This is a genomic window from Mesorhizobium sp. WSM4844 (assembly GCF_055811775.1).
Genome location: NZ_JBVVQB010000048.1, coordinates 1 through 54092 on the forward strand (window position 1 = coordinate 1; position 54092 = coordinate 54092).

The following is a 54092-nucleotide window of genomic DNA, read 5'->3' on the forward strand; positions in this document are numbered from 1 at the left end:
CCCCCCCCCCCCCCCCCCCCCCCCCCCCCCCCCCCCCCCCCCCCCCCCCCCCGGGGGCGCGCGCCCCCCCCCCCCCCCCCGGCGGGGGGGGGGGGGGGGGGCCCCCCCCCCCCCCCCCCCCCCCCCCGCGCCGCGGCAAGCAGCGGCGCGCTGGCATTGTAGTCGAGATAGGCGCGTCTTCCGGCCATTTTCGTTTCGATCGGTCCCTTCAAGAGCCATTCCGCGAGGATAGCGCGTTATTTCCTTGAAATTGCAAGGCAAGCCGTCCTATTTACGCGACTTGCGGCGTGGATGGCCGAACCACGACGTTTTGGCCACCCAGTTTTGAACAATTCTAAACTAGCTTCTAAGAAGACGCTCGCCCTGCGTCAAGGCCAGAGGAAGAGTTGTTCCGGGCGCCGCGCATTCTTATGCCATGTGGAGTATTTTATGCCTGAGGTCATTTTCACCGGTCCGGCCGGCCGCCTGGAGGGTCGCTACCAGCCTTCCAAGGAAAAGAGCGCGCCGATCGCCATCATCCTGCACCCGCACCCCCAGTTCGGCGGCACGATGAACAACAAGATCGTCTACGACCTCTTCTACATGTTCCAGAAGCGGGATTTCACCACGCTTCGCTTCAATTTCCGCGGCATCGGCCGCAGCCAGGGCGAATTCGACCACGGCACCGGCGAACTGTCGGATGCGGCCGCGGCACTTGACTGGGTGCAGTCGCTGCATCCGGATTCCAAGAGCTGCTGGGTCGCCGGCTATTCGTTTGGCTCGTGGATCGGCATGCAGCTTCTGATGCGCCGGCCGGAGATCGAAGGCTTCATCTCGATCGCGCCGCAGCCCAACACCTATGATTTCTCGTTCCTGGCGCCCTGCCCGTCGTCCGGCCTCATCATCCATGGCGACGCCGACAAGGTCGCGCCGCCAAAGGACGTGCAGGGGCTGGTCGACAAGCTGCACACGCAAAAGGGCATCACCATCACCCAGAAGACCTTGCCCGGCGCCAACCATTTCTTCTCCAACGATGCGGACCTCCTGCTCCAGGAATGCGCGGACTATCTCGATCGCCGTCTGGCAGGCGAGTTGTCCGACCCGCGGCCGAAACGGTTGAGATAGGCCGAGCAGCGAAGATATCTCCGGCACCTCGCGTCGGGCCCTGTCGCAGGATATGGCATTCGATTCGATGCCAGGCGGTGCCGTTACAGCGGTCAGGTGGCAAAACCGGATTCCCCTTTTGCTGACCGCGCTTGGATGCTAAACGCCCGCGTTCACGCATACCACGCCCGATCCGCTTCGGTTGGGCGCTTTCGGGAAAGAAAAAATGTCCGCCTTCAAATCCGATTTCCTGCGCGTAATGAGCGAGCGTGGTTTCATCCACCAGATTTCGGATGATGCCGGCCTCGACCAGCTTTTCGCCAGGGAAACGGTGACCGCCTATGTCGGTTACGACGCCACGGCGACCAGCCTGCATATCGGCAATCTGATTTCCGCGACCATGCTCTACTGGCTGCAGGAGACCGGCCACCGGCCGATTGCGCTGATGGGCGGCGGCACTTCGATGATCGGCGATCCTTCCTTCCGCGACGACCAGCGCAAGCTTTTGACGCCTGAGGCCATCGCCACCAACATCGAGGGCATCAAGCGCATCTTCGGCCGCATCCTGCGTTTCGGCGACGGTGCGGGCGACGCGATCATGGTCAACAATGCCGACTGGCTGATGAAGCTCAAGTATGTCGAGTTCCTGCGCGAAGTCGGCCGGCATTTTTCGGTCAACCGCATGCTGACCTTCGACAGCGTCAAACTGAGGCTCGAGCGCGAGCAATCGCTCTCCTTCCTCGAATTCAATTACATGATCCTGCAAGGCTATGATTTCGTCGAGCTCAGCCGGCGCTATGGCTGTCGCCTGCAGATGGGCGGATCGGACCAGTGGGGCAATATCATTAACGGCGTCGATCTCGGACACCGCATGGGCACGCCGCAGCTTTATGCCCTGACCACACCGCTGCTGACGACGTCGTCAGGCGCCAAGATGGGCAAATCGGCCAAGGGCGCGGTCTGGCTGAACGGCGACCTCTACTCGCCCTATGATTTCTGGCAGTACTGGCGCAACACCGAGGACGCCGACGTCACGCGCTTCCTCAAGATTTTCACCCGCCTGCCGCTCAGCGAGATCGCGCGGCTCGCCGCGCTTGGCGGCTCCGAGATCAACGAGGCCAAGAAGGTCCTGGCCACGGAAACGACGGCCATCGTGCACGGCCGCGAGGCGGCCGAGCAAGCCGAGGAAACCGCGCGCAAGACGTTTGAAGAAGGCGCGCTGGCCGAAACGCTGCCGACCGTCGAGGTCGGCAAGGCCGATCTGGAAAGCGGCGTCGGCATATTGTCGCTGTTCGTTGCCGCCGGGCTTGCCGCGTCCAACGGCGAGGCGCGGCGACACATCCAGGGCGGCGCGGTGCGCCTCAACGACCAGTCCGTGTCCGACGATCGCCGGTTGGTGACGCTTGAGGATCTAGGTCCGGAACAGGTCGTAAAGCTGTCGCTCGGCAAGAAAAAACACGTTCTGGTGCGGCCGGTCTGACCGGCGCTTGATCGATCTCGATGGAATCGGGATGGGGCTTCATTAGTCCTTTCCCGAAACCGGTTTCACATCTTGCTGCGCTGAACCTTCGGTTCGGGATCACGGCCCAGGTAAAACCTAATCAGGTAGGTACTGAGAAGGGCCGAGATGGGTGAATATTGCCATTCGTCTCATCTATCGGAGCGAGCGGGTAGCCCCATAAGCCGACACCTTGGATACCGTGATCCTCGACGACTTGTCTCACCTCGATAGCGGACGAGATCATTGTTGACGGCGGCGAGCCCGGATTACGACCGCGAAGCGGTCAGAAATCCAAATCCATATCGTGATGATGATGCTCGTGACCGGGAAGCTCCGGCGGCGGCGGGCCAGGCACTTCGGCCACCATCGCCTCCGTCATGATGAGGAGGCCTGCCACCGAGGCTGCCCCCTGGAGCGCCGTTCGCACCACCTTGGCCGGGTCGATGATGCCCTTTGACACCAGATCCGCGTACACGCCCGATTGGGCATCGTAGCCATAGGCGTTGTCGTCGTTTTCGAGGATCCCGGCGATGACGACCGAGCCTTCCAGGCCGGCATTGATCGCGATTTGCCGAGCCGGCCAGGTGATCGCCTTCCTGACGATCGCGATGCCGACCTGCTGGTCCTCGTTGCTGCCCTTGAGCTTCTTGAGCGCCCTGCCGGCGCGCAGTAAGGCGACCCCACCGCCGGGGAGAATGCCCTCTGCAACCGCGGCTCTTGTCGCGTTCATCGCGTCATCGATGCGATCCTTCTTCTCCCTGACCTCGACTTCGGTTGCACCGCCGACCCGGATAACGGCGACGCCACCGGCGAGCCTGGCCAGCCGCTCCTGGAGGTTCTCGCGGTCGAAATCGGAGGTGGTTTCAGCAAGCTCGAGCTTGATCTCGGCGATGCGGGCCTCGATGCTTTCCCGCTCGCCGGCGCCGCCGACGATCGTGGTGTTTGCCTTGTCGATCATCACCTTCTTGGTGCGCCCGAGCATATCGAGGGAAGCATGTTCGAGCTTGATGCCCAAATCCTCGGAGATCACCGTTCCGCCGGTCATCAGCGCGAGATCCTGCAGCATCGCCTTGCGGCGGTTTCCGTAGGCCGGCGCCTTCACGGCTGCAACCTTGAGAGCGCCGCGCAACTTGTTGACCACCAGCGCCGCCATCACCTCACTCTCGACATCCTCGGCGATGATGAGCAGCGGCTTGCCGGCCTGCACCACCTTCTCCAGCAGCGGCAGTATTTCGCTCAGACTGGACAGTTTCTTCTCGCTGACGAGGACATAGGCATCCTGCATCTCGACCCGCATCTTTGCGCGATTGGTGATGAAATGGGGCGAGATATAGCCGCGGTCGAACTGCATGCCCTCGACGAATTCGAGTTCGGTTTCCAGCGACGTCCCGTCCTCGACAGTGATCACGCCGTCATTGCCGACCCTCTTCATGGCGTCGGCGAGGCAGCGGCCGATCTCCCTGTCGCCGTTGGCCGAGATGGTCCCGACTTGCGCAATCTCGACGTTCGAGGTGACCTTCGTGGCGTTGTTTTTGAGTTCCGCAACGACGGCTTCGACCGCGAGATCGATGCCGCGTTTCAGGTCCATGGGATTCATGCCGGCCGCCACCGCCTTGGCGCCCTCCCGGGCGATCGCATGCGCGAGCACGACGGCGGTGGTCGTGCCGTCGCCGGCCTGATGGGAGGTTTTTGTTGCTATCTCGCGCACCATCTGGGCGCCCATGTTCTCGAACTTGTTGTCGAGTTCGATTTCCCTGGCGACGGTCACGCCGTCCTTCGTGACCCGTGGCGCGCCGTGCTCCCTGCCGATCGCGACGTTGCGCCCCCGCGGGCCAAGCGTGACGCTCACCGCATTCGCCAGGATGTCAATGCCGCGCAGCATTCTGTCGCGAGCTTCGAACGAGAACATGATTTCCTTGGCAGTCATTTCCTCATCCTTAAGACCAAATCTTCGGGGAACGGCGACGCCTCATTCGGCCGCTCAGGCGAGATTGTCCCGTGGCAGCCCGAGCCGATTCCAGACATCGAACAAAGCTGCCGCGAGCCGATCAATCATGATGTCCTCATGACAGGGTGTCGGCGTGATGCGCAGCCGCTCAGTTCCCTTCGCCACAGTCGGATAATTGATCGGCTGGATATAGATGTCGTGATCGCTCAGCAGCAGGTCGCTCGCCGCTTTGCAATGCGCCGGATCGCCGACTGCCACCGGAACGATATGGGTGTCGCTCAGGATGACCGGCAGCGCAGCGGCACCCAGCGCCGCCTTGACCCGCCGGACGCGATCCTGCTGGCGCTTGCGCTCCCAGTGCGAGGTTTTCAGATGCCGGATCGCCGCTGTGGCCGCGGCGCAGATCGCCGGCGGCAACGCGGTGGTGAAGATGAAACCCGGAGCATAGGAACGAACCGCATCGATCAGCACAGCACTTCCCGTGATATAGCCGCCGAGGCAGCCGAAGGCCTTGGCGAGCGTGCCTTCGATCACATCGATCCGGTTCATGGCGCCGTCGCGCGCGGCGATGCCGGCGCCGCGAGGGCCGTACATGCCCACAGCATGGACCTCGTCGAGATAGGTCATTGCGCCGTAACGATCGGCGATTTCGCAAATGCGATTGATTGGCGCGACGTCGCCGTCCATCGAATAGAGACTTTCGAAGACGATGAGTTTTGGCCGATCCGGACCCGCTGCCTTCAACAATTCCTCGAGATGATCGACGTCGTTGTGGCGGAAGATGCTCTTCTGCGTACCGGACTGACGGATGCCTTCGATCATCGAATTGTGGTTGAGCGCATCGGACAGGATCAGACAACCGGGGATCAGCTTGGCGATGGTCGAGATGCCAGTCTGGTTCGAAACATAGCCGGACGTAAAGACCAGTGCCGCCTCCTTGCCGTGGAGATCGGCAAGCTCGCTCTCGAGCTCTAGGAGCGGATGGCTGGTGCCGGAGATATTGCGCGTCCCGCCGGCCCCCGTTCCCAGGCGGGTAGCAGTCTCCACCATGGCGGCGACCACTTTTGGGTGTTGTCCCATCCCGAGATAGTCGTTGGAGCACCAGATCACGACGTCCTTCGGTCCATGCGGGGAATGCCACACGGCATTGGGAAAGCGTCCGGCGACGCGCTCAAGGTCCGCGAACACACGGTAGCGCCGTTCCTCCTGCAGACGCGCGATCGCATCTGCAAAGAAACCGTCATAACTCGTATTGCCTGGCACCAAGATACGGCCTTGCCCATCGGCCATATCGCCCGCATCTCCGGTCATCGGAGGTCCAAATCGCCGCGGCGCAAGGACGTTCTTTACGCCGCCAGGTTTGCCGGTGTGCAACGCTGTGGGTTCCGCCATCGCCCGATTCCCCTGCTTGCATACGAATTATGTCGAAGCGCGATGCGCGCCGATCCCGCTCGCATAGTTCCTCACGACCCGCGTTCAGGAAGGTCGAAATTGAGCTGCAACATTCGCGCGATGTTTATCAGAATTGTCTCGCAGACCTTATCTTGATTAGGATCCAGATATTTGACAGTCCAGTTTGCCCCGTTCTCCTTGGTTTCGAGCCGCTGAATCACAAAATCAGTGACGTGCTCGCATCCCGGCTCCTTATGAAGATCCGCGAGGATCAATGCCTTAAGCTCCGAAGCCTCCTTTGTATGTCTTTGCATGGTCGCTCTCCTTCCGGATGACAACTTTCTATGGATCGCTCAACTGCTTAATCGTGATGTCCGTCATCCCAGGGCTGGTGTCATCGCACCAGTTCACCCAACCTAGCGGCAATGCCGCTGCTTGGTGTGTCAGAGTCTAGCCCCTCCACGAATTGCCCCTGTGGGTTCATGATGTAGATGTGGGTGCCGTGATCCATTAGGTAGTCGTCACCGCCCGCCTCGCCCCGGCGCGCCACACCATAGGCGCCATATGCCTCCGAAACCGCAGCGATCTGTTGCGGGCTGCCGGTCAGTCCCACGATGCGCGGATCGAACGCTGCGGTAAAGCTTCCCATCACCTCAGGCGTGTCGCGTTCGGGATCGACAGTGATGAAGAGCGGTTGCAGTTTTGCGGCGTCGGGTCCGAGTTCCTCAATCGCCGCGGCGATTGATGACAGCGTCGTCGGACAGATGTCGGGACAAGAAGTATAGCCGAAGAAAACCAGCAGCCATTTGCCGCGATAAGTCTCATCGGTGACCGTCGTTCCGTCCGGCGCCGTAAGCGTGAATGGGCCACCGACCGTCACAGGCGCCGTGTCGGCCCGCACGAGCGGTTGGCAGATCGACAGGGCCGCTGCGAATATTATGCAGAAGAGGGTATGCGAACCGTAGGCCCAGGGGCTGAGGAGTCCATGCCGCCGCTTCATCAAGTACCTCCGGCACTTCGAGAATGACGCACCAACCCCCGCGTGTGTTTGTGATTAACAAACTCGCCTAAACTATCTCACTTTATCATGTTTTGTTGCTGAATGGCTAGACATGGTTCTGGTTTAGCTCTATTTTTAAAAGTTGCCCCTCATCTCGCTAGAAGGAGGAGGCTTTTATGACCATTCGCGAATTGATGAGCGGGCTGGCGGCGATCGCTTTCGTTGCGATGGTGTCCGCGCCTGCGCAAGCCTACGAAGTGGGTCCGGTCACGGGAGGCGGAACGATCGAGGGTACGATCGTCTACCGCGGCGACGTGCCGACAACAAAGATCATCCCCACCAAGGATATCGAGGTGTGCGGCGATCCCCGCGAGGAGCCGCTGATCGAAGTCGGCAGCGATCAGGCCGTGCTGAACGCGGCGGTGCAGCTGGTCGACGTGGCACAGGGAAAGGCCTGGCCGGAGCCCGGAAAGCCGCCTGAGCTCAACAACCTCAAATGTCGCTTTGAGCCCGCGGTTCAGATGATACCCGCCGGTTCGCTGGAGGTGGTCAACAGCGACCCAATGCTCCACAACACCCACGGGTATTATGGCAAGCGCACCGCCTTCAACCTGGCGCTGCCCAATAAGGGCCAGCGGATACCCGTCGAACTGAAGCGGGCCGGCACCGTCCGCGTCGACTGCGACGCGCATGGCTGGATGGAAGGCTGGGTCTATGTGGCAGACAATCCCTACTACGCTGTCACCGGCGCCGACGGCAAGTTCAGCATAACCGATGTTCCGCCTGGGGACTACAAGCTCGTGGCGATCCACCCCTTCACCGGGCCCATCGAGCAGACCGTAAAGGTAGAGGAGAATAAGGCCACCAGTCTGACGATTGAACTGAAAAAATAAGAAAATGGGCGACCCACTCATTCAACAGGGTCGCGTTCCTGCGAGAAGACCGACGCTTTAAGAAACGGTCTGAACTGAGGAGGAACCCTGATGTCTGACGAGCTTGACCGCATTCGGCGCGAAATGCATGCGGTGCTGCAGCAGCCGGGAGTACGCCCCGACGACTCGCTCCAAATCACCCGCCGCACCTTCATTCACAGATCGCTGCTGTTCGGCGCTGCTTCCGTCGGCCAGACCTTCGCGTGGTGGCCGCTGCTCAACACCATCGACGTCGCTCACGCCGCCGAAGCGCCCTTCAAGTTTGCCTGGATTTCGGACACCCATCTCTATCCGCGATCGCTGAACACGCGCTTCGTCGACAAAGTGGTGCGCGCCGTGCGAGAGGTCCAGGCCATGGATCCGCCGGCCGACTTCCTGATCTTCGGCGGCGACCTGGCCCAGCTCGGAAAGATCGAGGAACTTGAGCTTGGCGTTGAGCTCCTCAAGGATCTGAAGATCAAGAAGTATTACATCCCGGGCGAGCATGACTGGTATCTGGATATGGGCAAGAAGTGGGGCGAGTTGTTCGGCCAACCCAACTGGACCTTCGATCACAAAGGCGTGCGCTTCATCGGGCTCGATACGGTCAGCCGGGGACCGGACTACTGGACAGCGAAGAAGATGACGCCAGAGGAGCGCATGGGCCACATGGCTACCCTTGACGGCACGGTTGCCGGCGCGTGGGCCGGCGTCGGCCGCGAGCAACTCGACTGGATGCAGAAGACACTCGCCGAGTGGGATAAGTCCAAGCCGATCGTCATCTTCAGCCACAATCCGCTGTACGAGTACTACCCGCCCTGGAATTTCTGGGTGCGCGACTGGCGCGAAGTGAATGACGTGCTGAAGCCTTATACCAAAGTCACCAACATCCACGGTCACGTGCACCAGGTGCTCTACAACGAGATCGGCAGCATGCGCTCGATCGGCATGCTGGCGACCTCCTGGCCGTGGCCGTATGCGCCGGAAGGCGTGCCCAAGCTGACCAAGCCGATGATCCGTGTCGATCCTGGCGATCCCTTCGACGGGGTCGGTTGGGAAACCGTGAGCGTCAACGCCGACGACAAGGTCGATGTCGAGTACATCATGTGGGGGCGCAAGGAGGTGCTCGTCCAGTCGCCGGAGGACCACGACAAGAGCATTGAGGAGGTCATACAGCCACGCATCGCCGACAGACAGTACCCGTGGGAAAATCCATAAAAGGGGGTGGCTATGATAAACACATCGACATTCCTCTGCATTCTGAGGCGTTCCACCGTCGCCGGAGCAGTCGTCGCAGCTGCCGTCGTCATCGGCCCGGCCAGTGCCAACAAGGACCCGGTGACGCCAAAGCAGCTGAAGCTCTATCAAGAGGCGTTCATGGAGGAGGTCAGGAAGGGAGACCTCCTGTTCCACGGTGATGCGGCGATGGCGGAGCAGTTGGGCGTCAAGCTGTCGACTACCGGGTGGGCCTGCGCCATGTGCCATCCGATGGCCTCCGATACCCACCCGCATGCGTTCCCGAAGTTCCAGCAGTCGATGGCCAAATTCGCGACACTGCGCGACATGATCAACTGGTGCATCGAGAAACCGAACCAGGGTGAGAAGATCGATCCCGAATCGGAGGCGATGAAGGCGCTCGAGGCGTACATCACCTGGTCGAACACCGGTTCGGTGTTGGTGCCAGGCAAGTACTAGTCTCGTCGATAGCCGGGGCTCGGCTTCACGGGAGCGCGTCCACCATCGGGGTGACACCTCGATGGCGGGGTTGGAGCAGTCGTGCGGCCCGGGAACCGCGCGGGGAGGTCTATGCGTTGGCAGAGACTGGGATGGAGCTGCGCGGCAAGTTCGCGAATGTGGACCTGGATGCGCTGGTCGACAACCGGGTCGTGCGGACCTGGCTTTATTTCGGCATGTTCTGGCTGATGGTGACGCCATCCGTCGGCGTCCTGATATCGAGCACCTTCAACTACCCCGACTATCTCGGATCGGGGAATCTCGAGCTCACCTTCGGCCGGCTGCGCCCGGTCCACGTCAACGGTGTCATCTTCGGCGCTTTCTCGACGCTTTTCATCGGCCTTTGCTACTATCTCGTGCCGCGTCTGTCGGGGGTGCGGGTAATATGGTCGGAGTGGTCGGTTCTTCTCGCATGGGTCTGGAACGTCGCAACGCTTGCCGGTTTGGTCGGCTTGCTGTTCGGCGACAGTGACGGTTTGGAAGCCGGAGAGTTTCCGCTCTATGCGAAGGTCGCATTCTTCATCGTAGTGGCTGTTGCTACCGCGCAATTCCTGATCACGATCAGTCGAAGGCTCGAGCCGGCGATCTATGTCGCGCTATGGTACTTGATCGCGACTTTCGTGTGGACGACGATGAACTTCGTGCTTGGAAGCTTCATCCTGCCGTACACGATCTCGGGCATCAACAGCGCCGCCTTCCATGGCCTCTATCTCCACTACATCGTCGGCCTGTGGCTAACGCCCGCGGGCTACGTGATCATTTACTATTTCCTGCCAATCAGCGCGCGAAATCCGCTCTATGCCCATAAGCTCTCGCTGGTAGGCTTCTGGTCCCTGGCATTGTTTTACCCGTTCGTCGGCATCCACCATTACCTCTACAGCCCGATCGCGGACTGGGCCGAGACCTTGGCCGTCGTCACATCGATGCTGCTGATCATTCCGGTGTGGACGGTGCTGGTGAACTTCTTCGGCACCATGATGGGCAAGTGGCATGAGTTCGGCAGGAACTTGCCGGCGAAGTTCCTGATCATGGGCTCGCTCATGTATCTCGTCGGCTGCTTCCAGGGCTCGACCGAGGCGCTGCGGCAGCTGCAGCAGCCGACCCACTTCACCGATTTCGTCATCTCGCATTCGCATCTCACCGTGTTCGGCACCTTCGTCGTATGGGCGATGGGGGGCCTCGTCTATACTTGGCCGCGACTGTTCGGGCGCGAACTCTGGTCCTTCAAGCTCGGCAACTGGTCGTTCTGGCTGATCACCGTCGGCATCACGACCATGGGCCTGGTCCTCACAGCGGGCGGGCTGCAGCAGGGTTATCAATGGATGAATGGGGTCGAATGGCTCGACTCGCTCGTCTGGGTGAAGCCCTACTGGCTGGCGCGGACCCTGGCAGGCATCAGCATGGATATCGGGATGTCGCTGCTGGTGGTGAATCTGATGCTGACCGCACTGACCAGTCCGGCGGCTGAGGCGCGACGCGTCCGCGGGTCGGTCGAGGCGCCTACCCCGGCCCCGGCGGGAGGGCATGCGCAGTGAACGTTCGCTTCTTCGCGCTGTTCGCCGGCGTCTTCTGCATCACCCTTGCGGTGATCACGCAGGGCGTGCTGCCCTTCGTGGAGCCGTCCTCGCGAACTACGCGCGTGACCTCGGTGGTGCGCACGGATTTCGGCCAGCTGAAATGGACGGTTTCAGAGGCGACGGACTACACCGAGCAGCAGCGTCGCGGCCGCAACATTTACCTGCGCGAAGGCTGCTGGTACTGCCATTCGCAATTCGTGCGGCCGGTGACCGGCGAGATCCGCCGCTGGGGACCGGTCAGCGAGGCGGGCGAATACGCCTATGACGTGCCGCACCTGTTAGGCACACGCCGGATCGGGCCGGACCTGACGCGCGTCGGCCTGAAATACAGCGACGAATGGCACCTGGCGCACTTCTACAATCCGCGGATGCTGGTGCCGGACTCGATAATGGCGCCGTATCGCGGTCTCTTCCACGAGCCCGATGCAGCCGTCCGTATCGTTGACGACGGCGCTGGCGGTCGGACCCTGGAAAGGACAGAAGTCACCGAAGGCCTTTTCGACTTCGACAGCCAGCAAGCGATCCAGCTGACGCCGAATGCGTACGGGTTGCTGTTCGTGCCGCTAAAGGCGCGCGAAAGAAAGCCGATCATCCTGACGCCGAATGACGAATACACAGGAGAAACCGTCAGCATCGCGGCGGAGACGGAATCGCTGGCGGCGCTCGTTTCCTACGTCCAGAAGCTCGGCACGAACCGGGGTAAATGGCGCGATCTTTTCGAGCCGCAAAGTCTGGAGGTCATGGATGCGACGATGCCGCGCTCCGAGGAATGGATTGCCTATGGCAAGGAAGTCTATGAGCGCCGCTGCATCGGTTGCCACGGTGCCAAAGGCGACGGCAACGGGCCGGCCGCCACCTTTATGTTTAACCAGCGGCCCAGGGACTTCACGTCCGCAGTCTTCAAATTTAGGTTGACAAAGGAGCCCCTGCCCACGGACGGGGACATGCTGCGCACCATTACTCGCGGCATCCGCGGCACGGCAATGCCCCCTTGGTACGAACTGCCGCTCAACGATCGGCTGGCGGTGATCCAGTACATCAAGTATGAGCTGGCGGTTGACCGTTCCGACCCCGCCAGTCCTTACGCTTTCTTCGTCGAGGAGCCGCCTGGCCCACCGTTGTATATCGGGCGCCCGCCGACCCCGTCCCAGACGATGCTGGACCGTGGCAAGGAGGTTTGGCAGGTGGCGAAGTGCTGGGAATGCCACGGCCAAGGCGGCAAGGGCGACGGCGAGAAGGCTGCCGGCCTCAAGGATGATATCGGGTTCGCCACCCCGCCGGCCGACCTCACCAGCGGCCAGTTCAAGTCTGGCCCGGCCGTCGAAGACATCTTCCGGACGATAACTACCGGCCTCAGCGGCACGCCGATGCCGTCCTATCGGGATTCCTTTCCGGACGAGGACCGATGGGCACTTTCCTATTTCGTGGTGGCGCTTTCCGCCTATAAAGACCCGCTCTCGCTGCAGCCGCTGTCGATCAAGCAGGAGGCCCGCGCGGCGCTGAACGATCTGGAACTGGTCGCTGACAAGCCTGAGCGAGCCTATGTGCCCGATCCGTCGGTGCCGGCGTCCGGCCCGCCAGCGCCGCCTGGCGAGAAACAGGCACCCGCCGGAGGTTAGCGCATGCTCGGTTTCGAAGTCACCGGACCATATGCGGGCGCCATGATGATGAGCCTGGCGGCCCTGTTCTTGTTCATCTGGGGCGTCCTATCCGGCGCGTTGAGCGGCACCGACAAAGCCGCCAACGACTTTTTTGAAAGGGAGATGGAGAATGAGCGATCTGCAGAGCAGCGATCCGGAGAGCCCGAGGCACCCGGAACTGGATGTACGTCAAAGCTCGCACCCTGAACTAGAGGACTATGCCGGCGGCCTGATACAGGCGCGTGTGGGCTTCATTCCGCTATGGCTTCTCGTCGTTTACGTGCTGCTGTTCGCCTGGGGGCTGTATTACATGTATGTTTATTGGGGCGGGCTCGGCCCCGGCCGTCTGTTCTAAGAAGACTGTCGCAAGAGCTGGTAAGGCAGGAGTGATGGAGATGTTGGTAGCCAAAATTCTCCTTGGGGTCGCCGCATTGAACCTCCTTTTCCTGGCTTTCGAGGTGGCGGTAAACGTGCTTCGTCTTTATTTCGGCTGACATAGGAGCAGCGGATGCTACAGGACACGGTTTTCAAGCTCGCTGACGCCGGCTTGCCACAGATGCTCGGCTTCCTCATCTATGGCGGCTGCACCGTCGGCTTTATCATCTTTCTTGTCTATCTTGTGCGGCAATAGCGACGCGGACGCGGCGCTGCGAAAACGCCAATGATCTACTACCTCGTGATCTTCGCCGCTGGATTTGCAGGCAGCTTTCATTGCATCGGCATGTGCGGCGGCTTTGCCTGCGCGCTGGGCCGCGATCAGCGAGGCGGAGGCGCAACCGTCCTTCGCCACCTGCTCTATAATACCGGCCGATTGACAACCTATTGCTTTCTGGGCGGGCTCGCGGGTGCGATCGGTCAGGTCATCTGCACCACGCAAGGTCTAACGGCGGCGCCGCTCTTGAACGGCTCTCTCGACACCGCCCAACGAATTCTCGCGATCGTCGCTGGCCTGCTCATGATTGCCATGGCATTGCAGTTCTTCGGCTGGCTGCAGGTCTTTCATCGCCTTGCGATCGGATTTGGCGGCAGCACATTTGCATTGTCCCTGCGCGGTCTGTTGACTGCCCGGAGCAGCGCCGCGCCGCTTGCCTTTGGCGTTTTCAACGGGTTCCTGCCATGTCCCCTGGTCTATGCCTTCGCCGCCCAGGCGGCGAGCACCGCCGGAGCGCTTCCCGGGTTTCTCGTCATGGCATGGTTCGGACTGGGAACCTTCCCCGCGATGTTGATGATGGGCGGCGTTGGCCGGATACTCGGGCCAGCCTGGCGGCGGCGCGGCGTGCGGCTGGCTGGTGGCTTTATTCTTTTGCTCGGTCTCATCACGCTCGGCCGTGGTCTCCTGCCTTCCGGTGCGCATATCGGCCTTGCCTGGCTGGGCGGACATCCCGCATGACTGCGCATGGCGATCTCCTCTGTAGCCATTGTTCGCTGCCCGTCGGCCTGCGCCCGATGGAGCGCAGGCTCAACGGTGAGGCTTGCGCGTTCTGCTGCTACGGCTGTTGCATCGCCTTTCAGGTGAAGAGCGGCAGACGCGAAGAGTGGGAAGCCGCCTGGCTTCTGATCCAGCTCGGCGTGGGAGGCTTTCTCTCCATGAATATCATGATGTTCAGCCTCCTCCTCTATTCGGACGCGTTCACCGGCGTCGATGCGGGCGTGCTGCCGTGGATTCACCTTTTGCTCTGGATCTTCGCGACGCCGGCGGTGGTGATTCTCGGCGGACCCTATCTGCGCGAAATGTGGCTCAATGGCATTCAGGGACGGGTGACGTCGTCGGCACTCATCGTGCTTGGCGTCGCTGCCGCTTACCTCTATTCAGCATTTGCCGTGTTCGAGGGCAGCACGCATGTCTATTTCGACACCGCCGTGATGGTGCTGATGCTGTTCACCGTTGGCCGCTATCTCGAGGCTGTTGGCCGCGCCAGGGCGGCGCGCGACCTCGAACCTCTTCTGGCTGCAGAAAGCGAGAGCGCGACCGTGGTCGATGGCGCGGCAGAGATCCGCCGTCGGGTGCGAGAGGTATCGGCCGGCATGCTGGTGCGGGTCCGGCCAGGCGAGCGCATTCCGGTCGACGGCGTGGTTGTCGAGGGCGAATCGAATACCGATGAAGCCGTGATTACCGGAGAAAGCCGGCAAGTGACAAAGGGCGCCGGCTCCAAGGTGATTGCCGGCAGTATCAATATCGATGGCCCGCTCCTGATCCAAAGCAGCGGTGACGGAACTGCAACCCGCTGGGCGCGGATTTGCCGGTCGGTGCGCGAAGCGCTGGGCCGTCGCAGTCCAACCCAGCGCCTTGCCGATCGCGTCGTTGGCGTGTCCGTGCCGCTCGTCCTCGCCCTCGGCGGGCTGACGATCGTTTACTGGGCGCAGTCATTGCCGTTCGATCGGGCGTTGCTGATTGGCCTCTCGGTACTGGTGGTTGCCTGTCCTTGTGCTGTCGGCCTCGCTGCTCCGATGGCGACATCACTCGGCATCGGCCGGCTGGCGCGGCACGGCTGCCTGGTCCGCGACCCCGGCGTGCTCGAGACCCTCGCGCGTGTCCGGTTGCTCGCCTTCGACAAGACCGGCACTCTGACGGCGGGCAAAGCGCGTCTCGTCGGCGTCGACTGCCAGGAGGTCGGCATCGACGAAGTCCTGGCGCGCGCCGCCGGTCTGGAGCGACTTGCCGAGCATGGTCTGGCGCGGGCCATCGCGGCAGCCGCCGCTCAGCGCGGCATCACGCCGCTCGTCACCCGCGATGTCCGGACGGTTCCCGGCCGTGGCGTCCGCGGCAGCGCCGAAGGCCGGCCCGTAGCGGCAGGGAACGGCAGATTGATGAATGATCTGGGCTGGCCGCTTCCCCCGTCGCTGACTGAGCGTGCGCGGTCGCTGGAGGCGAGCGGTTATTCGGTGGTCTATGTCGGTTGGGGCGAGCAGGTTCACGCCGTGCTGTCGCTCGATGATTCACCGCTCCCCGAGGCGCATGCCGCGATCGCGGCCCTGCGTGAGCGCGGGCTCGACGCCACGCTGTTGACCGGCGACTTGGCGCAAGCGGCGGAGCGGATCGCGGCTCTGGTCGGGATCAAGGACGTCCAAGCGGGCCTTTCGCCGGAGGCCAAACGGCTGGCCCTGGATCGGCTCCGCCATGACCACGGTTCGGTGGCGATGGTCGGCGATGGACTGAATGACGGGCCGGTCCTGGCCGCCGCAGATGTCGGTATTGCCGTCGGCTCCGCCACCGATCTCGCCCGCGAGACTGCAGCGCTCGTGCTGCCTGCGGACGGATTGTGGATGCTGCCCTGGATCGTCGACGTGGCCCGTGCGGTCCGCAGGACCATCTTGACCAACCTTATGTGGGCGTTCGGCTACAACCTCGTCGCCCTGACGTTCGCAACATTCGGACTTCTGCAGCCAATCCTTGCGGCGGCGGTCATGGCCGGCTCGAGCATTCTCGTGGTGGTGAATTCGCTGCGGCTGGAGCGGCTGCCCGATCCTGTTCCAGCGCTGATCCCGGAGCAACGATCCGGCACCAAGTCGCAACGTACCCACGATGGCGCCGGCATTTCCGCAATGGCCGGCCCGGCCGTCGAGCGGAGTTGAGTTTCGTTTCAGCCAAACACGTCGTGCGTGAAGGCGTCATACCAGCCTTCCGCCGCGCGCGCAGCCTGCCGGCGGACCTCGGAGCTTTCCTCGACCTTGCTGACGAAGCTGATGACGCTCTTGAGCTTCCCGTCGACGGGCTTGAAGCTGATGGCGTTGCTGAACGCATCGTCGGGGGCGAGATAGGTGTAGCAGGTGTTGAACAAATGCGCCGGGAAACGCGCTGATCCAGTGAGATCGGCCGCGATGGCAAAGGCGCAGGCTTTGGCCTGGCTGTTGGCGCAGAAGGCGGATTTCGGCATATCCCCGCCGATGATCGCGTCACCGACCAGATGGACGCCGGGCTGCAGCGCCGATTCGAAGGTGACCGGATCGACCGGACACCAGCCCGACCGGTTGGCGAGCCCCGCCTGCTGCGCCAAGCGCCCGGCCATTTGCGCCGGGATGACATTGGCCACCGCGGCCTTGAATGTTGCGCCCGCGGTGATCACCGACCGGGTCTTCGCGTCGATTGCCGTGACCCCGCCGGTGAACTGAGCCGGTAGCCATTCGATCATTCCCGGATAGTGGCGGTTCCAAGCGTCCTGGAACAGGTCCTGCGCGTTGAAGCTGTCTTTCGCATCGAGGATCAGAATTTTGGCCTTGGGCTTGCTGTGCTGGAAATAGGATGCGACGAGCGAAGCGCGCTCATAGGGGGCCGGTGGACAACGAAACGGATCCGGCGGAACGACGATGAGGAACAGGCCGCCGTCCTCCATGCTTTCCAGCTGCCGGCGCAGCAGCTTGCTTTGCGGTCCTGCATTCCAGGCGTGCGGCATGATCTCCATCGCCGCATCGTCATAGCCCTCAAGCGCCCGGTCCCTGAATGCGATGCCCGGCGCAACAACGAGACGGTCATAGCTGAGCTTCGAGCCGTTGTTCAGCGCAACGGTCTTCGCCGCCGGGTCAATCGCCGCGGCGGACTCATGAATGACGGTGATGCCGTATTGTTTTGCCAGCGCTTCATAACCATGGCCGAGCGATTCGAACGGGCGTAGCCCGGCGAGATAGAGATTGCTGAAGAAACAGGTCGCGTAGCTCTGCCGCGGTTCAACCAGGGTCACCTCGATAGCCGTGGCGATGGCGGCGACATATTTGGCGACCGTTGCGCCGCCGATGCCGCCGCCGACCACGACGACACGCGCCTTGGCCTGGCCCCGCGCCTTCGGCTGGTTGAGCGCCGTTAGCAACGCTGCTCCCGTCAGGCGGCCGAACTCGCGACGAGTCCAGGATTTCATCGCGGGTTACTTCCCTGCTTCGCGACATAGCGCGCGACGCTCGCGATCTCCTCGTCGCTGAGCGACAGCGCGATAACGTGCATGATGTGATTTGGACGCTCGCTCGCCCGGTAGGCAAGCAGGGCGTTGGTGAGCCTCTCCTCACCAAGCCCGATGATGCTGGGAATGCCTGTGCCGCCGCCATCGAGACGATGGCAGGACGCACAGGTTGCGGCGAGTTGAGCGCCTTGATCGGGCCCCGCCGCCGCGCCGGATTGGCTGAAGAGCAGCACGAGACCAGTGGCAATCGCAGATCTCGCGACGGGGCGCATGCTGAATACCCGTCTGTTTCGCAGTTTTCCGGTCACGCTCCCACTCAACTTGTCACGCTATAATTCGCGCAGGTCGATTGTGTCGCCACCTCAACCGACCGTGAACTGGTGCGACAACATATAGACGGCACCGCCGTCTTCTTCCCAGCCAAAATCGAGCCGGCCGCTCTCCGTCGCGCGCAAGGAAAATTCGAAGAACGGATTGGCCGAAATCGCCTCGTGGAGATCGACACTGAACACCACGGTTTCGTTGTAGCGGCAGACAAACTTGTTGATGATCTTGCGCGGGATCACGTTGCCTTGATCATCATGGCGTAGCCCTGTTTCCATCTCATGGCTGATAATGGTCTTGACTTGAAAAATCTCTCCCTTCGCCGCGGCGCTCGGCACGATCACGCGGGGTGTCGGGGTGGTCACTGTCTCTCTCCGATCTCAGGCACAGCCATCCGTGGCGACACGGACCCATGTCGTGGTCATCAGCAAAATGCCGTCATTCATTTCAGCGACAGCGACGACGTGTTGCGGTTTGGCAAGTCGGATGCGCGTCGACACGCGGGGCAGACTGCGTTGCGGGACGAAGTGGAAACTGGCCACTTCGATGAGCGGGTTCCGCGGCGCGAACACGCGCATCTGCCTTACATGGTCGGCCTCGGTCATGGGGCTGTCGATGTAAAGACTCATGGGCACGGTGTAGCCGGTCGGGAAGTCCGTCGGCATTATCAGGTGAAGGCGATCCGACACCGTGGCCGTCCGTCCGGTGAGCTGCTCGATGAGATCCAACGCTTCATCGTTCGCACGCGCGCTCCGCGGCGAGAAGAGCGCGACCCCGGCAAACCCCACACTCCCGGCGATCAACACATCGCGGCGCGTCAAGCTCATCGTCCCGGTCTCCAAACCCTGCCACCTCTTTAGGCCACTTAAGAACGCATCGGCGGCGGCAGGCGGCGCACTCGGACACATCAGTGCGGCAGCTTCTACCAAATTTAGCACCGACAACCGCTGGGAGCAATCTCGCGGAAGCGCCCATGGCCGCCCTTTAAACCAATGCATTCTGTTTTACCGGCCGTTGGGAGCACGCCGGCGGATTCTGCGGCTACCCAACTTCGGTCGCCGGCCTGATCGCTGGAGGCGTTATTGCGGCACCGCTGTCGGGATAGATGGTCAAGGCATTGCGGGAAAGGACGCTCTTGGGTTGTCGGATCTCTGATCACACTCTTGGCCGGCTATCAGATGCTCGAATTAACTGGAGCGCTCGAACCGCGCCAGCGCAATGTCTGATTTACAAGCCTGCGCGACATTCATGATAAGGCTGAAAAAGGACGGGTTAGGGTGGGAAGCGGTCGTTGGTCTCGTCCCAACGAGCAAGTGGCGCCCCTGAGCTGACCCATCCGGGCCGGACCCCCGGGCAGTCTCGCGTGCCGCCCGAGATAACTCGCGAGGCTAAGCCCAGATCAATCACCTTGCCATTCTTGATGTCGAAGACAATGCAACAGAGCACATCCCCGTTTGCCGTTGCGCTCCCCGGTATTGCGATGGACGCCGACCACGCGTCCGTCCTCGCTCGCCATCACGGGCTTGCCGCGTCCAACGGCGAGGCGCGGCGACACATCCAGGGCGGCGCGGTGCGGCTGAACGACCAGTCCGTGTCCGACGATCGCCGGTTGGTGACGCTTGAGGATCTGGGTCCGGAACAGGTTGTCGCTCGGCAAGAAAAACACGTTCTGGTGCGGCCGGTCTGACCGGCCAGCTCGGACGCGCCATGTGTGGACGTTCCTGGACAGCGCGCGTATCGAACTCGCATCTTGCTACCAAAAGTTGCGCGGAACAAGCCCGCGCAACTTTGTTGCTTTCGGAGTTCACACCGGCTGCGTCGGGACCGCGGGAGCAGCCTCCAATTCGTTAAACCGCCCATGGACTTCGATATCATCGAGAAGTCCCATCCACAGCGACACACATAACCCAACCATCACGAGGAGGAACGGCGCGGCCGCGACAATGGATGCGGTCTGGAGCCCAGCCAAGCCACCCATCACCAGCAAGACACAAGCAGAGGCTCCGGCCAAAATGCCCCACAGAACCACGATCCCGGACCTTGGGTGAAGAGTTCCGCGCGAAGAGAGCATTCCCATGACGACGGAAGCCGCGTCAGCTCCTGAAACGAAGAATATTGCAACCAGGAACATCGCAAGTGTCGATGTCAGCGTGGTGGCCGGATATTGGGCAAGAAGCGCGAACAGCGATACTGGAGCGCCTTTGTCGTTGACGGCTTCGACAAGACCGCCCAATCCCATCAGTTCCGAGTGAAGCGCAGTTCCGCCCATGACGGTGAACCAAAAGAAGGTAACAGCGCTGGGGATGAGCAGCACGCCAACGATAAACTCACGTATCGTGCGGCCCCGAGAGATCCGAGCTATGAAAACGCCGACAAAGGGAGCCCAGGATATCCACCAGGCCCAATAGAAGATGGTCCAGCTGCCAAGCCACTTTCCGTCGCTGAATGCTGCCGTGCGGAACGACATCGAGACCAGGTCGCTGAGGTAATAGCCAAGCGATTCGATCAGCGTGTCGAATATGAACACGGTCGGTCCAATGATCGCCAGAAAGAGCAGGAGCAGCAGAGCAATGACCATGTTCAGGTTGCTCAGGAATTGCACGCCCTTGCCGACCCCGGAAACCGCCGACAGGATGAATAGAACGGTCAATGCCGCGATAATCGTCAGTGCAATTGTTGCGGACTCGCCGGTATTCCAGAGGAAGTTCATTCCGCTGTTGATCTGCTGAGCGCCAAGTCCCAACGAAGTGGCCGTTCCAAACAGTGTCGCGATGATCGCGAGGACGTCGATCGCCCGGCCGATCGGGCCGTGGATGCGGTTACCGAGGAGAGGCTGGAAGGCACTCGACATCAAAGTCGGCAGGTTGCGCCTGTAGCTGAAGTACGCAAGCGCCAATCCGACAACCGCGTAGATCGCCCACGGGTGCAGCGCCCAATGGAAATAGGCGTATTGCATTGCCACGACCGCGGCCTCCCGTGACTGCGGCTACGCCATTCCGTGCGGTGGCGCGCCAAAATGGAAGACCGGTTCGGCCACGCCCCAAAACATCAGGCCGATGCCCATCCCGACGCTGAACATCATGCAGACCCATGACACGGTCGAAAATTCAGGCTTCTCGTCATCTCGCCCGAGCTTGATCTTGCCGAACCTGCCAACCGCCAGGAAAACAGCGAACATCAGGAAGAACGCCGTCGAAACGACAAACATCCAGCCGAATGTCTTGATGATCGTATTCAAAGTCGCTGTCGCCACTGTGGCGAGACTGTCAGGAGCGAGGCCGCCCCAAAGCACAAAGCCGCCAGCTATGATGACAGCTGGCCAAAATACGCCGGAGTCTACACTCCGGGTGCCTGTTACGGACATCCGCTCACTCCCATTTTTTGCGTGGAACATCGTGCGCGGCCGGCTTTCAAGCATTTTCTGGCTGGAACGACAGAGCGGTTCGCGTGGTAAAACTGATTGAATGACGCTGCGTTAGCTGGCTCAATCGCGACTTCGTTGCGACCCAGTTCCGACACATTCGAAAAGTTGTCAAAGGTGGTGCCGATGCGCGGGTCGCGCAGCACGCCAATTAGCCCGATTCAGATAGCCGGCGCCCTTGATCAGCCACATGCCCAAATTGCTGGATTTGGCAGCCCAGGAAGGATAGGCTTGGTTTTTGGTTCAGGCGATGGAACAGAGACTAGCCGCAATTCTGGCTGCCGATATGGCGGGCTACAGTCGGCTAATGGAGGCCGACGAATCCGGCACGCTCGCACGCCTTCGGACCCATCGCATAGAACTGGTCGATCCCGCCATCGCGAAGAACAAGGGCCGGATCATCAAGACCACCGGAGACGGCATGCTCGTTGAGTTCCAGAGCGTGACCGATGCCGTGAAATGCGCCGTGGAAATCCAACAGCGCATGAAACGGCGCAATTCGGATGTGCCGCAAGAACGGCGTATCGAATTCAGGATCGGCATAAATCTCGGCGACATCATTTTCGACGATGACGACATTTTCGGCGACGGCGTCAATATTGCCTCGCGCATCGAGCAACTCGCCGACGTCGGCGGTATCTGCGTGACCGCAGCGGTGGCGACCCAAATTGCCGACCGTCTCGAAATTGCCATGGAGGATTTGGGCGAGAAGACGTTAAAGAACATCAGCCGCCCGGTTCGCCTCTATCGCATTGGGCTTGACAGTCCTGTCCTGCCAGAAGTCGAGGCAAAGCGATCCATCTCGAAACCCTCGATAGTGGTGCTGCCATTCACCAACATGAGCGGCGACCCCGAGCAGGAATTTTTCGCGGACGGACTGACCGAGGACATCATCACCGAACTGTCCCGCCACCATGAGCTGTTCGTCATCTCGCGCAATTCCAGCTTCGTCTACAAGAACCGCGCCGTGAATGTGCGCGAGGTGGCCGAGAAACTAGACGTCCAATACCTGGTGGAGGGAAGCGTTCGCAAGATCGGCGACAGGGTGCGCGTGACGGTTCAGCTCATCGACACGGCGAATGACGCTCATATCTGGGCAGACAAATATGACCGGAAGCTGGACGACATCTTCGCGATTCAGGATGAGGTGACCGCGGCGATCGCAGCCACGCTGCCCGGTCGTGTCGAGGCGGCTCAGCGGGACCAGCTCGCGCGGGCGAAACCCGCAAACATGGCCGCGTATGAATGTGTGCTTGCCGCCAAGGTGCTGCATCACAAAAGCACGATTGCGGATAATGAACGCGCGCAAACCTTGATAGGCAGGGCCGTCGCGCTTGACCCCGATTATGCCCATGCCCATGCCTGGCGGGCCTGCATTCTTGGTCAGGCCTGGGTCTATAACTGGTGCAAAGACCGGGATGCCGTCTGGAACGACATCATGGCAGCGCTGGACAGGGCGCTGGCGCTGGACGACAACGATGCCGATGTCCACCGCATCCTCGCCGCAGTGAACGTGAACAACAATGAGCTGACCACAGCGCGCTACCATCAAGAGCGGGCGCTGGCCCTCAATCCCAATTACGACCTCGTGGTGGTGCAGCAAGGCGAGTTGTTGACGTGGCTGGGGAGGCCGGAAGAGGGAATTGAATGGATCCGCAAGGCAATGCAGTTGAATCCGCACCACCCGGAGAGGTTCTGGAGCCATCTGGGCAAGGCGCGTTTCGCCGCGCGCCAGTATGGCGAGGCGATCGAAGCTTTCATGCATCTGTCAACCATGGACTCGGTTCAGCATGCTTTCGCCGCTGCCTGCTACGGCTGGCTCGGCGACGAAATCGCCGCCGCGGCGCATCTACGCAAGGTCAAAACGCTCGATCCCCAATTCGACCTCGATTCATTTATCGCCACCCTGCACTATGCCCAAGAGTCTGATGTGCAGCACGTCCGCGAGGGACTGCTGAAAGCCGGTATTGCCCACCTGTAGCCAGCCCGTAACTACGAACCAGATCCAATCGGGGCTCGAAGTGATTGAGCTTTCACCTTACCGATACTCGAAGATCGACCTGAAAATTCCGGGCGCGATCACCGACAGCGGATTGACGTCCAGTTTGGGCTTGTTGGCATTGCCCCTGAGCCGGTAAGTCACGCCGATGAGGCCGCGATCGCGGCCATTGCCGAGCAGCGCCCCGAACAGCGGCAGTTCGCCAAAGATGCGGTTGATGCCGTAGACCGGCATGAAGGTGCCGGTCATGTCCATGTTGTTGTTCTTGTCATAGAGCGTGCCCTGGAAGGTGGTGCCGATGCGCGGGCCGCGCAGCACGCCATTGGCCAACTTCAGATAGCCGGCGCCCTTTTCGATCTCGGAAAAGCCGCGCTCGAACTTCACTCTCGACGTGTCGATATTGGCTTTGACGGCTTCGTTGAGGCTGCGGCTGTCACCGGCCGGCGTCGTCGATACGAGCGAGGCGAGTTTCGGCTCGTTGACCACGAAGAAATCATGCGAGTCGACCTGGCCCTTCATCGGCCCATCGCTTGCCCCGGCGAGCGCCAGGGTGATCGAGCCGCCCTCCATATGCTCGTAGATGTTGAGGAACCGCAGGATGGCGCCGGCGTCGGCCGACCGCACGTTGAGGGCGCGCTTGCCGGCGCCGGTCGTATTGCTGATGCTGATGGCAGCACCCGAACTTGCCGTGGCGCTCACCTTGAGCCCATTCACCCTCGAGCCGGCGGCGCTGTAGCCGAGCTTCAGGTTCGACAGCGTCTCGTTGTGGAAGCCGGTCAGCGAATTGACGTCGGCGCTGACCGAAATCGCGTCGGAACCCGTGGCCTTGGTGGCGGTGTCGACATCGGACGTGAATTGCTTGATCAGCGAGCGCGCGTCCAGCGCGCTGCCGCTGATGTCGATCGCGTAGCCCTTGCCCGATCGTTTCACCGAAACGGCAACGTTGTCTCCCCGGTTCAGCTTGACGTTGCTGAACCGCGCCGAGGACAGGGCGCCTTTGACCAGCACCACGCCGCCATCGATCGAAAAGGTCTTTCCATTCAGGTCGAAGTCGGACAGCGTCGTGGTGTCGCCGGATTTGGCCATGGCAAATGTGACATTGGCTGGAATGCCGGGGCCCTTGCTCCAGCCTGCCCAGGGAATGTCCAGCCTGGCATTGGTCAGGTCCGCCGAGACAGTCTGGTTGCCCGTGTTGCCCGTGCCGCTCTTGTCGATCTCAACCTTGACGGTTCCGGAAAGCAGCTCCGACAGGCCAGGCATGGCGGCGGCACGTATCTTGTCGTCGAGCGTCAGCGCCACTTTTCGGCTGCGTGGCGGTCCGCCATCCCTGAGCGGTTCGATCAGGTCGAGTTCGGCTGGAATGCCATTGAGCAGCGCCTTGGCTGATATCACCGCCTTCTCGGGTTCGACCGTGATCGAACCGTCCGCGTCCGTCACCGTCTGGTCTTCGAACGGCTTGCCCAGCGACAGGTCCTTGTAATCGAGCGTCACCAGCCAATCGAGTTTCGAGCTGTCGACGCCGCGCTGCAGCGGAATGTCCGCCTTGACGTGGCCGGTCACCGTGCCGGACAGGTCTTCCGGCAGCAGCCCAACACGGCGCATGCCGTTGATCGGCTCGTAGGAAGCGAGCTCGGCGATCGCGGACGCCTCCCCGGCAACATCGATATCGAGCGCGCCGATCACCGGCGGGCGGTTCGCCGCCTTGACCGTCATCGTGCCGTTGCTTGCCGCGACCGTGCGGCCGCTGGCCATATAGACGTTGCCCGAGGACAAGGCGATGTCGACGTCATTGCCGTGGAATTCGACGACGCCGACGGCATCGCGTATCGGCGGGATGTGACCGGCTGTATCGAAGCGCGATCCTTCGACCTGGAAACGGCCGAATACCTCATCAGATGAAAGCGGGATGCCGTTGCCAAGGCGCCCGGGCACGACCTGGAACTGCAGGCTGGCGTCGACGACGCGGCCGCCGAACAGGTTTTTCAGCACCCACAGGCGAGCGTTTCGCGCCGCAAACCAGGGCCACAACTGCTTGACATGCGAGACAGGCATGTCGTGGACGTTGAAGGCTACAGATATGCCCGGCACCTTTCCCTCGGGGAATTCGACCGAAGCCGTGCCCAGCGCCTCGCTGGCGGACCCCGACCTGATCCCGATCTGCTCGGCCACCAGCTTGCGGCTGCGGGTCTGGTAGACGCCGGCCACCCGGGCGATGAAATCGAGCGCAGGTTCGGAGGATTCCGAAGGCGCCAGCGTCGAGCCGTCGCTGGTCAGGTCGTAGCGATAGGACGGCTCCTCGCCCGCTGTTCCAGTCGCCGGCTTCGGCCCGATCGAACCGGCGAACGCGAATGTCGAGCGACCGGTCCTCACTTGCAGCCGGTCCACCTGGACCTTGTTGGCGCCGGCGACAAGCGTCGCAGCGAGATCGACGTCTGCTGGAAGCGAGCCACGCGTGCCAAGATCGAGCACGGCACCGGCGAACGACAACGAGGCCGTCAGCCGCGACGCGTTGTCGCCGGATCCTTCCGATCCCGCCAGCTTCAGGGCAATCGCGCCAAGCGTCCCGCCCGGCGCTGCCGCAGCCTGGTCAAGCTGCGCTATCTCGACGCTGGCATCCAACGCCGTCACGCGCCGCGTCGTCGCATCACGGCTGGCTGAGGCGGCGATTGTGAGTGCCCTGCCGTCGACAGAAGCGTCGGATGAAAACTCCATGCCGCCCGGCCCCGACTGCGCAACGGTAGCATCCGCGATCCTGACCAGTTTGACCAACCCGGCCTCGGGCGGAACGAGGTCGACATTGCGCAGCTCGATCCGGCGCATCTGCTCCTCGCGCACCGCATCGAGCGCGTGACCGATGCTGGCAAAGACCGTGCCGGCCAGCCTTTCCGGATCGATGAGGCCGTCGTCATTGCGCAGTGCCGCCGTCCAGTCGCCACCCGACGGCAGCGCCGCCATCACGATGCGCGCGTCGGAAATCCTGGCGCTGGTAAGCCGCACCTCGCCCGAAAGCAGCGGCATCAGCCTTACGCCGAAGCGGACACGCCCGGCATCGGCCATCGGCTTGCCGTCGGCCGTCTTGAGGCTGACGTCGCTGACCTGCAGCGCAATGAAGCTCGATCCGTCGAGCGTGAGACGGGCCGGCCCGACCGCAACGTCGACGTCGACGCCGGCCAATTTCTCGATGGCCGTTTCCGCTTCGGCCCGCAGCCGCTCGGTGCCGAAGCCGGACATGCCGATCGCATAGACAGCGGCGGTGGCCAGCAGCACAAGCGCCAAAAGGCCGGCAAACAGCCGCGCAAGAATACCAACGCCGCGGCCCTGGCCGAGCGGCGGTATGCGGCACGCGGACGGGAAGGCCCCCAGGTCGGTGATTTCATCACGCCTGAATCTGATCTTCTCGTGCTGCGGCTGCTCCTGATCCACACAATTTTCCGTTGAACGAACTCGACCGTGGACGACTCCCGGTGCGACAATATATCGATGAGGCTTCGCGCGTAACCACAAACAAGGGCATCGATATGGCTGATCTCGACGTCGGCGACGTTGCGCCGCAGTTCGACCTTCCCCGCGACGGCGGCGGATCGCTCAGCCTCGCGTCATTGCGGGGAAAGCCGGTCGTGCTCTACTTCTATCCGCAGGACGACACCACCGGCTGCACCAACGAGGCGATCGGCTTTTCGCAGTTGAAGCCGGAATTCGAAAAGCTCGGCGCTGTCGTGATCGGCCTGTCGCCGGACAGCGTCCGAAAACACGACAAATTCAAGTCGAAATACGATCTGACCGTCGACCTCGTCGCCGACGAGGAGCGCAAGGTGATCGAAGCCTATCATCTGTGGGTCGAGAAGCAGCTCTATGGCCGCCGCTATATGGGCGTCGAGCGCGCAACATTCCTGATCGGCAGCGACGGACGGATCGCCCGGATCTGGCGAAACGTTCGCGTCAAAGGCCATGCCGAGGCGGTGCTGGAGGCCGTGCGCGCGCTTTGACGTCGATTTCTGGGACATCAATGTCGGCTGTGGCCTGAACCCGTCTGAAGCACGGGGCCGAAGCAATCCGGCTTGCAACCCATGGGCTGCAAGCTGGGCGCCAGCAACCGACCGTTAACCTTAATGATGTGTAATCGGGCTTGTCGTCGGTGTCGTAACGAAAGCTTGGTCCTGTGAACGTAGCCAGTCAGTCAACGGTCTTTGGCAGGCGCAATGAGCCCCACACGGTCATTATCGCCCGGGGCAACGAGATCAGGCATTTCACCATACGGCCATGGCTTGCCGCATTTTGCGGCTCGGCGCTGGCGGCGATGGCGATAGGCTATCTGCTGGCGACCTCCTATCTCGTGCTGCGCGACGACCTGATCGGCGCGACCACGGCACGGCAGGCGCGCATGCAGCAGGCCTATGAGGACCGCATCTCCGCACTGCGCGCCCAGGTCGACCGGATCACCAGCCGTCAGCTGCTCGACCAGCAGCTCATGGAAACCAAAGTTGGCGAGTTGCTGGAACGACAGACCCAGCTCAGCCTGCGCCACGGCCGCATCGGCCCGCTCCTCGAACGCGCCGAGAGCGACGTCGGAACGCCGCCCGCCGCAGGCACGGCTGTGTCCGCAAAGTCGGATAAACGCGCCGAGGTGACCGACGCCCCGCTACAGGCCTATGCGGTTGCCAGCCTCGGCGCCAACCTTGGCGCTGGCGACACCAGGCCGTTCTCGCTGTGGTCGACCCGCTCCGATCCGCTGCCGAGCGACACGGCGGCCGATCGTGCCGACAGGCTGTTCGTGTCGATCAACGCCGCGCTCAAGGCCATAGAGAGCCAGCAGCTCACCCGCATCGCCACGCTTGCCGACAACGCCTACAAAAACGCCGATGCGATTTCTCAGGCGCTCGAGGCGGCTGGCCTGCCGGTCGACGGCGATTTCGGCAAGAGCGATGCCGGCGGTCCGCTGATACCACTCGACAGTTCGATGACGTTCGACAGCAAGGTAAGGGAACTCGACGAGGCGCTGGACGCGCTCGACCGGCTGAAGACGGAGGCGCGACGGCTGCCGCTCGCCAACCCCGCGCCCGGTCGCTCGGTCACCAGCCCGTTCGGCGTGCGCACCGATCCGCTGCTCGGCACCGCCGCGCTGCATTCGGGGATGGACTTCAGGGCGCCGACCGGGATGCCTGCCAAGGTCACGGCGCCCGGCGTTGTCGTCAAGGCCGGCTGGAACGGCGGCTACGGCCGCATGGTCGAGATCGACCATGGCAATGGCTTTGCGACGCGCTATGGGCATCTCAGCAAAATCGACGTGACCGTCGGCAAGCGGCTCAACGCCGGCGACGTCATCGGCAAGACCGGCAGCAGCGGCCGCTCGACCGGCCCGCATCTGCATTACGAAATCCGCCACCATGGCGAGGCCATCGACCCGCTGCGCTTCCTGAGGGTCGGCAAGAAGGTCGCGCGGTATCTTTAGTGGCTGCAGCCATCGCCCAGGCTGCAAAAGAGTGCCGTCGGAAAAACTGCCGATCTCCCCCCTTGCGGGGGAGATGTCCGGCAGGACAGAGGGGGGTGCTGTCCCGCCGACCTGTCAACCAATAGCAGCCGCGTTCTTGAATTGGCTTGGCGGTTAGGCCGACTAACTCGAAAGTTGGCGATCCTTCCCACCCCCCTCTGGCCTGCCGGCCATCTCCCCCGCAAGGGGGGAGATCCGCAGCTTCGCCGTTCCGCCCCGCACTTCACACCAGTCATTTCTTTTTGAATTCCATTTGACTGAATAAATATTTGGTGCGAACCTCTTGTCTCCCAGGGATGCAAGACATGGCACTGCGGGGGACCAATCAGGAGTTTGGGCGGCCTTACAACAGGCGCATCGTCCTCGAATCCATCCGTCTTCACGGTCCGATCGCCCGCGGCGACATTGCCAAGCGGGTCGGGCTCACCGTTCAAACGGTCTCGACCATCGTTCGCGAGTTGGAAGAACACGGCTACGTCCTGTCGATGCGCGAAGAGCCGCGGGGGCGCGGGCTGCCTCCGGCGACCCTGCGGATCAACCCGGAGGGCGGCTATGCCGTCGGCATCCACGTCACTCCGCTGGGTATCAATGCGGCGCTGATCAATTTGAGCGGAGACGTGATCGAGAGCGCCACCCGCGAGGCCCCCAACGCGACGCCCGACCATGCCTTCGATCTGATCGGCGCGATGGTGCTTGAATTGACCGGACTGCGGCCGGGCGGTCGCGTTCTCGGCATCGGCATGGCGCTGCCCGGCCCTTTCGGCGTTGAGTCGATGAGCTTTATCGGCCCGACGACGATGACCGGCTGGAAGGACGTGGCGCTTCGGGAACGGCTGGAGGCCTCGACCGGGCTGCCCGCGTTTTTTGAGACCGATATGGCGGCCGCGGCAATGGGCGAGCGCCTGTACGGCCTCGGGACGGGATATTCCGAATACTACTATCTCTATTTCGGTGTCGGTCTTGGCGGCGTCATGGTTCATGACGGAAGCGCGTTGCGCGGGGCCTGGGGAAACGCCGGCGAGATCGGACACATCCCTGTCGTGCCGGGTGGCGAGCCGTGCCCCTGCGGCAATCGCGGCTGCCTCGAACGATACCTCTCGCTCGAGGCGCTGCGGCGCCGGAACATCAGCGACGCCGATTGGGTTGATGAAGTCGGGCCGATCTTCTGCAACGCCATCACCATCGTCGAGAACCTGTTCGATCCCGAAACCATCATCCTCGGCGGACTGGCGTCCACCGATCTGCTTGAACGGCTGGCCGGTTCGGTTGCCAGGCTTCCCAACTCGATCTCGGCGCGAAACGACCGCACGGTGCCGCGTGTCACCGTCGCACGCGGCGGCCAGCATGCTGTGCTGCGCGGGGCCGCCGCACTTGCCATCTCAGGCGTGCTTTCGCCGCGCTTCGGCCAGATATTCACCGCCGAGCGCGAACGTGGGCGAGATATACTGCAAGGCAAGGGGATCGCGGCATGAGCGGAGCTCAGCCGGGCATGAGCGGAGCTCAGCCGGGCATGAGCGAACCCCTGCTGGTGCTCGACAACGTCACCAAGAATTTTGGCGCGATCGAAGCGCTCAAGGGCATCAGCTTCTCGATCGGCAAGGGCGAGGTGGTGGCGCTTCTGGGCGACAATGGCGCCGGCAAATCGACGCTGGTCAAGATCATCGCCGGCGGCCTGGAGCCGACCTCCGGCCGCATGCTGTTCGAGGGCAAGGAATTCCTCGCCAAATCTCCCGCCGAGGCCAAGGCGGCTGGGATCGAGACCGTCTACCAGGACCTGTCGCTTTGCACCAATGTCGACGTGGTGGCCAATTTCTTCATGGGCCGCGAGATCACCAGGAAATTTCTTGGCGTTCCGGTGCTTGACGAACCCGCCATGGAGCAGGTGGTCGAAAAGGCTTTGGCCAGCGCCGGCACCCGCATCCCTTCGCTCAGAACCAATGTCGAGCATCTCTCGGGCGGCCAGCGGCAGGCCATCGAGCTCAACCGGTTCGTGCATTTTGGCGGCAAGCTCGTGCTTCTCGACGAGCCGTTCGCAGCACTCGGCGTCGAGCAGACGCGGCGTGGCCTCGACATGATCCGCCAGGTGGCGAGGCAAGGCATCGGCGTCGTCATCATCACCCATATCATGCAGCAGGCCTTCCAGGTCGCCGACCGGATCGTGGTGATCCGGCAAGGCGTCGTGGCCGGCGATGTCGCGCGCAACAAGACAAGTCCCGACGCGGTGATCGACATGATCACCGGAGAGACGCTCGCCGGTGCCGGACCGGCAGGCTGAGGGACAAAATGAGGGGTCCGGCGCAAGAGGAGCGAACGACATGAAGAAAATACTTCTTTCCGTCTTCGGTATCCTGGCACTGGCCTTTGCCACGCTCACGCCGGCATTCGCCCAGTCCAAGGGCACCGTCTACTATCTGGTGCCGACATTGCTCGACGAATTCCAGACCGGCTCGGTGAGCGCTCTGGAGATGTTCCTGAAGCAGGTCGGCTACGAGATGAAGACGCTGAACGCCGACAACAAGACCGACGCTCAGCAATCGCAGATGAACGACGTCATTGCGCTCAAGCCGTCGGCGATCATTCTTGCCGCCGTCGATTTCAATGCGTTGAAGCCGTCGATCGAGGCCGCCCGCGCCGCCGGCATCCCGGTTGTCGAATTCGATCGCCAGATCACCTCGACACCATCCGACTTCACGTCGGTGGCGGGAACGGTCGAGATCGGCCAGATTGCCGCCGATCAGGCCGAAAAACTCCTGAAGGCGAAGCACGGATCGGTGAAAGGCAAGGTCCTCCAGGTGCTTGGCGATCCTGGCGACCCCTACACGCTCGACATCCAGAAGGGTTTCGAGGAGAAGATGAAGGCGTTCCCGGACGTCAAGATCATCTCGGTTCCGGCCATGCAATGGGCGGCGGATGCAGCCGGAACCATCGTCAACGACCAGATGCTCGCCAACCCGGATATCGACCTGATCTTCAGTCACGCCGCCCATCTCTCGGTCGCTGCCGTCGCCTCGCTCGAGGCCGCCGGCAAGAAACCGGGCGACGTCATGCTGATGAGCTCGAACGGCGCGCCGGTCGGCCTCGACCTGATCCGCAAGGGCTGGCTCAACGTCGAAGTCGAGCAGCCGCTCTACGCTCAGGCCGCCGCCGTCGCCATGTTCATGGACAAGGTCGTCAACAAGCAGGAGATCAAGCCGGGCGAGTACGACGTGCTCGGCCTGAAATCGGCCGTGACCATCGAAGCCTGGGGACCGAACATCAAGATCCCCGGCGCTGCGATCACCAAGGAAAACGTCGACAACCCGGCCTTCTGGGGCAACATGAAGCCGCCCTCGGGCACCGTGAAGCCGGTCGAGTAGCAAAGTCACCCAGGGCTCCGGGCCGCGCTGGCCCGGAGCTCAGCCGGCGCGTTCGAACGGACGCGCAAGTCAAGCTGCAGCAATTTTCAATCCGCGCATGATGCTTTCCGAGGATCGATGCGCCAGCCGGATCAGCATATGAATCCCCGCACGCGCCGCGCCCTCGAGTTCGTCCTCGACAACCTCGTCTGGTTCATGCTGGTCTTCGTGCTGGTGGTCTTCTCCATCTCCATTCCGAACTATTTCCAGCTCGGCATCTTCGCCAACATCATCGAGGCGTCGAGCGTGCTTGGCGTCATGTCGATCGGCCTGGCGCTGGTCATCATCACCGGTCACATGGACCTGTCGGTCGAATCCGTGGCGGCGCTCAGTGCCATGGCGGTCGGCATCCTGTTCTGCTCGGCAGGTATCGGCCTTGGCGTTCAATTGCACCCGGAATGGCTGATGGTTCCGGTTTCGCTGCTGATCGCCCTTGCTGTCGGCAGCATCATCGGCGCCATCAACGGCTACCTGGTCGTCAAGGTGAAGATGAGCGCCTTCATCATCACGCTGGCGTCCTACATCTGGGTGCGCGGCCTCGTACTGGTCATTTCCGGCGGCCGCTCGGCACAGGACCTTGCGCCGGCAATCCGCTGGTTCGGCATTCAGCGCCTGCTTGGCCTGCCGCTCACCGCCTGGATCGCGATTGCGTGTTTCGTGGTCTTCTCGCTGATCATGGCCAAGACCCCCTTCGGCAGGCACCTGGTCATGATCGGCGGCAACGAGACCGCAACCTTCCGCGCCGGCATCCGCGTCAACCGCAACCTCGTCATCGCCTTCGTTCTCGCCGGCGCCATCGCCGGCCTTGCCGGCTGGGTGCTGGCAATCCGCACCTCCGGCGCCACCGCCAATCTCGGCGTCGGCCTGCTGTTCAACGCCTTCGCCGCCGTCGTCATCGGCGGCGTCAGCCTGAAGGGCGGCGTCGGCACCCTGCCCGGCGTCTATGCCGGCGTGCTGTTGCTGTCGGCCATCAACACCGCAATCAACCTCATGGGCCTCCCGGCCAACTTCACCCAGGTGATCCACGGCCTGCTGGTGCTTGCCGCCGTGCTGCTCGACGCGTTCAAGCAAACCATCCGACAAAGACTGGCATGAGAGGGGGCTGGCATGACCGGGCGTCCAGGGATCGGAAGACTTTCGGACAAGGTCGCGCTGATCGTCGGCGGCGCCCGCGGCATCGGCAAGGGCATCGCACAGCGCTTTGCCGAAGAAGGCGCCAAGCTGGTGCTGGCCGATACCGAGGTCGAGGCCGGGCAAGCGGCCGCGGACGAAGTCGGCGCTGCCTTCATCCGCACCGACATCTCGCAGATGGCCGATGCCGAGGCCGCTGTTGCGCTGGCGCTCGACCATCACGGCCGTCTCGACATCATGGTCCAGAATGCCGGCATCTATCCCTGGCAATTGCTGGAAAACACCAGCCCGGAGGACTGGGACCGTGTCATGGCGGTCAATTTGCGCGGCAGCTTCAATGCCGCCCGTGCGGCGCTCGTTCCGATGAAGGCGCAGCACTTCGGCCGCATGCTGTTCACCTCCTCGATCACCGGCCCGCACGTCACCAGCCCCGGTCACGGCCACTATTCGGCGACCAAGGCCGGCATCAACGGCCTGATCCGTTCGGCCGCTCTCGAATTCTCGGGCTACGGCATCACCGTCAACGGCGTCGAGCCCGGCAACATCCTCACCGAAGCCATCCAGCTGCATCGCGGCGCCGCCTATATCAAGAACATGGAGGACTCCATCCCGCTCGGCCGCCTCGGCAGCCCGCGCGACGTGGCCAATGCCTTCCTGTTCCTGGCCTCGGACGACGCCAGCTACATCACCGGCACCACCATCATCGTCGATGGCGGGCAGCTGCTGCCCGAAGGCAAGGATTTCCGCCTGCTTCCGCCATGATCCGCGCCCGATAAACTCGATTCGCCGTCCAATACTTCAACATCGGTTTACCCGAAGCTGGTAACAGCAACGACGCTCGTTTTCATGATCAAGCAAAGGGTCTGCCTTGCCGCCGCGTTACAGCTCTCCTTTCGACCACCACCGGAGCGAGTGCAATTGTAGATTGCATAGCTGCGGGCAGTTGCCGTTCGCGGCGATGGCCAATGGGGAGCCGGGCCTTGCCATGGTCTGGAAACGCGGGGCCTCCGGTGCCGGGAGCCGGGCTTGAGCGTCATTCGCGCCCTGGAAAGTGCCGATGTTCCGGCAGTCGCAGGCATGTTTCAACGCGTGCTGCGCAAGGAGCGGACCGAAGCGCCGGCCGCGCTCATCGACTATATGAGACGGTTTTATCTGGACGCGCCCGGTTGCGGAGGCGATCTCCGCTCGCTTGTCCATGTCAACGACGCCGGCGACGTCTCCGGGTTCGTCGGCGTTCACGTGTTGCCGATGCAATTCAACGGCCGGCAATTACGCGCCGCCATCTGCAGCTCGCTGATGGTCGAGGATCATGAGCGCGACCCGATGGCCGGCGCCCGCTTGTTGAAGGCTTATCTGGATGGCCCGCAGGATATCTCGTTCAGCGAGACCGCCAATGATATTTCCGCAAAATTGTGGACCCGGCTGCGCGGCGTTGTCCTGCCGCAATACAGTCTCGACTGGGTGCGCGTGATGCGGCCGTCGAGCTTTGTGCTCAGCCTTTCCGCCAGTCGCATGAAATCTGTCCGAATGCTCAATCCGTTTGCGCATGCAATCGACCGGTTTTATTGCAGGCGAATGAAGTCCAGCGAACGACGCTGGTCCGGTGTGGCGGCGGACGGGGCAGGTCATGGGGCTTTTCGGACATCCCAAATCGACAGCGACGCATTTGCCAGGCTCGTCGAACCGTTGACCGCCCAGTTCGCCCTGCGCCCGAGTTGGGCGGAAGGCCAGCTTGATCATATGCTGACCGATGCGGCACAAAGGCAGGATCTAGGCGAGCTTGTCTACGTTTCCGTGGCATCGCCGGTCGGCACCAATGTCGGCGCATTCGCCTATCACGCGCGGGCGGGTGAAATCGGCCGCGTGCTGCAGATCCTCGCCCTCCCCGGCCAGGCGGGTTCGGTGATCGACTGCCTGATCGATGATGCCGCCGTACGCGGCGTCAGCGGCCTGCGCGGACGCATTCAACCCACACTTCTGGAAGCGATGCTAGGGCGACGCATAGCGTTCCTGACCGTTGCCTCGACCGTGGTGCACTCACGCGATCCAGAGCTTCTGGATGCCATGAAGAACTCGCAAGCTTTCCTGAACGGGCTTGCGGGCGAGCAGTGGAGCCGGCTGGGTCACTTCACCTGAAGCGCTTCGCGTGACCTGGATCGAGAGCCAGCTCAGGCACTGACTTCCTCGACCTCATCAACGAGTTGCGGGCGCAGGTGCAGGTAGCGCGTCGCCTTGCGTTTGGCGGCGATGTCGGCCCAGACGCGTTCCACCTGCGAGGCGTCCAGTCCTGCCGCCTGCCCCACCACTTCGGCCGCCACGCCGTTGTTGAGGCCGCAAAGGCAAAGATCCATGCGGTCATAGGGAAGCGAGAAGTAGAACTCCTCCTGCGTCTGCGCCAGCGAGTAGGTATCGGTGGTCGGCGGCCGATTGCGGATTTCCTCGGGCACGCCGAGATAGGCCGCGAGCGCATAGACCTGCGTTTTATAGAGGTGCGCGATCGGCTTGACGTCCGCCGCGCCGTCACCGTTCTTGACGAAGAAGCCCTGATCGTATTCCAGCCGGTTGGGCGTTCCGAGAACGGCGAAGTTCAGGCGGTCGGCATGAAAATATTCGATCTGCTTGCGGGTGCGCTGCTTCATGTTGGTGGCGGCGACGATGCCGAGATAGACCGGCAGCGGCATTCTCAGTTTGGTCTGCTTGCCCCCGGGGTCCTGCACCACCAGCGACGAGATATTGTAGCCCTCATGCTCGAGGGCGTTCGCAATCACGATCTTCGAGGCCCAGCCTTCGCCGTAGTCCGGGACCAATTCGCGGATGAAGGCGTCGCGACGCTGATAGCAGCCCATGGCGCGCAAGGTCGGCCCGATATCCTCCACAATGGCCTCGACACCGAAAGTGCCGGCGACAAGCCGGCCGAGCCGCAGACTTTCCGGATCGGAATCGTTTTCCGGCATGAAGAGGCACAGTACATTCTGAGGCCCGACGGCTCGCGCCGCCAACGCCACCGAAACGCTGGAATCGATCCCGCCGGAAAGACCGAGCACGAGGCCGCGCTTGCGAATGCCGCGCAACTGCTGGCGCAAGGCGCTCACGATCCTGTCGGTTTCGGCGCCGGGGTCGATCGCCAAGGCCTGCGCCAGAATGGTCGGCGCGTCATCGCCGGGGCGAACGCTCATTGCCCGGCCTCCATCATCTCCGACGCAAGCCGGCGGCTGACCTTGCCCGTATCCGTCTTCGGCAATTCCAGGCGGAACTCTATGATTTTGGGCACCATGAAATCCTCGAGATGACGGGCGCAGTGGCGCATGACATCCTTTTCGCTGAGCTTCGGGTCCGAGCGTATGACGAGCGCGCCGATCGCATGCCCGAGCAGCGGATCCGGCACACCGACGACAACGGCCTCGGCGATGCCCGGATGGCCGTGAAGCACGGCTTCCACTTCCTTCGGCGCCACCTTCTCTCCCCGCGTCTTTATGATGTCGTCCTTGCGGCCGACGAAATAGAGAAAGCCGTCCTCATCGGTCCTGAACAGGTCGCCGGTGTAGAGAACCTCCTCCCAACGGTTCGGGCCCGGTCGCAGCGCTCGTTCGGTCGCAGCTTCGTTGCGCCAATACCCCTGCATGACGTGCGGTCCGCGAATGACCAACTCACCCGCCACACCTGGTGGCACGCGTTGCCCGTTGTCGTCGACGACAAACACTTCGGTGTTCGGAATGGCTATGCCGACCGACCCCGGCCGGCGATCGAGTTCCTCGGGCGGCAGGTAGGTGCAGCGCTTGCATTCGGTCTGGCCATACATCGAATACAGCCTGACACCGGGGAAAAGGCAGCGCAGGCGTTCGATATGGGCCGGCGGCAAGGCCGCCGCCGTATTGGAAATATAGCGAACGCTGGGCAGGAAGCCCGGCTCCAGGTCACGCATCTGCAGGATCATCGCTGCCATCGTCGGCACCAGCGGAAGACCGGTGACGCCCTCCTCGCGGATACGCTCAAAGATCGCCTGAGGAAAGGCGAAGGATTTTTCGAGCACGAGCGTGGCGCCGAGCCTGACGGCCATCAGCAACTGATAAAGGCCATAGTCGAAGGCGAGCGGAAGCACATTCAAAATGATGTCGTCGGACGTGTTGCGCAGATAGGTGGTGATGGAGTCCGAGGCCGCGTCGCAATTGCGGTGCGTCATCATCACGCCCTTGGGCCGGCCGGTCGAGCCCGACGTGTAGATCAACATCGCCAGATCGACGTCGATGCCGCGGTGGTCGATCTCTCCGGCTTCAAGCGTCAGGCAGTCGGCCAGGGATGTGGCCCCCACCGGGCATTGACCATCGGCACCGACGGTCGAAGCCACGAAGATGCCGGTGTTGCCGCCGCAGGCTTCAGTGACGACGGGCATCAGTTTTGCCTGGGTGAGGATCGCAGCAGCGTCGCAATCGGCAAGGATGTAGGCAAGCTTGTCGGGCTTGGTCGATGGGTTGACCGGGATGAAGGTCGCCCCTGCCTTGAGCACGGCGAAAATCGAAACCGCGATCTCCCAGCAATTGTCCATGAAAACGACGACCCGGTCGTTGCGCCTGACGCCGTTCGCGAAAAGCGCAGCGGCAAGGCGGCTCGAGAGATCGTAAAATTCTTCGTAGCTCAGCCTTTTATGCCCGGTGATCAATGCCGTCTTGGCAGGTTGGGCAGCGGCATTCGCGGCCAGAAAATGTTCGATCCGCACGTACGCTCCTCGCCGATCGCGCCTAGACTGCCGGCGCTTTCGCCTTGATGAAGGACGAAATACGGTCAATCGAATCCAGATTGGCCGGCACGATGTCGGAATCGACCATCGCAATACCGAAGGTATCCTCGATGAACGCCACGAGTTCGACCACGGCGGTCGAGTCGATGATGTCGTTCTCGATCAGCGAGGCTGTATCTGCAAGTTCGTAAGACGTGTCGCCGAACAAGAAATTGTCGACGATAAAGGCTCTGACCTTGTCCTTGATTGTTATCATCATTTTTCCCTTCCCTGGATTCCTCAGGCCGCTCGTGCCGCACTGGCTTCTTGGCCGGTGAAATTCTTCTGCCACAGCTGCGTCGACAGGATGCCGACGAAGGCAGCGTTGTCGCGGAATCCCGACGCTGGCTGCGTGCGGCATTTCTCATGAAGGCTGGCCACCGCCTTGGCGTTGAACAGTCCGCCGGCAGCGATGTTCGCTTCACTTAAGCAATCACGCACATAGTCCAGTTCCCCGGCTCCAACGAAGGAGCGGGCTTCCGGCGCCCGGTAGGGCTGCTTGGCACGCTCCCCGATCGCGCCGGGAAGCAGATGCCCCGCGGCTTTGCGCAATATGTGCTTTTCGACCAGTCCCTTCAGCTTCATTTCAGGCGGAAGTCTTGCGGCAAATTCCACCAGGCGATGGTCGAGATAGGGAAACCGTCCTTCGATCCCATGCGCCATGGCCATCCGATCGCCTTGGCTGGACAGGATATAGCCCGGCAGCAGGAAGCGGCTTTCGAGATATTGCGCCTGATGCAGCGGGTGCCATAGCGAAAAAGCCTGGGGCAACCGGCTGACCAGTTCCTCGGCCGCATCATAGCCCTTCAACGTCGCGCGCAGGTCGCCGGAAAAGAAAATCTTCGCCGCCGCCGTGGTCTTGAAGCGCGGCCGATGCGAGAACAGCGGATCGTCGAGCGCAGCGTTGCCGGCGCCGAAGAACGCCGCCAAATACTCTACGGACTGCTGCTGCAGACCCGGCAGATAGGGATAAAGCCTGCGGAACAGCTGTGGCCTGATGCGCGATGCCGGCTGCCGCCCGCAGAACCGACGCACACGCGCTTCCCTAAAAATATCGTAGCCGGCAAAAACCTCGTCGGCGCCCTCGCCGGTCAGCACCACTTTCAGGCCAGCCTGGCGAACCAGGCCGGACAACTGATAGAGCGGGGCCGGTGCGGTGCGGATGATCGGCCGCTCGGCAAAGCGGATGACTTCGGGGAAGACGCCGGCGATATCGCCGGCCTGGCAGGCAATGGTTCGGTGCCGGGAGCCAATTGCTGACGCCATCTCGATCTGGAAAGCGCTTTCGTCGTGCTCGGCGCTGTCGAACGTCACCGAAAATGTCTGCAGCTGGAGAGGGGTCATGCCGGCGGCAAGCGTCGAGACCAGGGATGAATCGAGCCCGCCCGAAAGATAAGAGCCGACCGGCACGTCGGCGCGCATGCGAAGCCTCACCGCATCGCTCAACAGCGCCTGCAGTTCCTCGGCCGCATCGTCCTCGTTGGTGAGCTTCGAGGGCGCGTCCCGATGCGGATAGTCGAGGTGCCAATAGCGCTTGATCGTGACTTGCTCCGGTGTCGCGATCATCACGCTTGCCGGCTCCAGCTCGTGGATATTGCGGAAAGCCGTGCGGGGAGCGATCGGCGCCCACAGCGTAAAGATCTGGTCGAGTGCGATCGGATCGATTTCGGCCGAGACGCCGGGAACCTTCAGGAGCGCCTTGATCTCCGACGCGAAGTACAGCACGCCGTCCCTGTTCGTGTAGAACAGCGGCCGGACACCCATCCGGTCTCGGGCAAGCACCATGCGCCGACGCCTGTTATCCCAAATCGCCAAGGCGAAATCGCCGTTCAGAAGCGACAGGCAGTCTTCGCCCATCTCGTCATACAGCTGCAGGATGACCTCGGTGTCGCTCGACGTGCGGAAGCGCCGGCCCTTGGCGATCAGCCCTTCGCGCAATTCCAGGTAGTTGAAAATCTCGCCGTTGAACGCAATCGTCAAATTGCCTGACTCGTCAGACATCGGCTGCTGGCCATCACCGATGCCGATCACCGACAGCCGCGCATGGCCGAGCCCAGCGTCGGCTGTCATAAATTTCCCTTGCTCATCCGGCCCGCGATGGACGATCGCAGCGATCATGCGCGCAAGCAAAGCTTCCGCATCCCGGATCGAACCGAAATAGCCCCCGAATCCGCACATTGCTACGACTCATACATCGGTGAGGTACGGAACATAACCGTGATAGCGGACTCAAGCGTTAACTGGATAATGTCGGCTGACACATGGTTAACAACAATTAAAAGACAAGGTACTTTTTTGTTCTATTATCTCTTCCCGGATAAAAGTATATTTCAACGCTAAACGCAATTTTTGTTCGAGCAACGGCGGCGCGATAGCGTTGCCCCGCCTGACCGACTCGCGCAGCGACTCCAGTCCTCATCGGAGGTAGCTGATAGCACAGTAAAGGCCGATGACTGGAGAACAGGTGTGAGGCAGCCCAATGCGGCCTTCGCGATCAGTCTGGCCAAAGCTCCCGCTTGCGTTCTTCAAAGCCGAGCACGCGTTTGCTATTGGTCCACCGCGCGACCTCGCCCTCCATTCCATCCGGGTCCTTGAAGCTCACAAGACGGACAGCGCCGAAATCTGTAATGGTCCCATCCGAAGCGCCGGCCTTCACCAGACGTCGCCTGACTTCCTGCAAGCACTCTTCATCGTGTACCTTCAGCGCAAGATGATCTATGTGACCTCTCTTGCCCATCTGCATCGACCCATCTTCATACCCCGTTGGTTCCGGCATTTGGAACGGATGAAGGGCAAAGCCACCTCCAACGTCGATTAGTGAGTGACGAAGAGTGCCGCCACCGGGACCAGGCTCGGACAGATCGAACTTCGTTTCCGCGTCGAAGATTTCTTCATAAAAGCGAATGAAACGGTCCATGTCGTGTGTGAACAGCGTCAGATGGTGCGCACCAACCGTTACAGGCATGCCGAACCTCCCTTGCCGATAATATGACGAGCATACCATCTCGCGTTGAACCGGGCGACCTGGAGCCGCGGTACATCACTGAACGCGAACGGGCCGATTCGGTCCGCAAAGCGGCTGTTCGATACGGGTTTCGTGGCGGCTGCTGAACCGGAAAACCTCAAACCCTTGAGAAAACATGGTGGGCGATGACGGGCTCGAACCGCCGACATCCTCGGTGTAAACAATGCTCCCGCCCTTGCAGACCAGCACAAGAGCCGGCTTTACAACGTTACAGACGGGGCCGTGGCGGCAGTCGGGACTGCGGGCTACGCCGGCAATGGCGCTGGCATTACCGTTACAAGCATGGGTGCGTGTCCCGTCGTGGCTGGAAAGGCTTATAGGGTGGAACACCGTTGCACCAGCACCTGAGGAACGGATGGTTTGGGTGCGGCGGCAGGCTATTCCGAGATTGAAATTTATACCCGCGTCGAATTTTGGCGAAGAGACTGACTGTAGGTCTCCTAGACAAGCTATTCCCGCCTCATCAGCATGCAAAAGCCGGCAGATGTGCTGTTCGTCTCATTCCAATATTTCTTACGGTCCCAAACCGCTAGGATACTGGATGGCGAAAAGTCGTGCCTGATCTCTTTCATGTCCTCAAAAAGAAAGCGCATCCCGGAAGGGGTGGCCCGCCAATGGTCGCCAAAATACGGGCCTTCATGAACAGGGTAGAACCAGGGCATAGCGATGAAAAGGTGGCCGCCCGGCCGAACGAGGCCGGTTATGTTTGGAGCGGCAACCCACGGCCTGTCGATGTGTTCGATGACCGAGTTCGCGATTACCAAATCGTAGGTTCCGGCATCTGCCGGAAGATTCATTAAGTCCCCGTGGATATGGCGGGGGTCATCATGCGGGGCCAAGTCCAAGGTTCTGAAATCCGCGCCGGGGAAATAGTCTTCGTAAACTCGGCCTTCCTTGTCTCTGTGGTTTGGCTTCGCGCCGACATTGAGAACCGTTTTTGCCCCCAGCGGTGAGCAAAAGTCCTTCAGGCACCGATTAACGTGCTTGCGCAAGACTGTCGTCCGGCCACGTCCGAAAATCCAAATCCGATTAAGCATCTGGCTTCGATAGCACTCAACAAAGTGAGCGCGCAAGCCAGCGTTGTTCCTAGAATTCGGATTGGCGCATCGGGCTGTCTAGCCTTCGTCAATACGGCAAAGGTTTACTGACATGCGCCGCTGGAAACTCTCGGCGGCTGCCGTTCTCTTTTCCATGTCGGCAGGCCTTGCGACGATCCACGCCGCCGGCCGCGACCCCTATGTCGGCGAGTACAGCATGGAGTGCCCGCAAGCCCAGTGCTGGCTTGAGATCAAGAAGGGGAAAGGGAAGACCTACAACGTCCGCTTCATTGCCGCCGACCGCGTGGATGCCTCCAAAGTCCTCTGTCGGGCGGATATCCCGATGGAAGGGGACCTTTGAGTTTCACCGCGACGGAACAGTATGAGGACGGTCTGTCCGGCTCTTACGGCGACGACCCGCTCGTTTGGATTCTGTCCGTCGGCAACCTATGTGAATTTCCTTAAGAAATTTGGTGGGCGATGACGGGCTCGAACCGCCGACATCTTCGGTGTAAACGAAGCGCTCTACCAACTGAGCTAATCGCCCGCTCCGGGGCGGACCTTTAAGCAGTTAGGACGGGGTTCGCAAGGCCAAATGAGCGCGCAACGGCCTCGCCGCTGGTCGTTTTCGGCGGCAAAATCCGGCTTGTCAAAAAACCTTCTGCTGTTTGCTGTTATGCTGTCGCGCTCCGCTTGACACCCGGTGGCTTACGCCTTATCCACCGCCCCAACGACGAACACGGCTGACCGTGCTCGTCTTGCGCGGGTGTAGCTCAGTTGGTTAGAGTGCCGGCCTGTCACGCCGGAGGTCGCGGGTTCGAGCCCCGTCACTCGCGCCATTTTCAATCACTTAGCTGATTGGAAATGAAAAAAACTCTGAATGCCGGACCGGCAATTCAGATATTCGGGTCGACCCTGGCACCCGATAAATCTAGCGTTTGGTCCGATTTTTAGAGATCCGTTCGATCTGGCCCATCACCGCTTGCGGATCGCCGTTCTAGTGTTCCTATTTTTGCCTCGGGTCTTCCAGGCCGATGCCGATCTGACGGAAACGGCCCGCCCGACGTTCGACGACGGCTTCGGCGAGCGCGCGGGCGGCGTTGCGGACCTCTTCCTGGATTGTCTCGTCGGCATCGAGTTCCTCATGGCTTGTGGCGTACGGCTTCCAGTAACCGATGTAGCGGTCGAGCTCGGCGCTCGGGCCGGCCGGCGACAACTTCATGAAGCGCAGCCAGTCGGCGATGGAATGCCGCACATTCTCCGCACCTTCGACATCGCCGTGCACGATCACAGAAAACAGCCTGCCTGCCAGATGACGCGGATAGTCCCACCCGGCCAGTTCTACCTGCTTTGCCTTTGCCGCATCCTTGCCTTGTGTCAGCGAGGGGTCTGGATTGCCACCGTCAGCGCAGACAAGCCTGTCCATCATCAGTTTGACAGGCGAGGAAACCTGATACCAATTCACCGGCGAGATGATCATGACGCCATGGGCGGCGACCCACATCGGGTAGATTTCGTTCATCCAGTCCTGAACTTGCCCAAGCGAATGGTTGGGATAGCAGGAACAGGGCCAATGGCAGAGCGGAGCGGCCGTCGAAAAGCACGCCTTGCACGGATGGATGTTCCTCCCGTATTCGGAAGCAAGCCGCGACAGATCGAGAATTTCGACTGCAAGTTTCGTTTCCTTGTCGATGGTCTCACGGGCGATTTCGGCGAGCCGGAAACTCTTCGACATCTCGCCGGGACAGGTGTGCTCGCTGCGCGACGACCCGTTGATGATCAACAGACGCGGCGGCACCGTTAGATCCTCGTACCGACGCTGCGCCTGCAGCACGGCTTCGTGCGCCGCAATCCAATCGACGGACAGATCGTAGTCGGGGTCGCTGAACGCAGGACCGGCTTTCCTCGTGATCGGGCTCTTGCGGGAATCCGCATAAGCCTGCCAGGCGATCGAAGCGATTTGCTCAATCGACTGGGCGAGCGGTTCGAACGCCGGGTCGACGAATTGCTGCTTGTACCTCGCCTTGAAGGCTTTCTCACTCAGTCTGGGACTAGCCATGCCCTTGCGAGGCGCCGGGGCTTTCCCGGCAAACTTGCCAACGAGACCAGCCATTTCCGAATTCCCTTTCCCGAATTCTCGTCCAGGAACGCGCAAGATTTGCAGTGATTTATTCGCCCGTTCCGTCGGCGCCTCCGTGGAAGAAGGATCGAATTTCCTCCCTGTCGATGCTGTCGTCGCCGTCCTCGTCGACGGCGCTGAATATCCGCTCGACAAAATCCTGAACCTCGGTTTGAGAAAGCGCACCATCGCCGTCGGCGTCGACTATCGCGAACATCATTCGCATCCGCGCACCATGCATCATCCCGCCTCCCATATGGCGCCGGTCATGCCTTCGGAAATCGCGATGCCAACGGTCGTCACCTCGCCGCTCTGCTCGCGGGCGGCGATGCTCCTGCATTCTCTCCTCCAGCATCTCGGTCATCATCTCACGCATCGTTTGCCGCATGGAGTCTTCGGTTGGCCCGCCTGGCGACGGCTGTGAACCCTGCGCAGGTGCGGCGGGCGCAGGCGAGCTCGTCTGGGATATCGCCGGCGAAGCCAGCATAGCCAACGCCGCGGCAATTGCTGTGGTCTTGCTTGCTGATGTCATCGTGTTCTCCTTGGAGAATGGGTGGACCGAACGTGTCGGCATCCAAGCCAAACCCGCTGCTCGCCGCATGGTTCCTGGCGCGTTTCAACGCTAGTGATTGGTGAAAGCGGCGATAACGGTCAATCTCCCCCCTTGAGGGGGAGATGCCCGGCAGGGCAGAGGGGGTCGGTTCGACGGGGCGCGGCCTTCTCTCTTGCGACAGTGGAGGTTGGTGCTCGACGCGCGGCGACCCCCTCTGGCCTGCCGGCCATCTCCCCCTCAAGGGGGGATCAGTAGCTTAGCCGCAGCATTCTTCGGCTGTTTCGACTTTTTGTATCCGGTGCGCCACAAGCCGGCCATATGCGTTTGAGCATTGGAGTTTCCATGCCCGGTTCCCATTTTCGGGTCCGATGCTCTAACGGAGAAGAAGCCTTGGATGCCCTGAAATCGCTGATCGAATCGCGCCGCTTCGACCTCGCGATCATGGTCCTGATCCTGATCAACGCCGTCACGCTCGGCCTCGAAACCTCGCCCGACGCGATTGCTGCCTTTGGCCCGCTGCTAATGGCCATCGACCGCGCGATCCTCGGCGTCTTCGTGCTCGAACTCGCGATCCGGCTGGTCGTCTACCGGACGCGTTTCTTCCGCGATCCATGGCGCATCTTCGACCTCTTCGTCGTCGGTTTCGCGCTGATCCCCACGACCGGTTCGCTCTCGGTGCTGCGGGCGCTGCGGATCCTGCGGGTGCTGCGCCTGATCAGCATCGTTCCTTCGCTGCGCCGTGTCGTCACCGGCTTCATCACCGCCCTGCCCGGCATGGGCTCGATCATGCTGTTGCTCGGGCTGGTGTTCTACGTCTTTGCGGTGATGGCGACGAAGCTCTACGGCGCGTCGTTTCCCGAACTGTTCGGCGGCATACCGGCGTCGCTGTTCACGCTTTTCCAGGTCATGACCCTCGAGGGCTGGTCGGACGGCGTGGTGCGCCCGGTCATGGCGGTCTATCCGGCCGCCTGGCTGTTCTTCATCCCGTTCATCATCGCGACCTCATTCACCGTGCTCAACTTGTTCATCGGCGTGATCGTTTCGGCGATGGAGGCCGAGCATGAAGCCGTGGAATCGGCCGACAGGGCGACGCTGCACAGCGACCAGGCGATGATCCTGGCGGAATTGCAGGCACTGCGGGCGGAGGTCCGCGAATTGACCGGCGTTCGCGGCTAGAGCGCCTCCGCGAGCATTGCAAAACACCGTCGGCGGCTTGTGATGGGTGCCATGAAAGAGCCCGCCGCTTCATTTGCGAAGCGGCGGGTCCCCCAATACCCCCTCGATTGCCAGGTCAAGATTGCCCCCGGCTTCGCTGACCGTGCAATTGCGGCGCCAGACCCAGTGACCCATTACGGGACACCTATGCCAAAGACGCAAGACGGGTTTGGCGATTCATATTCACTGTGGCTAATATGTCACCGTGGTCGGAGATGACGGCCAATCTCCCCCCTTGAGGGGGAGATGTCCGGCAGACAGATGGGGTCGGTTCGACTGGGCGCGGCCTTCTCTCTTGCGACAGAGGAGGTTGGCGCATTACGTCAGACGACCCCCTCTGTCGCCTTCGGCGACATCTCCCCCTCAAGGGGGGAGATCAGCAGCTTCGACTTCGCCCACACGCTGGTGATTGGCGAAGGCGCCGATGACGGCCAATCTCCCCCCTTGAGGGGGAGATGCCCCGGCAGGGCAGAGGGGGGCGCTGTCCCTCGGCGATAAAAGGGGGGCCTATCACAGGTGAAAGCCGAGGCTTTCGCTCTACGATGGACCCCCACCCCTAACCCCTCCCCACAAGGGGGAGGGAGACTTCCGTTGGCGTTAACCTCGGCAAATTGCCTGCCATTTCGCAAAGGGGAAGTAAGGGCGCGCAGCAGCGTTCCCTCCCCTTGTGGGGAGGGTTAGGGTGGGGTCCTTCTTCGCAAGACTCCAAATGCGATTGCCTGCCTCAAGGGGGAGGGAGACTTCCGTTGGCGTTGACCTCGGCAATTTGCCTGCCATTTGGCGCAAAGGGGAAGTAAGGGCGCGCGCGGCAGCGTTCCCTCCCCCTTGTGGGGAGGGTTAGGGTGGGGGTCCTTCTTCGCAAGACTCCAAATGCGATTTGCCCGCTGGGCTGGAGGCCTCAACCCCTGGCGAGCAATGCCTCGACCTCTTGCAGTGTCGGCATCGACGGCGCCGTGCCCGGCCGGGTGACCGAGATGCCGGCGACGGCGCAGGCGAAGCGGACCGCTTGCAGCGGATCCACGCCTCTCGCAAGTGCTGCGGCCAGGCCGCCATTGAAGGCGTCGCCGGCGCCGGTGGTCTCGACCACGGGACCGGCTTTGATCGCGCCGACATGGTCGGAGCGGCTGGCCGTGTGCAGCAGCGCGCCCTGTTCGCCGAGCGTAACGATGACGGCGCCGGCGCCCTTTCCAAGCAAACGATCGGCGGCGCGGCGGGCGTCGTCGATGGAGGACACCTTGATGCTGGTCAGTTCCTCAGCCTCGGTCTCGTTGGGCGTGACATAGTCGCAGAGCATGTAGATGCGGTCAGGAAGCTTTGCTGCCGGCGCCGGGTTGAGGATGGTCGTCACCCCTGCCCCGCGCGCGATCTCCAGCGCCCGCATCGCCGCCTCGATCGGCTGCTCGAGCTGGGTGACGAAGACGCCGGCCGAGCGGATCAGGCCAGCGTTAGCCTCGATGTCGTCGGGCGAAATCAGCATGGCCGCACCCGGGCTGACGATGATGGCGTTGTTGCCGCTCGTCTCCTCGACGAAGATATAGGCCGCACCCGTATAACTCTCCGGCGTGTCGATGACGGCGCTCTTCACCCCGGCCTGCGTCCAGGTTTGCCTGGCCATGTCGGCAAAGGGATCGACGCCAAGGCGCGTCAAAAAAGTGATGTCGGCGCCGAGACGGCCGGCCGCGACCGCCTGGTTGGAGCCCTTGCCGCCCGGGCCGAGGGTGAAGGATGTTCCAAGGATCGTCTCGCCCATGCGCGGCTGGCGGGCGGCGCGGTAGGCGGTGTCGGCGACGAAGACGCCCAATATGACGACAGGCTTGATGACCACAGGCTTGCCTGGCATCCCGCTACTCCGCGTCCGGCGGAACGACGCCCTTGCGGAAGGCAAAACAGCCATAGAAGCGACGCTCGCCGGTCTGGATGACGCAATAGGCGTTTTTGGCACGTTCATAAAAGGCGTAGCGCTCGACCGAAATCATCGGCCAGGCCTTGCCCTCAGCCGCATCGATCTCGCTTTGCACTTCTTGCTGCACGGCGGGAATCTCGTCCGGCTTGCCGACGATCTCCATGCGGGCGGCGGCATCGTCGACGAAAGTGTCCAGCGGATAGAGCGACAGCACCGCCTTGACCACGTCAGCGGCCGGCGCATCGATGCGCAGCAGCCGACCGAGCACCGTCTGGCGCGCCACCGAATCGGAGGGGAAGTTGGTGTCGGCGATGATCAAATCGTCGCCATGGCCCATCGCCCGCAACGCCTGCAGCACGTCGGCATTGAGCAGCGGATTGATCCCTTTGAGCATAGTTCCCTCCCGAACGGCTTTTTTGATGCGAAGCCTGGCGCATGATCCCGAAGTGTTGTCGGTTTTCGGACAAGATCATGCGCAATTCAAAGTGTTTTAGAGACGATTGCCGGTCTCTGCGTCGAAGAGATGGACCTGGTCGAGCCGCGGTTTCAGGTGCAGCGTGTCGCCCGGCTTGAAGTCGTGGCGCTCACGGAACAGCGCCACCATCTCGCCCTCGCCGAAACGCAGAAACACCAGCGTTTCGGAACCGGTCGGCTCGACGACGGAAATCTTCGCCGGCACGCCGTCGGGGTGGATTTCGAGATGCTCGGGCCGGACGCCGTAGACGACATTGCGCCCGTCCTCCACCTTGCTGCTCGCAGCCATCGGGAACGGCGTCCCTGCGATCTCGACGATGGGCTTGTCGCCCTTGCGCACCACGCCCTTGAGCAGGTTCATCGACGGCGAGCCGATGAAGCCGGCGACGAACAGATTGGCCGGCCGGTCGAACAGTTCCAGCGGCGCGCCGACCTGCTCGATGCGGCCGTCGCGCATCACGACGATCTTGTCGGCCATGGTCATGGCCTCGATCTGGTCGTGCGTGACATAGATGGTGGTGGTCTTCAGCCGCTGGTGCAGTTCCTTGATCTCGGTGCGCATCTGGACGCGCAGCTTGGCGTCGAGGTTAGACAGCGGCTCGTCGAACAAAAACACCTGCGGGTTGCGCACGATGGCGCGACCCATGGCGACGCGCTGGCGCTGGCCGCCCGAGAGCTGGCGCGGATAGCGCTTGAGATAGGGGTTGAGATCGAGGATATCGGCGGCGCGCTTGACCCGCTCGGCGACATCGGCCGGATCGGTCTTGCGCAGTTTTAGCGCAAAGGCCATGTTCTGCTCGACCGTCTTGTGCGGATAGAGCGCGTAGTTCTGGAACACCATGGCGATGTCGCGTTTGGCCGGCGGCAGATGGTTGACGACACGGTCGCCGATGGCGATCGTGCCGCCGGAAACGGTCTCCAGCCCTGCCACCATCCTGAGCAGCGTGGACTTGCCGCACCCCGAAGGGCCGACCAGAACCACGAACTGCCCGTCGGCGATGTCGACGCTGACACCGTGCAGGACCTTGACGCTTCCGAACGCCTTGGCCACATTGCTGATCGCGACTTGAGCCATTGGCCCCCCTTTCGTTGCGGTGAAGCTAAACAACGCAAACAGCGAGGGCAAGTCAGTCTTTTATAGATAAAAAACTCTGTTCGCGTTTGACACGGCACCTGGTTGTGAGAATAGTGAAAGGGCTCGGGTTTTGACCCTGTTCCGGGCGCGCCGGCACGGTGGTCGGACCACGGAAGTCGAAGCGTTGCGGAGGAAAACTTGGGCCGCTATTTCTGGGAGCCGCTGTTGTTGGGGAACATTTCCAGCGCTCCAAACACCCGAACAATCACCATAGAGATTCTGGGAGGAACGAAATGAAAGTCAGCCTTTACAACCAATTCATGCGGGCGGGTGCCACTCGCCGCGATGTGCTCAAGGGCGCGGCCAGCATGGCCGCGATCGCAGCGGCATCCGGCGCCGGGCTTGGCGCGCTGACGCGCCCGGCTTCCGCGGCAAGCGAATTGCGCGCGCAGATCCTGCAGATCCCCGGTGTCGGCAAGGGCCAGCCGACCGATGCCGACTTCCAGCAGGTCGGCGAGCTTTGCCTTGAGGCGACCAAGGCCAGCGTCAAGGAAGGCGAATTCGCCGGCGTCCAGCTCACCTTCATGGGGCTCAACAACCAGAACCTGCACAATGTGCTGTTTCGCGGCTTCCTGAAGCCGTGGGAGACCTATACCGGCGCCAAGATCAACTGGATCGACCTGGCGCAGGCGGACTACAACGCTCGCCTGCAGCAGTCGATCGCCACCGGCACCGTTGATTTCGACATCATCGAGATGGGCGCGCCGTTCGAAGGCGACGTCTGCGGCAAGGGTCTCACGTCCGAAATGCCGGACTGGGTCAAGGACCAGATCGACATGAAGGACGTCGTGGCCTATCTGCAGCCACCGGTCGGCACCTGGGACGGCAAGCAGTACCGCGTGACCGTCGATGGCGACGCGCACAACTTCAACTACCGCACCGACGTGTTTGCCGATGCCGACCTCGCCAAGGCGTGGAAGGACGGCGGCGGTGGCGGTGAATGGGGCGTGCCGAAGACCTGGCAGCAGGTGCAGGCGGTGACAAAATTCCTCAAGGGCAAGCAGTTCCAGGGCCAGGACGTTTTTGGCTATCTCGACGCGCCCAAGGCGTGGGGCGGCTTCGGCTTCTATTTCCTCGGCAGCCGCGCCAGCGCCTATGCCAAGCATCCCGACGACAAGGCCTGGCTGTTCGATGCCGATACGATGAAGCCGCGCATCAACAATCCGGCCTGGGTGCGGGCGATCCAGGACGTGATCGACGCGCTGCCGTCCGAGCCTGCCGACCAGATCAACGCCGACCCGAACACCACCGCCTTCCAGCAGTTCCTGGCCGGCACCGGTTCGATGGTCACCTGGTGGGGCGACGTCGGCTCCAACGTCAAGACCAACGACAGTTCTGTTGTCGGCGACGTCACCGGCTTCTCGATCCTGCCCGGCTCGGATGACGTCTACAATTCCAAGACCGGCCAGTGGGACAAGCTCGCCAGCGGCCCGAATTATTCGCCGAACTGCGCCTATCTCGGCTGGGGCGTCTACGTCATGGCACGGGTCGACAGCGACGAAAAGAAGAAGAAGGCGGCCTGGTCTGCCGCTGCCCATCTCGGCGGCAAGGACTTGTCGCTCTGGTGCGCAGCATATCCGTCCGGCTTCCAACCCTACCGCAACTCGCATTTCGACATTCCGGAATGGGTGGCGGCCGGTTACGACGAGGCTTTCATCACCTCGTATCTGAAATCGGAGGCCGACAGTTACAACCATCCGAACGCCGCGATCGAGCCGCGTATCCCCGGCATCTTCCAATATTACAGCGCCGCCGAGGACATCCTGGCCAATACATTTGCCGGCAAGATGACGGCGCAGGAAGGCGCCGACGCCATTGCAGCCGCCTGGGAGAAGCTGACCGACCAGATCGGCCGCGAAAACCAGATCAAGCTCTACAAGGCCTCGCTTGGTATGTAGGCTGAGATTCTAGGGACCGTGGTCCGGCGACGCAAAGCCGCCGGACCAGTTTGACCGGCCAGCCGGTCATAACAGTTTGACCGGCCAGCCGGTCATAGCAGCTTTCAGTGAACGGACGAGACGCGTGGCTGACGAGACCTTGCCCACCAGTGCGTGGCCGGCAAACGCCGCTCCAGCCGATCTGATATCGCCGGGCCGCAAGCGGCTCGGCCGGGCGTTGATGGCCGCTGCGACGTTCGGCCTGCTGGCAGTGATCGCAATCCAGATCCTTTACAAGACAGAGGTCGACACGATCGGCTTCGAGACTTGGCGGCCGGTCGTCTATGCCTATGTGCTGTGGGGTGTTGCGCTCGGCATCGGCCAGGTGCTGACGCGCGGCGAAGACGGCCAGCGCGCGCTGTTCCTCCTGCCGGCGCTGCTGTTCACCATCGCCATGGTGATCTTCCCGACGCTGTTCGGCTTCTACATTGCGCTGACCGACTGGAACCTCAGTTCCTTCTCCGGCCGCAAGTTCAACGGGCTCGACAATTTCTGGCAGATGCTGGCCGATCCCTATTACCGCAACGCGCTGTTCAACATGGTGCTCTACGTGCTGGCGGTGCTGGTCGAATACGTTATCGCCTTCGGCCTCGCTTTGCTGCTCAACGCACAGATCCGCGCGCGTAAATTCTTCCGCGTCGTCTTCCTCATGCCGTTGATGCTGTCGCCGGTCGCGGTGTCGTGGATGATCGGCAAGTCGCTGATGGAATACCGCTTCGGGCCGGCCGCGGCGCTGGCGCGCCAGCTCGGCTGGGAAAACCCCGCCTTCTTCTCAAACCCGATCACCGCCCGCATCTCGATCATGGTGCTGGATGCCTGGACGTTCATCCCGTTCATGATGATCATGCTGCTCGCCGGCCTTCAGGCGATGTCGCGCGAGGTGCTCGAGGCGGCCAGGGTCGACGGCGCCAATGCCTGGCAGACCTTCTGGCAGGTCACGTTTCCGCTGATGCTGCCGGTATCGGTGACGGCGATCATCCTGCGCATCATCTTCAAGCTGAAGCTGGCCGACATCATCATCACCGTCACCTCGGGCGGCCCGGGCGGCGCGACCGATTCCGTGTCGAGCTTCATCTACCGCGAGTATCGCGACCGCTCGAATGTCGGCTACGGCACCATGCTGGCGATGGCCTACCTGATCATCATCATCGTGTTCGTGACGTGGCTGTTGAAATTCGCCAATCGCTTCGTGCGCAACGTCAATTGACAGGCGGCCAGATGAGCGTTCAGACCACCGACTATGCCGCTTCCGAAATCCGCTCGCCGGCGAGCTTTTTCGCCAACCGCGTCTTCATCTATGGCGCGCTGGTGTTCTGGGCCTTCATCTGCCTGTTCCCGATCTACTGGACGATAACCACCTCGTTCAAGACCGCGGTCGACGTCACCCAGGGCCATCTCATCCCGTTCGTCGACTTCCAGCCGGACTGGAAGGGCTGGCGCTCGCTCGGCCTGTCGCCGGATGCGATCTTCCGGACCTCGACGGTGCGCGACGAGTTCATCAAGCGCTTCATGAATTCGGTCATCACCTCGGTCGGCGCATCGAGCCTCGCCATCGTCATTGGCAGCCTCGCCGCCTACGGCCTCACCCGCTTCCGCTATCACTTCGCCTGGTTCAAGAACGAGGACATCTCCTTCTTCTTCCTGTCGCAGTTGATCCTGCCGCCGGTGGTGCTCGCCCTGCCCTTTCTCGTGCTGTACCGGGAAGTCGGCATGCTCGACACGCGCATCGGGCTGATCCTGCTCTACACGCTGATGGTGCTGCCGATCGTCATCTGGATCATGCGCGACCAGTTCAACTCGATCCCGGTCGAACTGGAGGAAGCAGCCCTCGTCGACGGCCTGTCGATCTGGGGCGCCTTCTTCCGCATCGTCATGCCGATCGCGCTGCCGGGCATGGTCGCAGCCTTCATCCTGGCGATGGTGCTGTGCTGGAACGAGTATTTCTTCGCCGCGCTGCTGACCTCGACCGACGCAAAAACCATTCCCGTCATGGTGGCGAGCCAGACCGGCTCGCAGGGCATCAACTGGTGGTCGATGGCCGCACTCGCCACCGCCGCGATCACGCCGCTCGCCGTCATCGGCATCGCGCTGGAGCGCTACCTGATCATGGGCATGACCGCAGGCGCGGTGAAGTAGGCGGTTGCTTCTTCCCTTCTCCCCTTGTGGGAGAAGGTGGATCGGCGCGCAGCGCCGAGACGGGTGCTGGACGGAATGAGGCGTGGCGTTCCCTGGAACACCCCTCATCCGGCCGCTGCGCGGCCACCTTCTCCCACAAGGGGAGAAGGAAGAACCGCGCCAGGTGGATCGGCGCGCAGCGCCGAGACGGATGAGGGGTGCTGGAAAAAATGAGGCGTTGGCGTTCCCTGGAACACCCCTCATCCGGCCGCTGCGCGGCCACCTTCTCCCACAGGGAGGGCTTTGCACAGAATCGGATTGGTGATTCCGTGGGCAAGGAAGAGAGGGAGATGATTTGGATGGTCGATCGTG

At 62.0% G+C, this 54092-nt stretch carries 45 protein-coding genes, 2 tRNA genes and 3 pseudogenes; 28 read left to right on the forward strand and 22 right to left on the reverse strand.

All coding sequences use genetic code 11. The annotated features are described in order from the left end of the window. The first annotated feature begins 429 nt into the window (after positions 1-429). Positions 430-1104, forward strand: a complete 675-nt coding sequence (locus AC0L2A_RS27695; RefSeq protein WP_027154148.1) for an alpha/beta hydrolase — start codon at positions 430-432, stop codon at positions 1102-1104. Between the two features lie 205 nt (positions 1105-1309). Next, a complete protein-coding gene (gene tyrS / locus AC0L2A_RS27700) occupies positions 1310-2563 on the forward strand; it encodes a tyrosine--tRNA ligase (RefSeq protein ID WP_473611490.1) in 1254 nt (417 codons plus the stop codon). A gap of 304 nt (positions 2564-2867) precedes the next feature. On the opposite strand, the gene groL is transcribed toward tyrS, so the two are convergent. The 4 genes from groL to AC0L2A_RS27720 all read right to left on the reverse strand — a co-directional run bounded on the left by groL (position 2868) and on the right by AC0L2A_RS27720 (position 6924). Continuing rightward, the gene (gene groL, locus AC0L2A_RS27705) at positions 2868-4511 is read right to left on the reverse strand and encodes a chaperonin GroEL (RefSeq protein ID WP_473611491.1); all 1644 of its coding nucleotides are present in this window, start codon (positions 4509-4511) and stop codon (positions 2868-2870) included. A gap of 54 nt (positions 4512-4565) precedes the next feature. Further along, positions 4566-5822 (reverse strand): 5-aminolevulinate synthase, encoded by a 1257-nt coding sequence (hemA, locus tag AC0L2A_RS27710; RefSeq protein WP_091591830.1) that lies wholly within the window; start codon positions 5820-5822, stop codon positions 4566-4568. A gap of 173 nt (positions 5823-5995) precedes the next feature. Beyond that, positions 5996-6238, reverse strand: a complete 243-nt coding sequence (locus AC0L2A_RS27715; protein ID WP_027154144.1) for a hypothetical protein — start codon at positions 6236-6238, stop codon at positions 5996-5998. A gap of 80 nt (positions 6239-6318) precedes the next feature. Further along, the gene (locus tag AC0L2A_RS27720) at positions 6319-6924 is read right to left on the reverse strand and encodes an SCO family protein (RefSeq protein WP_473534560.1); all 606 of its coding nucleotides are present in this window, start codon (positions 6922-6924) and stop codon (positions 6319-6321) included. Between the two features lie 194 nt (positions 6925-7118). On the opposite strand from AC0L2A_RS27720, the gene AC0L2A_RS27725 reads away from it, so the two are divergent. The 9 genes from AC0L2A_RS27725 (at position 7119) to AC0L2A_RS27765 (ending at position 16359) form a co-directional block, all read left to right on the forward strand. Continuing rightward, entirely contained in the window at positions 7119-7817 is a 699-nt protein-coding gene (locus tag AC0L2A_RS27725; protein ID WP_473611515.1) for a hypothetical protein, read from the forward strand. Between the two features lie 90 nt (positions 7818-7907). Further along, the gene (locus AC0L2A_RS27730; protein ID WP_287247507.1) at positions 7908-9053 is read left to right on the forward strand and encodes a metallophosphoesterase family protein; all 1146 of its coding nucleotides are present in this window, start codon (positions 7908-7910) and stop codon (positions 9051-9053) included. Between the two features lie 12 nt (positions 9054-9065). Next, on the forward strand, positions 9066-9530 hold the full coding sequence (locus AC0L2A_RS27735; protein WP_128168433.1) for a c-type cytochrome: 465 nt from the start codon (positions 9066-9068) through the stop codon (positions 9528-9530). Positions 9531-9661: 131 nt separating this feature from the next. After that, positions 9662-11104 (forward strand): cbb3-type cytochrome c oxidase subunit I, encoded by a 1443-nt coding sequence (locus tag AC0L2A_RS27740; RefSeq protein WP_473611516.1) that lies wholly within the window; start codon positions 9662-9664, stop codon positions 11102-11104. Beyond that, positions 11101-12765, forward strand: coding sequence for a cbb3-type cytochrome c oxidase subunit II (locus tag AC0L2A_RS27745; protein ID WP_473523577.1), 1665 nt, complete (start codon positions 11101-11103; stop codon positions 12763-12765). Before AC0L2A_RS27740 ends, AC0L2A_RS27745 begins: the two co-directional genes overlap by 4 nt. A 151-nt stretch (positions 12766-12916) precedes the next feature. Beyond that, positions 12917-13141 (forward strand): hypothetical protein, encoded by a 225-nt coding sequence (locus AC0L2A_RS27750; RefSeq protein ID WP_014766281.1) that lies wholly within the window; start codon positions 12917-12919, stop codon positions 13139-13141. A gap of 153 nt (positions 13142-13294) precedes the next feature. After that, on the forward strand, positions 13295-13417 hold the full coding sequence (locus AC0L2A_RS27755; protein WP_023798301.1) for a hypothetical protein: 123 nt from the start codon (positions 13295-13297) through the stop codon (positions 13415-13417). Positions 13418-13447: 30 nt separating this feature from the next. Further along, positions 13448-14176, forward strand: coding sequence for a sulfite exporter TauE/SafE family protein (locus AC0L2A_RS27760; protein WP_287228901.1), 729 nt, complete (start codon positions 13448-13450; stop codon positions 14174-14176). A 56-nt stretch (positions 14177-14232) separates the two neighbouring features. After that, positions 14233-16359 (forward strand): heavy metal translocating P-type ATPase, encoded by a 2127-nt coding sequence (locus tag AC0L2A_RS27765; protein WP_473611518.1) that lies wholly within the window; start codon positions 14233-14235, stop codon positions 16357-16359. Positions 16360-16367: 8 nt separating this feature from the next. Here AC0L2A_RS27765 and AC0L2A_RS27770 read toward each other — a convergent pair whose 3' ends face one another. From AC0L2A_RS27770 to AC0L2A_RS27785, 4 genes are read right to left on the reverse strand one after another with little or no spacing between them, the layout of a single operon-like run. Continuing rightward, entirely contained in the window at positions 16368-17636 is a 1269-nt protein-coding gene (locus tag AC0L2A_RS27770) for an NAD(P)/FAD-dependent oxidoreductase (protein WP_473611493.1), read from the reverse strand. Beyond that, positions 17633-17983, reverse strand: coding sequence for a c-type cytochrome (locus tag AC0L2A_RS27775; protein WP_473611494.1), 351 nt, complete (start codon positions 17981-17983; stop codon positions 17633-17635). Before AC0L2A_RS27775 ends, AC0L2A_RS27770 begins: the two co-directional genes overlap by 4 nt. A 54-nt stretch (positions 17984-18037) precedes the next feature. After that, positions 18038-18364 carry a thiosulfate oxidation carrier complex protein SoxZ gene (gene soxZ, locus AC0L2A_RS27780; protein WP_473611495.1) on the reverse strand — a complete coding sequence of 109 codons (327 nt, stop codon included), beginning with the start codon at positions 18362-18364 and terminating at the stop codon, positions 18038-18040. A 15-nt stretch (positions 18365-18379) separates the two neighbouring features. Then, the gene (locus tag AC0L2A_RS27785; RefSeq protein ID WP_128173153.1) at positions 18380-18826 is read right to left on the reverse strand and encodes a thiosulfate oxidation carrier protein SoxY; all 447 of its coding nucleotides are present in this window, start codon (positions 18824-18826) and stop codon (positions 18380-18382) included. A 167-nt stretch (positions 18827-18993) separates the two neighbouring features. On the opposite strand from AC0L2A_RS27785, the pseudogene AC0L2A_RS27790 reads away from it, so the two are divergent. Beyond that, positions 18994-19225, forward strand: a pseudogene (locus AC0L2A_RS27790) (sulfite exporter TauE/SafE family protein); the annotation flags it as partial. Positions 19226-19518: 293 nt separating this feature from the next. Then, positions 19519-19686: pseudogene (locus tag AC0L2A_RS27795) on the forward strand (tyrosine--tRNA ligase); the annotation flags it as partial. A gap of 117 nt (positions 19687-19803) precedes the next feature. On the opposite strand, the pseudogene AC0L2A_RS27800 reads toward AC0L2A_RS27795, so the two are convergent. Continuing rightward, positions 19804-21363, reverse strand: a pseudogene (locus AC0L2A_RS27800) (BCCT family transporter). A 307-nt stretch (positions 21364-21670) separates the two neighbouring features. Here AC0L2A_RS27800 and AC0L2A_RS27805 point away from each other — a divergent pair. Beyond that, complete coding sequence (locus tag AC0L2A_RS27805; protein ID WP_091591445.1) at positions 21671-23401, forward strand: adenylate/guanylate cyclase domain-containing protein; 1731 nt, start codon at positions 21671-21673, stop codon at positions 23399-23401. Positions 23402-23458: 57 nt separating this feature from the next. Here AC0L2A_RS27805 and AC0L2A_RS27810 read toward each other — a convergent pair whose 3' ends face one another. After that, entirely contained in the window at positions 23459-26842 is a 3384-nt protein-coding gene (locus AC0L2A_RS27810) for a hypothetical protein (protein ID WP_473611497.1), read from the reverse strand. 95 nt (positions 26843-26937) lie between these two features. Here AC0L2A_RS27810 and AC0L2A_RS27815 point away from each other — a divergent pair, with 95 nt between their 5' ends. From AC0L2A_RS27815 to AC0L2A_RS27850, 8 genes are all read left to right on the forward strand, one after another. Beyond that, on the forward strand, positions 26938-27405 hold the full coding sequence (locus AC0L2A_RS27815; protein ID WP_091591837.1) for a peroxiredoxin: 468 nt from the start codon (positions 26938-26940) through the stop codon (positions 27403-27405). Positions 27406-27578: 173 nt separating this feature from the next. Further along, entirely contained in the window at positions 27579-28868 is a 1290-nt protein-coding gene (locus AC0L2A_RS27820; RefSeq protein WP_473611498.1) for a M23 family metallopeptidase, read from the forward strand. A gap of 344 nt (positions 28869-29212) precedes the next feature. Next, positions 29213-30379 (forward strand): ROK family transcriptional regulator, encoded by a 1167-nt coding sequence (locus AC0L2A_RS27825; protein ID WP_473611499.1) that lies wholly within the window; start codon positions 29213-29215, stop codon positions 30377-30379. Positions 30380-30417: 38 nt separating this feature from the next. After that, on the forward strand, positions 30418-31182 hold the full coding sequence (locus AC0L2A_RS27830) for an ATP-binding cassette domain-containing protein (RefSeq protein WP_287295945.1): 765 nt from the start codon (positions 30418-30420) through the stop codon (positions 31180-31182). Between the two features lie 40 nt (positions 31183-31222). After that, on the forward strand, positions 31223-32263 hold the full coding sequence (locus AC0L2A_RS27835; protein ID WP_473611500.1) for a sugar ABC transporter substrate-binding protein: 1041 nt from the start codon (positions 31223-31225) through the stop codon (positions 32261-32263). 138 nt (positions 32264-32401) lie between these two features. Continuing rightward, positions 32402-33397, forward strand: coding sequence for an ABC transporter permease (locus AC0L2A_RS27840; protein ID WP_473611502.1), 996 nt, complete (start codon positions 32402-32404; stop codon positions 33395-33397). 12 nt (positions 33398-33409) lie between these two features. Further along, positions 33410-34195, forward strand: coding sequence for an SDR family oxidoreductase (locus AC0L2A_RS27845; RefSeq protein ID WP_473611503.1), 786 nt, complete (start codon positions 33410-33412; stop codon positions 34193-34195). Between the two features lie 264 nt (positions 34196-34459). Further along, positions 34460-35569: a hypothetical protein gene (locus AC0L2A_RS27850; RefSeq protein WP_473611505.1), complete on the forward strand. Its 1110-nt coding sequence runs from the start codon at positions 34460-34462 to the stop codon at positions 35567-35569. Positions 35570-35601: 32 nt separating this feature from the next. On the opposite strand, the gene nadE is transcribed toward AC0L2A_RS27850, so the two are convergent. From nadE to AC0L2A_RS27880, 6 genes are all read right to left on the reverse strand, one after another. Next, a complete protein-coding gene (gene nadE / locus AC0L2A_RS27855; RefSeq protein WP_473611506.1) occupies positions 35602-36609 on the reverse strand; it encodes an NAD(+) synthase in 1008 nt (335 codons plus the stop codon). Beyond that, a complete protein-coding gene (locus AC0L2A_RS27860) occupies positions 36606-38147 on the reverse strand; it encodes a class I adenylate-forming enzyme family protein (protein ID WP_473611507.1) in 1542 nt (513 codons plus the stop codon). The genes nadE and AC0L2A_RS27860 overlap by 4 nt, the downstream gene beginning before the upstream one ends. 22 nt (positions 38148-38169) lie before the next feature. After that, entirely contained in the window at positions 38170-38427 is a 258-nt protein-coding gene (locus tag AC0L2A_RS27865) for an acyl carrier protein (protein WP_091591461.1), read from the reverse strand. Between the two features lie 20 nt (positions 38428-38447). Next, positions 38448-40385, reverse strand: a complete 1938-nt coding sequence (asnB, locus tag AC0L2A_RS27870; RefSeq protein ID WP_091591462.1) for an asparagine synthase (glutamine-hydrolyzing) — start codon at positions 40383-40385, stop codon at positions 38448-38450. Between the two features lie 316 nt (positions 40386-40701). After that, complete coding sequence (locus tag AC0L2A_RS27875) at positions 40702-41172, reverse strand: VOC family protein (protein WP_091591464.1); 471 nt, start codon at positions 41170-41172, stop codon at positions 40702-40704. A gap of 509 nt (positions 41173-41681) precedes the next feature. Then, positions 41682-42224 carry a class I SAM-dependent methyltransferase gene (locus AC0L2A_RS27880; protein ID WP_167366348.1) on the reverse strand — a complete coding sequence of 181 codons (543 nt, stop codon included), beginning with the start codon at positions 42222-42224 and terminating at the stop codon, positions 41682-41684. A gap of 157 nt (positions 42225-42381) precedes the next feature. On the opposite strand from AC0L2A_RS27880, the gene AC0L2A_RS27885 reads away from it, so the two are divergent. Beyond that, positions 42382-42630 carry a hypothetical protein gene (locus tag AC0L2A_RS27885; RefSeq protein WP_091591467.1) on the forward strand — a complete coding sequence of 83 codons (249 nt, stop codon included), beginning with the start codon at positions 42382-42384 and terminating at the stop codon, positions 42628-42630. 110 nt (positions 42631-42740) lie between these two features. Here the strand turns inward: AC0L2A_RS27885 and AC0L2A_RS27890 are convergent. Then, positions 42741-42816 (reverse strand) — tRNA-Val (locus tag AC0L2A_RS27890). Between the two features lie 215 nt (positions 42817-43031). Here AC0L2A_RS27890 and AC0L2A_RS27895 point away from each other — a divergent pair. Continuing rightward, a tRNA-Asp gene (locus AC0L2A_RS27895) sits at positions 43032-43108 on the forward strand. A 167-nt stretch (positions 43109-43275) separates the two neighbouring features. Here AC0L2A_RS27895 and AC0L2A_RS27900 read toward each other — a convergent pair. After that, on the reverse strand, positions 43276-44382 hold the full coding sequence (locus AC0L2A_RS27900; protein ID WP_167366349.1) for a flavodoxin family protein: 1107 nt from the start codon (positions 44380-44382) through the stop codon (positions 43276-43278). A gap of 55 nt (positions 44383-44437) precedes the next feature. Continuing rightward, positions 44438-44755 (reverse strand): EF-hand domain-containing protein, encoded by a 318-nt coding sequence (locus AC0L2A_RS27905; RefSeq protein ID WP_236473745.1) that lies wholly within the window; start codon positions 44753-44755, stop codon positions 44438-44440. A 576-nt stretch (positions 44756-45331) separates the two neighbouring features. Between AC0L2A_RS27905 and AC0L2A_RS27910 the strand changes: the two genes are divergently transcribed. Next, the gene (locus AC0L2A_RS27910) at positions 45332-46117 is read left to right on the forward strand and encodes an ion transporter (RefSeq protein ID WP_473611509.1); all 786 of its coding nucleotides are present in this window, start codon (positions 45332-45334) and stop codon (positions 46115-46117) included. A 937-nt stretch (positions 46118-47054) separates the two neighbouring features. On the opposite strand, the gene rbsK is transcribed toward AC0L2A_RS27910, so the two are convergent. From rbsK to AC0L2A_RS27925, 3 genes are all read right to left on the reverse strand, one after another. Next, positions 47055-47996 carry a ribokinase gene (gene rbsK / locus AC0L2A_RS27915; protein WP_473611511.1) on the reverse strand — a complete coding sequence of 314 codons (942 nt, stop codon included), beginning with the start codon at positions 47994-47996 and terminating at the stop codon, positions 47055-47057. Between the two features lie 4 nt (positions 47997-48000). Further along, on the reverse strand, positions 48001-48453 hold the full coding sequence (locus tag AC0L2A_RS27920; RefSeq protein WP_473493599.1) for an RbsD/FucU family protein: 453 nt from the start codon (positions 48451-48453) through the stop codon (positions 48001-48003). A gap of 96 nt (positions 48454-48549) precedes the next feature. Then, a complete protein-coding gene (locus AC0L2A_RS27925; RefSeq protein ID WP_473611512.1) occupies positions 48550-49608 on the reverse strand; it encodes an ABC transporter ATP-binding protein in 1059 nt (352 codons plus the stop codon). A 293-nt stretch (positions 49609-49901) separates the two neighbouring features. Here AC0L2A_RS27925 and AC0L2A_RS27930 point away from each other — a divergent pair, with 293 nt between their 5' ends. The 3 genes from AC0L2A_RS27930 (at position 49902) to AC0L2A_RS27940 (ending at position 53741) form a co-directional block, all read left to right on the forward strand. Further along, entirely contained in the window at positions 49902-51566 is a 1665-nt protein-coding gene (locus AC0L2A_RS27930) for an ABC transporter substrate-binding protein (RefSeq protein WP_029353498.1), read from the forward strand. 124 nt (positions 51567-51690) lie between these two features. Beyond that, positions 51691-52812: a carbohydrate ABC transporter permease gene (locus AC0L2A_RS27935; RefSeq protein ID WP_473611514.1), complete on the forward strand. Its 1122-nt coding sequence runs from the start codon at positions 51691-51693 to the stop codon at positions 52810-52812. An 11-nt stretch (positions 52813-52823) separates the two neighbouring features. Continuing rightward, entirely contained in the window at positions 52824-53741 is a 918-nt protein-coding gene (locus tag AC0L2A_RS27940; protein ID WP_027155318.1) for a carbohydrate ABC transporter permease, read from the forward strand. The last annotated feature ends 351 nt before the right edge of the window (positions 53742-54092 follow it).

Coding starts and splice junctions, on each gene's coding strand:
- AC0L2A_RS27765 (WP_473611518.1), top strand. CDS start 14,233: ATGGAGCGCAGGCTCAACGGTGAGGCTTGCGCGTTCTGCTGCTACGGC.
- tyrS (WP_473611490.1), top strand. CDS start 1,310: ATGTCCGCCTTCAAATCCGATTTCCTGCGCGTAATGAGCGAGCGTGGT.
- AC0L2A_RS27735 (WP_128168433.1), top strand. CDS start 9,066: ATGATAAACACATCGACATTCCTCTGCATTCTGAGGCGTTCCACCGTC.
- AC0L2A_RS27875 (WP_091591464.1), bottom strand. CDS start 41,172: ATGCCTGTAACGGTTGGTGCGCACCATCTGACGCTGTTCACACACGAC.
- AC0L2A_RS27715 (WP_027154144.1), bottom strand. CDS start 6,238: ATGCAAAGACATACAAAGGAGGCTTCGGAGCTTAAGGCATTGATCCTC.
- AC0L2A_RS27905 (WP_236473745.1), bottom strand. CDS start 44,755: ATGATGACCGAGATGCTGGAGGAGAGAATGCAGGAGCATCGCCGCCCG.
- AC0L2A_RS27900 (WP_167366349.1), bottom strand. CDS start 44,382: ATGGCTGGTCTCGTTGGCAAGTTTGCCGGGAAAGCCCCGGCGCCTCGC.
- AC0L2A_RS27725 (WP_473611515.1), top strand. CDS start 7,119: ATGAGCGGGCTGGCGGCGATCGCTTTCGTTGCGATGGTGTCCGCGCCT.
- AC0L2A_RS27730 (WP_287247507.1), top strand. CDS start 7,908: ATGTCTGACGAGCTTGACCGCATTCGGCGCGAAATGCATGCGGTGCTG.
- AC0L2A_RS27930 (WP_029353498.1), top strand. CDS start 49,902: ATGAAAGTCAGCCTTTACAACCAATTCATGCGGGCGGGTGCCACTCGC.
- AC0L2A_RS27840 (WP_473611502.1), top strand. CDS start 32,402: ATGAATCCCCGCACGCGCCGCGCCCTCGAGTTCGTCCTCGACAACCTC.
- AC0L2A_RS27695 (WP_027154148.1), top strand. CDS start 430: ATGCCTGAGGTCATTTTCACCGGTCCGGCCGGCCGCCTGGAGGGTCGC.
- AC0L2A_RS27760 (WP_287228901.1), top strand. CDS start 13,448: ATGATCTACTACCTCGTGATCTTCGCCGCTGGATTTGCAGGCAGCTTT.
- AC0L2A_RS27740 (WP_473611516.1), top strand. CDS start 9,662: ATGGAGCTGCGCGGCAAGTTCGCGAATGTGGACCTGGATGCGCTGGTC.
- AC0L2A_RS27785 (WP_128173153.1), bottom strand. CDS start 18,826: ATGAGCTTGACGCGCCGCGATGTGTTGATCGCCGGGAGTGTGGGGTTT.
- AC0L2A_RS27885 (WP_091591467.1), top strand. CDS start 42,382: ATGCGCCGCTGGAAACTCTCGGCGGCTGCCGTTCTCTTTTCCATGTCG.
- AC0L2A_RS27755 (WP_023798301.1), top strand. CDS start 13,295: ATGCTACAGGACACGGTTTTCAAGCTCGCTGACGCCGGCTTGCCACAG.
- AC0L2A_RS27830 (WP_287295945.1), top strand. CDS start 30,418: ATGAGCGAACCCCTGCTGGTGCTCGACAACGTCACCAAGAATTTTGGC.
- hemA (WP_091591830.1), bottom strand. CDS start 5,822: ATGGCCGATGGGCAAGGCCGTATCTTGGTGCCAGGCAATACGAGTTAT.
- AC0L2A_RS27845 (WP_473611503.1), top strand. CDS start 33,410: ATGACCGGGCGTCCAGGGATCGGAAGACTTTCGGACAAGGTCGCGCTG.
- rbsK (WP_473611511.1), bottom strand. CDS start 47,996: ATGCCAGGCAAGCCTGTGGTCATCAAGCCTGTCGTCATATTGGGCGTC.
- nadE (WP_473611506.1), bottom strand. CDS start 36,609: ATGAGCGTTCGCCCCGGCGATGACGCGCCGACCATTCTGGCGCAGGCC.
- AC0L2A_RS27835 (WP_473611500.1), top strand. CDS start 31,223: ATGAAGAAAATACTTCTTTCCGTCTTCGGTATCCTGGCACTGGCCTTT.
- AC0L2A_RS27815 (WP_091591837.1), top strand. CDS start 26,938: ATGGCTGATCTCGACGTCGGCGACGTTGCGCCGCAGTTCGACCTTCCC.
- AC0L2A_RS27865 (WP_091591461.1), bottom strand. CDS start 38,427: ATGATGATAACAATCAAGGACAAGGTCAGAGCCTTTATCGTCGACAAT.
- AC0L2A_RS27770 (WP_473611493.1), bottom strand. CDS start 17,636: ATGAAATCCTGGACTCGTCGCGAGTTCGGCCGCCTGACGGGAGCAGCG.
- AC0L2A_RS27750 (WP_014766281.1), top strand. CDS start 12,917: ATGAGCGATCTGCAGAGCAGCGATCCGGAGAGCCCGAGGCACCCGGAA.
- AC0L2A_RS27940 (WP_027155318.1), top strand. CDS start 52,824: ATGAGCGTTCAGACCACCGACTATGCCGCTTCCGAAATCCGCTCGCCG.
- AC0L2A_RS27920 (WP_473493599.1), bottom strand. CDS start 48,453: ATGCTCAAAGGGATCAATCCGCTGCTCAATGCCGACGTGCTGCAGGCG.
- AC0L2A_RS27925 (WP_473611512.1), bottom strand. CDS start 49,608: ATGGCTCAAGTCGCGATCAGCAATGTGGCCAAGGCGTTCGGAAGCGTC.
- AC0L2A_RS27825 (WP_473611499.1), top strand. CDS start 29,213: ATGGCACTGCGGGGGACCAATCAGGAGTTTGGGCGGCCTTACAACAGG.
- groL (WP_473611491.1), bottom strand. CDS start 4,511: ATGACTGCCAAGGAAATCATGTTCTCGTTCGAAGCTCGCGACAGAATG.
- asnB (WP_091591462.1), bottom strand. CDS start 40,385: ATGTGCGGATTCGGGGGCTATTTCGGTTCGATCCGGGATGCGGAAGCT.
- AC0L2A_RS27720 (WP_473534560.1), bottom strand. CDS start 6,924: ATGAAGCGGCGGCATGGACTCCTCAGCCCCTGGGCCTACGGTTCGCAT.
- AC0L2A_RS27805 (WP_091591445.1), top strand. CDS start 21,671: ATGGAACAGAGACTAGCCGCAATTCTGGCTGCCGATATGGCGGGCTAC.